The 54,044-nt window shown below is 74.2% G+C and carries 58 protein-coding genes and 1 riboswitch (1 of these 59 only partly in view); of the genes, 29 read left to right on the top strand and 29 right to left on the bottom strand.

Annotated elements, in window-relative coordinates; translation table 11 throughout:
• A protein-coding gene (locus tag E2B92_RS04565) for a GntR family transcriptional regulator (RefSeq protein WP_126884770.1) crosses the window boundary here: on the top strand, positions 1–252 show its 3' portion. 495 nt of this gene lie to the left of the window's left edge; only the last 252 of its 747 coding nucleotides appear in the window; its start codon lies beyond the left edge, outside the window; its stop codon occupies positions 250–252.
• Between the two features lie 67 nt (positions 253–319).
• On the opposite strand, the gene E2B92_RS04560 is transcribed toward E2B92_RS04565, so the two are convergent.
• Positions 320–1,477 (bottom strand): ROK family transcriptional regulator, encoded by a 1,158-nt coding sequence (locus tag E2B92_RS04560; protein ID WP_126884769.1) that lies wholly within the window; start codon positions 1,475–1,477, stop codon positions 320–322.
• 254 nt (positions 1,478–1,731) lie between these two features.
• Here E2B92_RS04560 and E2B92_RS04555 point away from each other — a divergent pair, with 254 nt between their 5' ends.
• The gene (locus E2B92_RS04555; protein ID WP_126884768.1) at positions 1,732–2,169 is read left to right on the top strand and encodes a hypothetical protein; all 438 of its coding nucleotides are present in this window, start codon (positions 1,732–1,734) and stop codon (positions 2,167–2,169) included.
• Here E2B92_RS04555 and mug read toward each other — a convergent pair.
• The 6 genes from mug to E2B92_RS04525 all read right to left on the bottom strand — a co-directional run bounded on the left by mug (position 2,166) and on the right by E2B92_RS04525 (position 8,036).
• Entirely contained in the window at positions 2,166–2,720 is a 555-nt protein-coding gene (gene mug / locus E2B92_RS04550) for a G/U mismatch-specific DNA glycosylase (protein ID WP_126884767.1), read from the bottom strand. The genes E2B92_RS04555 and mug overlap by 4 nt on opposite strands.
• A gap of 19 nt (positions 2,721–2,739) precedes the next feature.
• On the bottom strand, positions 2,740–4,182 hold the full coding sequence (gene purB / locus E2B92_RS04545; protein ID WP_126884766.1) for an adenylosuccinate lyase: 1,443 nt from the start codon (positions 4,180–4,182) through the stop codon (positions 2,740–2,742).
• Between the two features lie 59 nt (positions 4,183–4,241).
• On the bottom strand, positions 4,242–5,045 hold the full coding sequence (locus E2B92_RS04540) for an SGNH/GDSL hydrolase family protein (RefSeq protein WP_126884765.1): 804 nt from the start codon (positions 5,043–5,045) through the stop codon (positions 4,242–4,244).
• Between the two features lie 25 nt (positions 5,046–5,070).
• Complete coding sequence (locus E2B92_RS04535; RefSeq protein ID WP_126884764.1) at positions 5,071–6,087, bottom strand: hemolysin family protein; 1,017 nt, start codon at positions 6,085–6,087, stop codon at positions 5,071–5,073.
• Positions 6,084–7,448 (bottom strand): hemolysin family protein, encoded by a 1,365-nt coding sequence (locus E2B92_RS04530; RefSeq protein WP_126884763.1) that lies wholly within the window; start codon positions 7,446–7,448, stop codon positions 6,084–6,086. The genes E2B92_RS04535 and E2B92_RS04530 overlap by 4 nt, the downstream gene beginning before the upstream one ends.
• Positions 7,449–7,598: 150 nt before the next feature.
• Positions 7,599–8,036, bottom strand: a complete 438-nt coding sequence (locus E2B92_RS04525) for a GNAT family N-acetyltransferase (protein WP_126884762.1) — start codon at positions 8,034–8,036, stop codon at positions 7,599–7,601.
• 46 nt (positions 8,037–8,082) lie between these two features.
• Between E2B92_RS04525 and E2B92_RS04520 the strand changes: the two genes are divergently transcribed.
• From E2B92_RS04520 to E2B92_RS04510, 3 genes are all read left to right on the top strand, one after another.
• Positions 8,083–8,322, top strand: coding sequence for an antitoxin (locus E2B92_RS04520; RefSeq protein WP_126884761.1), 240 nt, complete (start codon positions 8,083–8,085; stop codon positions 8,320–8,322).
• Positions 8,319–8,687, top strand: coding sequence for a fic family toxin-antitoxin system, toxin component (locus E2B92_RS04515; protein WP_126884760.1), 369 nt, complete (start codon positions 8,319–8,321; stop codon positions 8,685–8,687). The genes E2B92_RS04520 and E2B92_RS04515 overlap by 4 nt, the downstream gene beginning before the upstream one ends.
• 89 nt (positions 8,688–8,776) lie before the next feature.
• Positions 8,777–9,277: a hypothetical protein gene (locus E2B92_RS04510; RefSeq protein ID WP_126884759.1), complete on the top strand. Its 501-nt coding sequence runs from the start codon at positions 8,777–8,779 to the stop codon at positions 9,275–9,277.
• 132 nt (positions 9,278–9,409) lie between these two features.
• On the opposite strand, the gene tap is transcribed toward E2B92_RS04510, so the two are convergent.
• From tap to bioB, 7 genes are all read right to left on the bottom strand, one after another.
• Complete coding sequence (tap, locus tag E2B92_RS04505) at positions 9,410–11,764, bottom strand: telomere-associated protein Tap (protein ID WP_133087392.1); 2,355 nt, start codon at positions 11,762–11,764, stop codon at positions 9,410–9,412.
• Positions 11,765–11,854: 90 nt separating this feature from the next.
• Positions 11,855–12,634, bottom strand: a complete 780-nt coding sequence (locus tag E2B92_RS04500; RefSeq protein WP_126885244.1) for an SDR family NAD(P)-dependent oxidoreductase — start codon at positions 12,632–12,634, stop codon at positions 11,855–11,857.
• Between the two features lie 10 nt (positions 12,635–12,644).
• Positions 12,645–13,319 (bottom strand): class I SAM-dependent methyltransferase, encoded by a 675-nt coding sequence (locus E2B92_RS04495; RefSeq protein WP_126885245.1) that lies wholly within the window; start codon positions 13,317–13,319, stop codon positions 12,645–12,647.
• A 52-nt stretch (positions 13,320–13,371) separates the two neighbouring features.
• A complete protein-coding gene (locus E2B92_RS04490; protein WP_126885246.1) occupies positions 13,372–13,716 on the bottom strand; it encodes a VOC family protein in 345 nt (114 codons plus the stop codon).
• Positions 13,717–13,718: 2 nt separating this feature from the next.
• Positions 13,719–14,438 (bottom strand): dethiobiotin synthase, encoded by a 720-nt coding sequence (gene bioD, locus E2B92_RS04485; RefSeq protein WP_126885247.1) that lies wholly within the window; start codon positions 14,436–14,438, stop codon positions 13,719–13,721.
• A 1-nt stretch (position 14,439) separates the two neighbouring features.
• Complete coding sequence (locus E2B92_RS04480) at positions 14,440–15,729, bottom strand: adenosylmethionine--8-amino-7-oxononanoate transaminase (RefSeq protein ID WP_126885248.1); 1,290 nt, start codon at positions 15,727–15,729, stop codon at positions 14,440–14,442.
• A complete protein-coding gene (gene bioB, locus E2B92_RS04475; protein ID WP_126885249.1) occupies positions 15,722–16,924 on the bottom strand; it encodes a biotin synthase BioB in 1,203 nt (400 codons plus the stop codon). Before bioB ends, E2B92_RS04480 begins: the two co-directional genes overlap by 8 nt.
• 143 nt (positions 16,925–17,067) lie before the next feature.
• Between bioB and E2B92_RS04470 the strand changes: the two genes are divergently transcribed.
• Entirely contained in the window at positions 17,068–18,243 is a 1,176-nt protein-coding gene (locus E2B92_RS04470) for an 8-amino-7-oxononanoate synthase (RefSeq protein ID WP_126885250.1), read from the top strand.
• On the opposite strand, the gene E2B92_RS04465 is transcribed toward E2B92_RS04470, so the two are convergent.
• Both E2B92_RS04465 and E2B92_RS04460 read right to left on the bottom strand, forming a co-directional pair.
• Positions 18,218–18,421 carry a DUF397 domain-containing protein gene (locus tag E2B92_RS04465; protein ID WP_126885251.1) on the bottom strand — a complete coding sequence of 68 codons (204 nt, stop codon included), beginning with the start codon at positions 18,419–18,421 and terminating at the stop codon, positions 18,218–18,220. The two genes, E2B92_RS04470 and E2B92_RS04465, sit on opposite strands and share 26 nt — an antisense overlap.
• Before the next feature lie 15 nt (positions 18,422–18,436).
• Positions 18,437–19,306: a helix-turn-helix domain-containing protein gene (locus E2B92_RS04460; RefSeq protein WP_126885252.1), complete on the bottom strand. Its 870-nt coding sequence runs from the start codon at positions 19,304–19,306 to the stop codon at positions 18,437–18,439.
• A gap of 258 nt (positions 19,307–19,564) precedes the next feature.
• On the opposite strand from E2B92_RS04460, the gene E2B92_RS04455 reads away from it, so the two are divergent.
• Positions 19,565–19,996 (top strand): ATP-binding protein, encoded by a 432-nt coding sequence (locus E2B92_RS04455; protein WP_126885253.1) that lies wholly within the window; start codon positions 19,565–19,567, stop codon positions 19,994–19,996.
• Between the two features lie 119 nt (positions 19,997–20,115).
• On the opposite strand, the gene E2B92_RS04450 is transcribed toward E2B92_RS04455, so the two are convergent.
• The 3 genes from E2B92_RS04450 to E2B92_RS04440 all read right to left on the bottom strand — a co-directional run bounded on the left by E2B92_RS04450 (position 20,116) and on the right by E2B92_RS04440 (position 22,027).
• Positions 20,116–20,592, bottom strand: coding sequence for a C40 family peptidase (locus tag E2B92_RS04450; RefSeq protein WP_126885254.1), 477 nt, complete (start codon positions 20,590–20,592; stop codon positions 20,116–20,118).
• Positions 20,593–20,596: 4 nt separating this feature from the next.
• Positions 20,597–20,769, bottom strand: a riboswitch (cyclic di-AMP (ydaO/yuaA leader).
• A 328-nt stretch (positions 20,770–21,097) separates the two neighbouring features.
• On the bottom strand, positions 21,098–21,415 hold the full coding sequence (locus E2B92_RS04445; RefSeq protein ID WP_126885255.1) for a hypothetical protein: 318 nt from the start codon (positions 21,413–21,415) through the stop codon (positions 21,098–21,100).
• A gap of 3 nt (positions 21,416–21,418) precedes the next feature.
• On the bottom strand, positions 21,419–22,027 hold the full coding sequence (locus E2B92_RS04440; RefSeq protein ID WP_126885256.1) for a ClpP family protease: 609 nt from the start codon (positions 22,025–22,027) through the stop codon (positions 21,419–21,421).
• Positions 22,028–22,081: 54 nt separating this feature from the next.
• Between E2B92_RS04440 and E2B92_RS04435 the strand changes: the two genes are divergently transcribed.
• Positions 22,082–22,393 (top strand): type II toxin-antitoxin system Phd/YefM family antitoxin, encoded by a 312-nt coding sequence (locus E2B92_RS04435; RefSeq protein ID WP_126885257.1) that lies wholly within the window; start codon positions 22,082–22,084, stop codon positions 22,391–22,393.
• A 121-nt stretch (positions 22,394–22,514) separates the two neighbouring features.
• On the opposite strand, the gene E2B92_RS04430 is transcribed toward E2B92_RS04435, so the two are convergent.
• On the bottom strand, positions 22,515–23,498 hold the full coding sequence (locus tag E2B92_RS04430; RefSeq protein ID WP_126885258.1) for an ABC transporter permease: 984 nt from the start codon (positions 23,496–23,498) through the stop codon (positions 22,515–22,517).
• A gap of 118 nt (positions 23,499–23,616) precedes the next feature.
• Here E2B92_RS04430 and E2B92_RS04425 point away from each other — a divergent pair, with 118 nt between their 5' ends.
• The 7 genes from E2B92_RS04425 to E2B92_RS04395 all read left to right on the top strand — a co-directional run bounded on the left by E2B92_RS04425 (position 23,617) and on the right by E2B92_RS04395 (position 28,997).
• Positions 23,617–24,243, top strand: coding sequence for a TetR/AcrR family transcriptional regulator (locus tag E2B92_RS04425; protein ID WP_126885259.1), 627 nt, complete (start codon positions 23,617–23,619; stop codon positions 24,241–24,243).
• A 136-nt stretch (positions 24,244–24,379) separates the two neighbouring features.
• Complete coding sequence (locus E2B92_RS04420; protein ID WP_126885260.1) at positions 24,380–24,682, top strand: urease subunit gamma; 303 nt, start codon at positions 24,380–24,382, stop codon at positions 24,680–24,682.
• Positions 24,683–24,698: 16 nt separating this feature from the next.
• Positions 24,699–25,010, top strand: coding sequence for an urease subunit beta (locus tag E2B92_RS04415; protein ID WP_126885261.1), 312 nt, complete (start codon positions 24,699–24,701; stop codon positions 25,008–25,010).
• Positions 25,003–26,757 (top strand): urease subunit alpha, encoded by a 1,755-nt coding sequence (locus tag E2B92_RS04410; protein ID WP_126885262.1) that lies wholly within the window; start codon positions 25,003–25,005, stop codon positions 26,755–26,757. Before E2B92_RS04415 ends, E2B92_RS04410 begins: the two co-directional genes overlap by 8 nt.
• A gap of 154 nt (positions 26,758–26,911) precedes the next feature.
• The gene (locus E2B92_RS04405) at positions 26,912–27,574 is read left to right on the top strand and encodes an urease accessory protein UreF (protein WP_126885263.1); all 663 of its coding nucleotides are present in this window, start codon (positions 26,912–26,914) and stop codon (positions 27,572–27,574) included.
• 14 nt (positions 27,575–27,588) lie between these two features.
• On the top strand, positions 27,589–28,266 hold the full coding sequence (gene ureG / locus E2B92_RS04400) for an urease accessory protein UreG (protein WP_126885264.1): 678 nt from the start codon (positions 27,589–27,591) through the stop codon (positions 28,264–28,266).
• Entirely contained in the window at positions 28,263–28,997 is a 735-nt protein-coding gene (locus E2B92_RS04395) for an urease accessory protein UreD (RefSeq protein ID WP_126885265.1), read from the top strand. Before ureG ends, E2B92_RS04395 begins: the two co-directional genes overlap by 4 nt.
• A gap of 30 nt (positions 28,998–29,027) precedes the next feature.
• Here the strand turns inward: E2B92_RS04395 and E2B92_RS04390 are convergent, their stop codons facing one another.
• Both E2B92_RS04390 and E2B92_RS04385 read right to left on the bottom strand, forming a co-directional pair.
• Positions 29,028–29,318 carry a DUF4190 domain-containing protein gene (locus tag E2B92_RS04390; protein WP_126885266.1) on the bottom strand — a complete coding sequence of 97 codons (291 nt, stop codon included), beginning with the start codon at positions 29,316–29,318 and terminating at the stop codon, positions 29,028–29,030.
• A gap of 111 nt (positions 29,319–29,429) precedes the next feature.
• Complete coding sequence (locus E2B92_RS04385; RefSeq protein ID WP_126885267.1) at positions 29,430–30,143, bottom strand: lysophospholipid acyltransferase family protein; 714 nt, start codon at positions 30,141–30,143, stop codon at positions 29,430–29,432.
• Positions 30,144–30,382: 239 nt separating this feature from the next.
• On the opposite strand from E2B92_RS04385, the gene E2B92_RS04380 reads away from it, so the two are divergent.
• The 5 genes from E2B92_RS04380 to E2B92_RS04360 all read left to right on the top strand — a co-directional run bounded on the left by E2B92_RS04380 (position 30,383) and on the right by E2B92_RS04360 (position 37,217).
• Positions 30,383–30,781 carry a VOC family protein gene (locus E2B92_RS04380; protein ID WP_126885268.1) on the top strand — a complete coding sequence of 133 codons (399 nt, stop codon included), beginning with the start codon at positions 30,383–30,385 and terminating at the stop codon, positions 30,779–30,781.
• A gap of 118 nt (positions 30,782–30,899) precedes the next feature.
• The gene (gene lanKC, locus E2B92_RS04375) at positions 30,900–33,485 is read left to right on the top strand and encodes a class III lanthionine synthetase LanKC (protein WP_126885269.1); all 2,586 of its coding nucleotides are present in this window, start codon (positions 30,900–30,902) and stop codon (positions 33,483–33,485) included.
• Positions 33,482–33,610 carry a SapB/AmfS family lanthipeptide gene (locus E2B92_RS04370; RefSeq protein WP_073755677.1) on the top strand — a complete coding sequence of 43 codons (129 nt, stop codon included), beginning with the start codon at positions 33,482–33,484 and terminating at the stop codon, positions 33,608–33,610. Before lanKC ends, E2B92_RS04370 begins: the two co-directional genes overlap by 4 nt.
• Positions 33,611–33,723: 113 nt before the next feature.
• Positions 33,724–35,508, top strand: coding sequence for an ABC transporter transmembrane domain-containing protein (locus E2B92_RS04365; RefSeq protein ID WP_126885270.1), 1,785 nt, complete (start codon positions 33,724–33,726; stop codon positions 35,506–35,508).
• Positions 35,505–37,217, top strand: a complete 1,713-nt coding sequence (locus E2B92_RS04360) for an ATP-binding cassette domain-containing protein (RefSeq protein ID WP_235023680.1) — start codon at positions 35,505–35,507, stop codon at positions 37,215–37,217. The genes E2B92_RS04365 and E2B92_RS04360 overlap by 4 nt, the downstream gene beginning before the upstream one ends.
• A gap of 13 nt (positions 37,218–37,230) precedes the next feature.
• Here E2B92_RS04360 and E2B92_RS04355 read toward each other — a convergent pair whose 3' ends face one another.
• Positions 37,231–37,839 carry a response regulator transcription factor gene (locus E2B92_RS04355; RefSeq protein ID WP_126885272.1) on the bottom strand — a complete coding sequence of 203 codons (609 nt, stop codon included), beginning with the start codon at positions 37,837–37,839 and terminating at the stop codon, positions 37,231–37,233.
• Between the two features lie 253 nt (positions 37,840–38,092).
• Between E2B92_RS04355 and E2B92_RS04350 the strand changes: the two genes are divergently transcribed.
• The 3 genes from E2B92_RS04350 to E2B92_RS04340 all read left to right on the top strand — a co-directional run bounded on the left by E2B92_RS04350 (position 38,093) and on the right by E2B92_RS04340 (position 41,694).
• Complete coding sequence (locus E2B92_RS04350) at positions 38,093–38,563, top strand: DUF6098 family protein (protein WP_126885273.1); 471 nt, start codon at positions 38,093–38,095, stop codon at positions 38,561–38,563.
• 94 nt (positions 38,564–38,657) lie between these two features.
• The gene (locus tag E2B92_RS04345; protein ID WP_126885274.1) at positions 38,658–39,992 is read left to right on the top strand and encodes an APC family permease; all 1,335 of its coding nucleotides are present in this window, start codon (positions 38,658–38,660) and stop codon (positions 39,990–39,992) included.
• Positions 39,993–40,086: 94 nt separating this feature from the next.
• Positions 40,087–41,694, top strand: coding sequence for a hypothetical protein (locus tag E2B92_RS04340; RefSeq protein ID WP_126885275.1), 1,608 nt, complete (start codon positions 40,087–40,089; stop codon positions 41,692–41,694).
• Here E2B92_RS04340 and E2B92_RS04335 read toward each other — a convergent pair.
• A complete protein-coding gene (locus E2B92_RS04335; protein ID WP_126885276.1) occupies positions 41,633–42,469 on the bottom strand; it encodes an ATP-grasp domain-containing protein in 837 nt (278 codons plus the stop codon). The two genes, E2B92_RS04340 and E2B92_RS04335, sit on opposite strands and share 62 nt — an antisense overlap.
• A 188-nt stretch (positions 42,470–42,657) precedes the next feature.
• Here E2B92_RS04335 and E2B92_RS04330 point away from each other — a divergent pair, with 188 nt between their 5' ends.
• From E2B92_RS04330 to E2B92_RS04305, 6 genes are read left to right on the top strand one after another with little or no spacing between them, the layout of a single operon-like run.
• Positions 42,658–43,431: a GntR family transcriptional regulator gene (locus E2B92_RS04330; RefSeq protein WP_126885277.1), complete on the top strand. Its 774-nt coding sequence runs from the start codon at positions 42,658–42,660 to the stop codon at positions 43,429–43,431.
• Between the two features lie 37 nt (positions 43,432–43,468).
• Entirely contained in the window at positions 43,469–43,696 is a 228-nt protein-coding gene (locus E2B92_RS04325) for a 4Fe-4S dicluster domain-containing protein (protein ID WP_064067780.1), read from the top strand.
• 10 nt (positions 43,697–43,706) lie between these two features.
• Positions 43,707–45,071, top strand: a complete 1,365-nt coding sequence (locus tag E2B92_RS04320) for an ABC transporter substrate-binding protein (protein ID WP_126885278.1) — start codon at positions 43,707–43,709, stop codon at positions 45,069–45,071.
• Positions 45,068–45,952, top strand: a complete 885-nt coding sequence (locus E2B92_RS04315; protein WP_133087391.1) for an ABC transporter permease — start codon at positions 45,068–45,070, stop codon at positions 45,950–45,952. The genes E2B92_RS04320 and E2B92_RS04315 overlap by 4 nt, the downstream gene beginning before the upstream one ends.
• Positions 45,949–46,695, top strand: a complete 747-nt coding sequence (locus tag E2B92_RS04310) for an ABC transporter ATP-binding protein (RefSeq protein WP_126887081.1) — start codon at positions 45,949–45,951, stop codon at positions 46,693–46,695. The genes E2B92_RS04315 and E2B92_RS04310 overlap by 4 nt, the downstream gene beginning before the upstream one ends.
• Before the next feature lie 12 nt (positions 46,696–46,707).
• The gene (locus tag E2B92_RS04305) at positions 46,708–49,425 is read left to right on the top strand and encodes a fumarate reductase/succinate dehydrogenase flavoprotein subunit (RefSeq protein ID WP_126887080.1); all 2,718 of its coding nucleotides are present in this window, start codon (positions 46,708–46,710) and stop codon (positions 49,423–49,425) included.
• A gap of 91 nt (positions 49,426–49,516) precedes the next feature.
• Here E2B92_RS04305 and E2B92_RS32895 read toward each other — a convergent pair whose 3' ends face one another.
• From E2B92_RS32895 to E2B92_RS04285, 5 genes are all read right to left on the bottom strand, one after another.
• A complete protein-coding gene (locus E2B92_RS32895; protein WP_185923647.1) occupies positions 49,517–49,675 on the bottom strand; it encodes a hypothetical protein in 159 nt (52 codons plus the stop codon).
• 57 nt (positions 49,676–49,732) lie between these two features.
• On the bottom strand, positions 49,733–50,695 hold the full coding sequence (locus E2B92_RS04300; protein WP_126887079.1) for a cytochrome c oxidase assembly protein: 963 nt from the start codon (positions 50,693–50,695) through the stop codon (positions 49,733–49,735).
• A gap of 112 nt (positions 50,696–50,807) precedes the next feature.
• Positions 50,808–51,833: a 6-phosphofructokinase gene (locus tag E2B92_RS04295; RefSeq protein ID WP_126887078.1), complete on the bottom strand. Its 1,026-nt coding sequence runs from the start codon at positions 51,831–51,833 to the stop codon at positions 50,808–50,810.
• A 157-nt stretch (positions 51,834–51,990) separates the two neighbouring features.
• Positions 51,991–52,719, bottom strand: coding sequence for a type 1 glutamine amidotransferase (locus tag E2B92_RS04290; protein WP_064067135.1), 729 nt, complete (start codon positions 52,717–52,719; stop codon positions 51,991–51,993).
• 21 nt (positions 52,720–52,740) lie between these two features.
• On the bottom strand, positions 52,741–53,988 hold the full coding sequence (locus E2B92_RS04285) for a Mur ligase family protein (protein WP_126887077.1): 1,248 nt from the start codon (positions 53,986–53,988) through the stop codon (positions 52,741–52,743).
• Positions 53,989–54,044: the final 56 nt, after the last annotated feature.

Here is a 54,044-nt window from a genome sequence, read left to right as displayed (position 1 = left end):
GCCCGCGCCCGCGCCGTCCTGCGCGCACTCCAGCAACTCGCGCTCGACGGCCAGGACCGCGCCGTGGAGCTGGGCTCCGCCCGCGCGGACGACGCCAAGGAGCTCGACCGGCTGCCCGGCGCCCCCGTCCTCGTCGTCACCACCCGGTACCTGTCCGACGGCCGCACCGCGGCCGTCTCCGTCGCCACCTACCGCGCCGACACCTGCCGGCTCACCTTCGGCGACGCGGGGGACTTCGACATCGCGTCCTGACGGTCCCGGCACCGCGCCCGGTTCCGCTTCCGGTTCGGTTTCGCGAGAACCGTCCACGGCCCGTCGCTCAGCGGCGGGCCGTCACCGTCTTCTCGACCGCGAAGAGCTGCTCCTCCACATGGTCGAGCGCCAGCCGCAGCGCACCCGTCGCCACCGCCGCCTCACCCAGCAGCGACAGCGCCACCCGGGGCGGCCGCAGACAGAACCGCGCCAGCTCGTCCCGCAGCGGCTGGAGCACGCCGTCCAGGCCGGCCGCCCAGCCCCCGACCACCACCAGCTCCGGATCGAGCGCCAGCACCAGCGCCGCCACGTCGTGCACCAGCCGCTGGATGAACCGGTCCACCGCCGCCCGGGCCCGCTCGTCGCCCTTCCGCGCCAGCGCGAAGACCTCCGCCACCGCCTGCTCGTCCAGCGGGTGCAGCGGCTCGTCGGTGGTCGACAGCAGCGTCTCCGGCCTCGCCCCCTGCCCCAGCAGGTGCAGGGCGCCGATCTCCCCGGCCGCCCCGCCGAACCCCCGGTGCAGCCGCCCGCCGATCAGCGACCCGGCCCCCGGGCTCAGCCCGGCCAGCACGAAGACGATGTCGTCCGAATCGGTCGCGGCGCCCTTCCACTGCTCGGCCACCGCCGCCGCGTTCGCGTCGTTCTCGACCAGCACCGGACACCGGAAGGACCGCCGCAGCCGCTCACCGAGCGCCAGGCCCGTCCAGCCGGGCAGCGCCGTCCCGAGCCGGATCGTCCCGTCGGCCTCCACGATCCCCGGCGTCCCGACCCCCACCGCCCGAAGGCTGCCGCGCGCCACACCGGTGCGCCGCAGCACGTCGGCGACCACCGCCCGGACCCGCTCCAGCCGCTCGTCCGCCGACGCCGTCTCCGACACCTCCCGGGACCCGGCGCCGATGATCCGCCCGTCCAGTCCCGACAGCAGCGCGGCCACCCGGTGCGGCCCGATCTCGACCCCCAGCAGGTGCCCCGCCTCCGCGCGGAAGCGGAACCTCCGCGCCGGCCGGCCCTGGCGCCGCGCCTCCCCCTCCTCGGGGGCCGCCTCGACCACCAGACCGTTGCCGATGAGCCCCTCGACCACACCCTCGACCGTCGGCCGGGACAGCCCCGTGATCCGGGTGAGGTCGGTGAGCGTGCGCGCGTCGGCGCCCCGCAGGGCATGGAGTACCACCGCGGAATTGATCCGCCGCAACAGCGACGGGTCCCCGCCGGTCAGCCGGCCCACCGTGTGTCCTCCCAGCTAGAGCGCGTGTCTGCCGGATGGTACTCAATGGTTGAACCAGCGGCGAGCCGGTGGCCTCCGGAGCCATGGCCGGGCCCGGGCCCGCGCGGCACCCGCCCGGCCGCCGACGGCCCCCGGCCCCGGGCGGGCGGCCGGTGCCGACCGGGGGCCGGCAGCGTGGCGGCCGGGGGTCGGCCGCGGGTTGGCCGGGGTCTGACGGAACGCCAATTGTCAGTGGTGGCCGCTTTACTGGAGCCATGACCACCGCACGGCACCTGACGGCCATCGACCGGCTGCGCTCCCTGCCCTTCCCGGGGACGTTCGGCAGAACGGACAGCGGTTGCAGCGGCGTTGGTTACCACCTCGTGGACCTCGCCACGAGCGAGGACTTCTGGGACGACGACGGCACCCGGCGGGAGATCGTCGAGGAGCAGTACGAGGCGGAGCGCGACGCGCTCGCGGTGCTGCTCACGGCCCGCTGGGGCGACCCGCAGGTCTTCAGCCTGTGGTCGGTGTTCGACCGGGGTATGTCCGGGGAGGACATACCCGACCCGTGGGACGCCCTCAGCCAGTCCGTGCCGGACGTGCACCTGTGGCGGGCGGACGGGCGCTGGATAGCCCTGGGCATCGCGCAGGGGGACACGGAGCTGCCCTTCCAGCTCGTCGCCGCGGTGACCGACATAGACCCGCCCTAGGACCCGCCCGGGGACCCCTCCTGGGCGGCGGCGCGCAGCCGGGCGAACTCCTCCGCCATCGTCTCCAGCGTCCAGTGGGCGTTCAGGCCACTGGGGTTGGGCAGGACCCAGATCCGGGTGTCGCCCATCATCCGGTCCTGCGGGCCCGTCCGCGCCTTGGGCTCGTCGAAGGCGGTGCGGTACGCGGTGACACCCGCCACCGCCAGCCAGCGCGGCCGCAGCCGCTCCACCTTCAGGGCGAGCAGCCGGCCGCCCTCGCGGAACTCCTCGGCGGTCAGCTCGTCGGCCCGCGCGCTGGCCCGGGCCACGACGTTGGTGATGCCCAGCCCGTGGAGAAGCAGCTCGTCCTGCTCGGACGGCTTCAACTGCCGCGGGGTGAAGCCGGAACGGTGCAGCACGGGCCAGAAGCGGTTGCCGGGGCGGGCGAAGTGGTGGCCCGTCGCGGCCGACATCAGCCCCGGGTTGATGCCGCAGAACAGTACAGACAGGCCGCCCGCGATCACATCGGGCACGATGCGGTCGCGGGCGGCCTGGAGTTCCTGAGGAGTCATACGGGTCGTGTGCCCCGCGTCAGAGGATCGCACCGGGGACGTAACCGGCGGCTTCCGGGTGCTGCTTGGCGATCTCCTCGATCCGGGCGACCACCGCGCCGACCTGATCGGCGGCGGCACCCGTGAACGACAGCTTGTCCGCCATCGCCGCGTCGAGCTGGGCGCGGTCCAGCGGGATGCGGTCGTCGGCGGCGAGCTTGCCGAGCAGCTCGTTGCGCTCGGCGCCCTGCTCACGCATGGCCAGCGCCGACGCCACCGCGTTCTCCTTGATGGCCTCGTGCGCGACCTCGCGGCCCACCCCGGCGCGCACCGACGCCATCAGCACCTTGGTGGTGGCGAGGAACGGCAGGTAGCGGTCCAGCTCGCGGGCGACGACCGCCGGGAACGCGCCGAACTCGTCGAGCACCGTCAGGAACGTCTCCAGCAGCCCGTCGAGCGCGAAGAACGCGTCGGGCAGCGCCACCCGGCGGACCACCGAGCAGGAGACGTCACCCTCGTTCCACTGGTCGCCCGCCAGCTCGCCGGTCATCGACGCGTAGCCGCGCAGGATGACCATCAGGCCGTTGACGCGCTCGCAGGAGCGGGTGTTCATCTTGTGCGGCATCGCCGAGGAGCCGACCTGGCCGGGCTTGAAGCCCTCGGTGACCAGCTCGTGCCCGGCCATCAGGCGGATCGTCCTGGCCAGCGACGACGGGGCGGCGGCGAGCTGCACCAGCGCGGTGACGACCTCGTAGTCCAGCGAGCGGGGGTAGACCTGGCCGACCGAGGTGAAGGCGTGCGCGAAGCCCAGGTGCCCGGCGATCCGCCGCTCCAGCTCCGCCAGCTTCGCCGCGTCCCCGCCCAGCAGGTCGAGCATGTCCTGCGCCGTGCCCACCGGGCCCTTGATGCCGCGCAGCGGGTAGCGGCCCAGCAGTTCCTCCACCCGCGCGTACGCCACCAGCAGCTCGTCCGCGGCGGTCGCGAACCGCTTGCCCAGCGTCGTGGCCTGCGCGGCGACGTTGTGCGAGCGCCCGGCCATGACCAGCTCGCCGTACTCGCCCGCCAGCTTGCCCAGCCGGGCCAGCACCGCCACCGTGCGGTCGCGGACCAGCTCCAGGGAGAGCCGGATCTGGAGCTGCTCGACGTTCTCGGTGAGGTCGCGGGACGTCATGCCCTTGTGGACGTGCTCGTGCCCGGCGAGCGCGTTGAACTCCTCGATGCGGGCCTTCACGTCATGGCGCGTGACCTTCTCCCGCTCGGCGATCGACGCCAGGTCGACCTGGTCGAGCACCCGCTCGTAGTCGGCGAGCGCGGCGTCCGGCACCTCGATCCCGAGGTCCTTCTGGGCGCGCAGCACGGCGAGCCACAGCCGGCGCTCCAGCACGACCTTCTGCTCGGGGGACCACAGGACGGCGAGCTCCGCGGAGGCGTAGCGGCCGGCCAGGACATTGGGGATGCGAGGCTTCGCAGACACAGCAGTCACGTGACCAGATTCTACTGGCGGTTTGTGCAGGTCGGCGCCGCGGTCCGGATTGTGGGTTGCTACGAGCGCGGCCCGGCGGCCGGAGTGTCGTCGCCGAGGACGTACGGCAGCAGCTCCGGCCGTTTGGCCGGCCGCCCGTCGCCCGACGACCGGCCGGTCAGCCGCCGCCCGATCCACGGCCCCAAGTGCTGCCGGGCGAACCGGAGGTCGCCGATCCGCCGGGCCGCCCAGGCGAGCGGCACCGCCGGCGCCAGCGGCGCCCGCCAGTCCTCCTCCGGATCCAGGCCGAGCGCCTGCCACACGGCCTCGGCCACCCGCCGGTGCCCCTCCGTGGTCAGGTGGAGCCGGTCCACGTCCCACAGCCGCTGGTCGCCCAGCACCTCCGCGCCGTACAGGTCGACCACCAGGGCCCCGTGCCGGGCGGCCAGCTCGTCGACGTATCCGAAGAGCTCCTCCATGCGCGGCCGGAACCGCTCCATGACGGGGCCGTTGCGGCCGGGGCTGCGCATCAGCACCAGCCGCCCGCACGACGGCGCCAGCCGCTCCACGGCCTCCTCCAGCAGCCCGCGCACCCGGCCCATGTCGCATGTGGGCCGCAGGGTGTCGTTCAGCCCGCCGACCAGGGTGACGACGTCGGCCCGCATGGCCGCCGCGCGGTCCACCTGCTCGTCGACGATCTGGCCGATCAGCTTGCCGCGCACGGCGAGGTTGGCGTACCGGAAGCCGGGCGTCCGGGCGGCGAGGCGGGCCGCCAGCAGATCGGCCCAGCCCCGGTAGGAGCCGTCCGGCAGGAGGTCGGACATGCCCTCGGTGAAGCTGTCGCCCACCGCGACGAAACTGGTGTAGGTGGCATTCATCTCCATGGCGGAGTGATCGTACCGCCTGGTATCAGACCGCCGGACGGCCGACCAGCTTCCTCAGTACGTCCTCCATGGTCACCATCCCGGCGAGCCTGCCGTCGTCGTCCAGCACGGCCGCCAGGTGCGTACGGCTGCGGCGCATCGCCGTCAGGACGTCGTCCAGTGGCGTGGCCGCCCGCACCCGGGCGATGGGCCGCATCGCAGAGACGGGGAACGGCAGGTCGCGCGGCGTCGCGTCCAGCGCGTCCTTCACGTGCAGGTAGCCGAGGATGCGGCGGGTCGAGTCGACCACGGGGAACCGCGAGAAGCCCGACTCGGCGGCCAGCGCCTCCAGCTCCTCCGGGGTGGTGCCGACCCGGGCGTACACCACCCGCTCCACCGGCATCACCACCTCGCGCACCGGGCGGCGCCCGAGCTCCAGGGCGTCGTGCAGCCGCTCGGCCGCCCGGTCGTCGAGCAGCCCCGCGTCACCGGCGTCCGTCACCATCCGCGCCAGCTCGTCGTCGGAGAACGTCGCCGAGACCTCGTCCCGCGTCTGCACCCGCATCAGCTTCAGCAGGGTGTTGGCGAAGGCGTTGATCGTGAAGATCACCGGCTTGAGCGCCCGTGCCAGCGCCACCAGCGGCGGGCCCAGCAGCAGCGCGGTACGCGTCGGCTCGGCCAGGGCGATGTTCTTCGGCACCATCTCGCCCAGCAGCATGTGCAGGTAGGTGGCGACCGACAGCGCGATCACGAACGAGATCGGGTGCACCAGCCCGTGCGGCACGCCGACGGCGTCGAACACCGGCTCCAGCAGGTGGGCGATGGCCGGCTCGGCGACGACACCGAGCACCAGCGTGGACAGCGTGATGCCGAGCTGCGCCGCCGCGAGCAGCGCCGAGACGTGCTCCAGGCCCCAGATGACGCTGCGCGCCCGCCGGTTCCCGGCCTCCGCCTCCGGTTCGATCTGACTGCGGCGCACGGAGATCATGGCGAACTCCGCGCCGACGAAGAAGGCGTTCACGACCAGCGTCAACAGGCCGATCAGCAACTGGATCGCGGTCATCGGCCCGCCTCCCCGCTCTCATGGGTCCCCGGCGCACCGGGGCCGTCCTCCGGCCCGCCCACCGGGGCGTGCAGCAGCACCCGCGCGGCACGGCGCCCGGAGGCGTCCACGACGTCGAGCAGCCAGCCGCCCAGCGTGACGCGGTCCCCGACGGCGGGGATGCGGCCCAGCTCGGTGGCGACGAGCCCGGCGAGGGTCTCGTACGGGCCGTCCGGCACCCTCAGGCCGATCGTCTCGAGCTGGTCGGTGCGGGCGGCGCCGTCCGCGGACCACAGGGCCCGCCCGTCGGCGTCCTCGCCCGCGGGCGCCAGGTCCGGCGTCTCGTGCGGGTCGTGCTCGTCGCGCACCTCGCCGACGACCTCCTCGACGATGTCCTCCAGTGTCACGACGCCGGCCGTGCCGCCGTACTCGTCTATGACGACGGCCATCGTCGTCTTGCCGGACAACCGGTCCAGGAGCCGGTCCACGGTCAGCGACTCCGGGACCAGCAGCGGCTCGCGGAGGATCTCCGAGACCGGCTTGCGGTGCCGCTGCCCGGCCGGGACGGCCAGGACGTCCTTGATGTGCGCGATGCCGATGACCGAGTCCAGGCCGCCCCGGTAGACGGGGAAGCGGGACAGGCCGGTGGCGCGGGTCGCGTTGGCGACGTCCTCGGCGGTGGCCTGTGCCTCCAGGGCCGTGACCTGGACGCGCGGGGTCATCACGTTCTCCGCCGTCAGCTCGGCCAGGTTCAGGGTGCGGACGAAGAGCTCGGCGGTGTCCGGCTCCAGGGCGCCCTCGCGCGCCGAGTGGCGGGCCAGGGCCACCAGCTCCTGCGGGCTGCGCGCGGAGGCCAGCTCCTCGGCCGGCTCCATGCCGAGCCGGCGAACCATGCGGTTGGCCGTGTTGTTGAGGTGGCTGATCAGCGGCTTGAACGCGGCCGTGAAGACCCGCTGCGGGGTGGCGACCACCTTGGCGACGCCCAGCGGGGAGGAGATGGCCCAGTTCTTGGGAACCAGTTCGCCGACCACCATCAGGACGACCGTCGACAGGGCCGTACCGAGGACCAGCGCCACCGAGGAGGCCACGGAGGCCGAGAGGCCGATGTCCTGGAGCGGGCCGCGGATGAGCTTGGCGATGGACGGCTCGGCCAGCATGCCGACGACCAGGTTGGTGACCGTGATCCCGAGCTGGGCGCCGGAGAGCTGGAAGGTGAGGGAGCGGACGGCCTTGAGGGCGCCCGCGGCCCCGCGCTCACCCCGCTCGACGGCCCGTTCGAGCTCTCCGCGCTCGACGGTCGTCAGGGAGAACTCGGCCGCCACGAACGCGCCGCACGCCAGGGAGAGCAGCAGCGCCACGAGGAGCAGGAGCACTTCGGTCATCGGGTCACCTCCGTCCCATGGTCGGCCACGGAGTGGAGGGACGCGCGATCTCGGCTACGGGTGCTACTGGGAGGCTCGCCCATGGGTGGACGCTCACACCTTCCGTTCTCCGGGGATTGATCCACCCATGGTAAAGGATCGGCAAAGTGATCAGCCTTCCCGGCCCTCGAGGGGCTTGACCCACCGGCTCCACTCCGGCTGCGGCGCGTACCGCGCGGCCCGCCAGGCGTGGTGGGCGAGCGCGTTGCGGTCGAGGACCATGGCGTCGGCCCGCCGCCCCCCGAGGTCGGCGAACCGCTCCTCGGCGGCCGCGAGGAGCGCCGCGCCGACGCCGCGGCGCCGGTGGTCCGGGTGCACCGCGAGCCGGTAGAGGTGGCAGCGCCAGCCGTCGAAGCCGGCGATCACCGTCCCCGCGAGGGCGCCCGCGGCGGTCTCGGCGAGGATCAGCGCCTCCGGGTCCCGGGCGACCAGCCGCTCCACGCCCGCCCGGTCGTCGCTGATGCTGGTGCCCTCCGCCGCGACCTTCCAGAAGGCGAGGACGGCGTCGAGGTCGGCCGGTGAGGCGGCGCGTATCCGTAGATCATCCATGACCTCATCATTGCCGGTGCTAGCGGAATCACGCTAGCGTGACGGTGTGGCGAAGACCCAGCTCAACGTACGCGTCGACGAGACCACCGCCGAGGCCGCCCGCCGCAGGGCGCGGCAGCGGGGCGTCAGCGTGAACCGGTACATCGAGGAGCTCGTCCAGCGGGACGCGGGCGAGACCGGCCACACCTTCGTGGAGGCCGCCGCCGACTTCATGAAGCGGTACGAGTCCGTCTTCGCCGAGGAGTCCGGCGCCCCCGCCCGGCGCACGCCCGACAAGCCGGCATGACCCTCTCGGTGGACCTCGCCTGGCTGCTGATGGTGGCCGAGCAGAAGACGCCGGGCGACCCCCGGGTCACCGACTGGGGCGCCCTCGTCGCCGCCGTGAGCCGGCACGACGCCGAGATCTTCGGCGTCCCGGTCTACGGCGACCCGCACCTGCGGGCTGCCGCGCTGCTGCAACTGCTGCTGCACGTCCCCGCTCTGGAGCACTCCAACGCCCTGTACGCCTGCGCCGTCGCGTACGGCTACCTCGTCGCCTCCGGCCTGGACGTCGCGGCCTCGCCCGAGCGGGTCAGGGACCTGGCCCGCCTGGTCAAAGCGGGCGCCGACGTCCGCGCCGTCGCCGCCGAACTGCGCGGATGGAGTGCCTGAACCCCCGAGGGGCCGGGCTCCGCGGGCGTTTTCGCGGGAGATCACCGGAAGTGCTCCGTCCGCCCGGACGCGCGGCTACGGTTCGTCCCATGGCACCCACAGGGAACATACGTACGAGACGCATCGCCATCGCCGTCGCCGGTACGGCGGCGGCCGTGGTCCTGAGCATCGGCGGCGCCCTCGCGGCCGGAGACAGCGGCGAACCGTCCCCCACCGGGACCACGGCGCCCCCGGCGACCGCACAGCCCGACCCGACCATCCCGCCGGAGGGATCGAGCGGGGAGACCACGGGTGGTACGGACGGTGGCTGGGACAGCGGCGGTTCGGTGGGCGTCACCGAGGGCGGGTCCGCCGACGGCGGGTCCACCGACGGCGGCGGCAGCGGCGGGCCCACGGACCCCAGCCCGACGTCCGTGCCCACCGACCCGGCGCCCACCGGGCCCGTGCCGAGCGACCCGGGCACCCCGCCCGACCTGACGGACATCCAGAAGCGCATCGACGACCTCGACAAGAAGGTCGACGAACTGCCCACCAAGAAGGAGCTCGCCGACGCCCTGCGGGCCTTCGCCGACGAACTCGACAAGGCGTAAACCGGCGGACCGGCGGCCGGCCGCGGCACCGGACCGGCGGCCGGCGCGCCACGGTCCGGCGGCCGGTCCTCGTCAGGCCCCCGCCGTCTCCCGGCCGACGTGTCCGCCGCCCCGTGCGCGGCCGTCGCGCCGCTACTCCCCGCCCGCCGCCGCGTCCGTGCCCTTGATGTGGCGCGCCGGGTTGTGGCCCTCGTCCAGCAGCCCCACCGCCCACATCAGGGACTGCGTGCCCTCGTGCTTGACCATGCCCGGCGACACCCCCAGCCGGAAACCGCCCGGCAGCGGCGCGCCCTCCGGGGTGCGCGGCAGGAAGTCCAGCGGCGTCGGCCCGCCGGAGAGGTAGACGGCGCAGTCCGACAGGACGGCGATGGGGAACAGCCCCGCGCCCTCCGCGAGACGGCGCATCTTGCGGTGCATGTTCACCCGGGCCGTGGAGATGACGGCCGCGCGGATGTCGGGCCGCCAGGTGGGACGCTCCAGCGCGGGCCACCGTTCCCCCGGGCGGTACCCGGCGCCCTGCGGACGCTCCCGCAGCTTGCCGATACCGCCCTTGACGGTCGACTTGACGGCCGACAGCACCGCGGCCCGCCCCGGGTCCTCCGCCTTGAGCCGGTCGACCGCCTCCATGGCGGCGAGGTACGCGTCCTCCGGCATCCCGGCGCGTACGCCCAGCTCCTCCATGGTCGTCAGGTACGCGTCCCTCAGCCGCTGGTACCAGGCGTCCAGGTACGGGCCGCTGTCGGGGCGCAGGTACGCCTCGGCCGGCCGGACCTCGTGGCCCAGCTCCACCGCGTACGCCACGGTCGGCGTGGCGTACCACGCCGGTCCCTCCGGACGGGCGCCGTGCGGGGTGAACGGGCTCGGCAGACGCGGGTCGACCTCCACGGCGGACAGGTCCACCAGCCAGGAGCCCGGCGTCTTCCTGTCGAACACCGGCGACGTCACGTGGACCGGCGCGCCCAGCCCGACCGTCAGCCGGTTCGCGGCCGCCGCGAAGGCCATGTTGACGTCGATGCCCACCGCGAACGGCCGCGCGCACTCGGCGTCGGTGAGCGTCTCCGGATCGCGGATCCAGTCGTACGCCTCCTCGTCGAGGACCTCGTCCGGCGTACGCCGGTGCCCGCGCGGGTACAGCCGCGCGACCACCGGGTGCTCGTCCGGCGCCTCGGGCGGCGCCGGGTCCACGGGCTCGACGAGCGACCCCGGGCCGGGCGCGGACACCCAGGCGCCCGCGGCCTCGTCGTACACCGCCCGGGTCGGCGGGCGCAGCGCGCTCATCAGCTCCAGCCCGCACACGGCGGTCGTGCCGCGGGGCGTGATGACCCGGGAGGCGTACGTGGCGAGCGTGTCGGCCAGTTCGGCCGGGGGCAGCCCCGCGGCGTCGCCCCACGCGCGGCTGTCCAGCGCGCCCCAGGGAAGGACGGCGAACTGCACGCAGACGCGCCGGCTGCCCTGCGCCGGGCGGTACACCCAGGCCCACGGCCCGAAACCCCGGCGCGTGAGCTGCCACTTCGCCTTCTTGATCTGCCGCACGACCTTGTGGTCCTCGGGCAGCCGCAGACCGCGCCGGTCGGTCAGCTCGGCCGGCAGCCCGAGCCGCACGGCCGCCGCCTCGGTGAGGACGACGAGCGGGTCGGCGTCCTTGCCGTTGCGGTGCAGCCGGGGCGCGCCCAGCCGTGCCTCGCCCAGCGCCCAGGCGACGAGCGCCGGGACGTCCCGGGCGGGGCAGTCGAGGACCAGGCCCCCGGCGCAGTACGCGTTCCCGTCCCCGTCCAGCACGGCGACCGGCCCGTTGGTGAACCGCTCGTCGACCCCGGCGGGCGGCGCCTGCCGTCGCGCCGGAGCCCCCTGTCGCGTGGCCGTCGGGGCGGTCGGTCGGGCGGCTGGTCGGGCGTCGGACTGGGCGGTCGGGGCGGTCGGTCGGGCGTCGGACTGGGCGGTCGGGTGGGCGTGGGGCTGGGGGGCCGGCTGCGCGGCTGGCTGGGCGGTCGGCTGGGCGCCGGGCGCGGGTGGGGCGGCCGCCTGCGCGGGTGGGGCGGCGGGTGCCTCGTCGGGCGCGGCGACCGGCGGGGTGGCGGCTGCACGTGGGGCGGCCTGTGGCGCGGTGGCCGCGGGCACCGTGGGGGAGGGGGCGGCGGCCGGGGGCGCGGAGGGCGCGGGTGCCGTGCGGACGGCGGCCTCGGCCCGGGGCGCCGCGTCCGGCGTGTGCGCCGCGTCCCGCGCGGTGGGCGCGGGGTGGCGTTCGGCGAGGCCCGACAGGAGCCTCGCGTAGGCGGCCCGCTTCGGCGCCCGGGGCTCGGTGCGGCCCGTTTCCCAGCCGGTGACCGTCTCCCGCCGTACCGACAGCGCCCTGGCGATCTGGTCCTGGCTCAGCCCGGCGGCCTCACGCAGCCGCTTGCGCTCGTCGGGGTCGGGCAGCGGGTCCTGCGCGGCCTGCTCCAGCAGCGCGTCGACCGCCGCGAACAGTTGTTCCTGCTCATTGGGCACGGGGGTCACCTCCAGGGACGATCACCCTAGCCGAAACGCACACCGCGCCTAACGCCGGACGCACACGGGCCGGCGCACGGCCCACGCCGGTCAGTGGACGGACAGCCCGCCGTCGACGAAGAGGGAGTGCCCGGTGACGTACCCCGACGCGGCGCTCGCGAGGAACACCGCCGCACCGGCGAAGTCGTCCGCGAGGCCGTTGCGCCCCACCATCGTGCGCGCGGCCAGCCCGGCGACCGTCTCGGGGTCGGACTGGAGCCGGGCGTTGAGCGGCGTCAGCACGAAGCCCGGCACCAGGGTGTTGCAGGTGACGCCCGAGGAGGACCACGCCTCGGCCTGCGACCGGGCCAGCGACTCCAGGCCGCCCTTCGACACCCCGTACGCGCCGCTCTGCACGAACGCCCGGTGCGCCTGCTGCGAGGTGACGTGGATGATCCGCCCGAAGCCCCGCTCCGCCATGCCGGGGCCGAAGCGCTCGCCGAGCAGGAAGGGGGCCTCCAGGTTCACCGCCATCGTGGCGTCCCAGACCTCCTCGCCCACCTCGCCCATCGGCGGGCGCAGGTTGACGCCCGCGCTGTTGACGAGGATGTCGGGCTCGCCGTACACCTCCGCCGCCCGCTCCCCGGCCGACCGCACACCGTCGCGGGTGGACAGGTCACCGCTCACCCAGGCGGCCCGGCAGCCGTCCGCCAGCAGCTCGTCGACCGTGGACGCCAGCTCCGCCTCCCGGCGCGCGACGATCACCACGCTCGCCCCCGCCCGCGCGAGGGCGCCCGCGATCGCCCGGCCGATGCCGGAACTGCCGCCCGTCACCAGGGCGGTCCGGCCGTCCAGCGAGAACAACTGCGCGAGGTACGCGTGCGACGTCATGCCCCGCACACTAGTCCGCGCGGTGCTCCGGTCCGTCCTCCGGGCCGGGCCGCCGGGCCACGCCCAGCACACAGGGCGAGGAGGGCAACTGCGGCCCCCGCTCCGGGACGCGCAGCCGCCGGTGGGTGACGATCTCGAACCCCGCCGCCTCGATGACGGCCAGCGGGTCGCGTGCCGTGTGACACCCGCCGAACAGCAGCGGCCACACCGTGCGGTCCAGCGACCGCTGCACCGTCGCCAGGGCGCGGCCCTCGGCCAGCCCGTGCTCGAAGAACCGCAGTTCACCGCCCGGCCGCAGCACCCGCCGCAGTTCCCGCAGCGCCCGCGGCAGGTCCCGTACCGTGCACAGCACCAGCGACACGACCGCCGCGTCGAACGCCTCGCTCTTCACCGGCAGCGCCTCCGCAACGCCCGGCACCACGTCCACCGGCACCTCGGCGCGCAGCGCCGCGCGCGCGGCCAGGTGCCGCAGGCGCCGCTCCGGCTCGATCGCGACGACCTCCGACACGGTGCGCGGGTAGTGCGCGAAGTTCAGCCCGTTGCCCGCGCCGACCTCGATGACCCGGCCGGAGATCCCGGCCAGCAGTTCCTCACGGTGGGCGCCCAGCCCGCCCCTGGCGTCCATGGCGACGCTCACGCGCGCGTAGAAGCGGGCGAACAGCGGGTGGTGGACGGTGTCGCGCATCGCGGACCTCCCGGGAGAGGGGCCAGGGGCAGACACCGTCAGTGTCCCCCCGTCAGCCGCTCACGAAGCAGAACTCGTTGCCCTCCGGGTCCCGCAGCACCTGGAAGTCGCCGTACGCGTCCACCACCACGTCCCCCACCCGCGCCGCGCCGAGCCGGACCGCCTCCTCGGCCGCCGTCGCCACGTCCCCGCCCTCCAGGTCCAGATGGAGCCGGTTCTTGGCGGCCTTGCCCTCCGGCACCCGCTGGAAGGCGACCCGTACGAAGCCGGGAGGATCGACGTACGACCAGTCCGGGCTCCGGTCCACCGGCTCGCCGCCCAGCAGCGCGGCCCAGAAGCGGGCCAGCGCGGCCGGGTCGGCGCAGTCGAACACGATCTCGCTGACGACAGCACGCATGATCAGGAGCCTACGGCCGCCGCGAACGCCTCCGCATCCCAGGTGCCGCCGAGCGCCGGGGCGAGCCACCCGGCCGCCAGCGCGCGGAAGCGGGCCGCCGGCAGTGCCGCCGCCCCCGTGGGCACCGCGCCCAGCAGCGGCGCGCCCGCCACCTTCGGCAGGTCCGTGACGTTGCAGCGCTCGGCGAGCCCCGGCTCGTCCGGCCAGCTTCCGACGACCACGCCCGCCTGCGCCAGCCCGCGACCCCGCAGCGCCTCGGCGGTCAGCGTCACCATGTTCAGCGTGCCCAGCCCCGCGGGCGCCACCACCAGCACCGGCGCGCCCAGCAGCCGGGCCGCGTCCGCGAGCGTGCCGCCCTCCTCGTCGTACCGCACGAGCAGCCCGCCCGCGCCCTCGACCAGGACGAGGTCGTGCTCGGCCGCCAGCTTCCGCGCGGCGTCCGCCACCTCGGCCGGGCCCACCGGGGCCATCCCGGCCCGCCGCGCCGCCGTGTCCGGCGCCAACGGCTCGGGGAACCGCGCCAGTTCCACCGGCGTGACCCCGTCGCCCGCGAGCCGTACGACCTCGTCGGCGTCGCCCGGCTCCCCGGGACCGACCCCGGTCTGCGCGGGCTTCAGCACGGCCACCGACCGCCCCGCCGCGCGCGCCACCGCCGCCAGCGCGGCCGTCACGACGGTCTTGCCGATCTCCGTGCCCGTGCCGCTGACCACCAGTACCGACATCTCATCCCTCCCGCGCCGCCGCGAACACCCCGCGGCAGATCCGTGCCAGGTCCTCGTCCCCCGTGACGTACGGAGGCATCACGTACACCAGGTCCCGGAAGGGCCGCAGCCACACGCCCTCGCGCACCGCCGCCGCCGTCGCGGCCGCCATGTCCACCGGGTGGTCGAGCTGGACGACGCCGATGGCACCGAGGACCCGCACGTCCCGCACGCCCGGCAGGTCGAGGACCGGTGCCAGCCCGTCCCGCAGGCCCGCCTCGATCCGCTTGACCTCCCCGGCCCAGTCCTGCTCCAGCAGCAGGTCGATCGAGGCGCACGCCACGGCCGTGGCCAGTGGATTGCCCATGAACGTCGGCCCGTGCGCCAGCACCGGGACCTCGCCCCGCGAGATGCCGTCCGCCACGCGCGCGGTGCACAGGGTCGCCGCCAGCGACAGGTAGCCGCCGGTCAGCGCCTTGCCCAGGCACATCACGTCCGGCGCCACGCGCGCGTGCTCGGCGGCGAACAGAGTGCCCGTGCGGCCGAAGCCGGTCGCGATCTCGTCGAACACCAGCAGCACGTCGTGCGCGTCGCACGCCTCCCGCAGCACCCGCAGGTAGGCCGGGTCGTGGAACCGCATCCCGCCCGCGCCCTGCACCACCGGCTCGACGATCACCGCGGCCAGCTCGTCCGCGTGCCGCGCGACCGCCGCCCGCAGCTCCTCGGCGTACGCCTCCTCGTAGGTGACCGGTGGCGGCTCCGCGAAGACCTGCCGGGGCAGCGCACCCGACCACAGCTCGTGCATCCCGCCCTCGGGGTCGCACACCGACATCGGCTGCCAGGTGTCGCCGTGGTAGCCGCCGCGCCAGGTCATCAGGCGGCGCTTGGCTGGCCGGCCCGCCGAGCGCCAGTACTGGAGGCACATCTTGATCGCGACCTCGACGGACACCGAGCCCGAGTCGCACAGGAAGACGTGCCGCAGCGGCTCCGGGGTGATCTCGACTAGCCGCGTGGCCAGCCGCACGGCCGGCTCGTGGGTGAGCCCGCCGAACATCACATGGCTCATCCTCTCGAGCTGGCCGCGTGCCGCCTCGTTGAGGACGGGGTGGTTGTAGCCGTGGACGGCGGACCACCAGGACGACATGCCGTCGACCAGTTCGTCCTGCCCGTGGGCGGGTGCGGCGAGCCGCAACCGGACCCCGGACGCGGACTCCACGACGAGCGGGTCCGTACGGCCCGGCATGGGGCCGTACGGGTGCCACACGTGGGCCCGGTCGAGGGCGATCAGCTCGGCGGCGGTGAACTCACGCATTGGGGGCGAGGTCGGTGCCGGCGCCCCGGCGCCGCACGGCGACCAGGTCGGTCCGCGCCTGGTCGGCACCCACGGCGGGCACCGCCTTCGCGCCGGACGGGGCCGGGACGTCCGACGCGTCCGACGCGTTCGAGCCGTCCGACGAGCACACGGAACCGCAGCCTCCGCCGGTGCCGCACGACGACGCGTCCGCCCGGTGCTCGGGCAGCGTGGTGGTGTCCGTGCCCTCCACCTCGAACCCGGCGTCGGCGATCATCTCGAGGTCGGCCTTGCCGGCCTGGCCCTCACTGGTGAGGTAGTCGCCCAGGAAGATGGAGTTGGCCAGGTGCAGGGCGAGCGGCTGGAGGGTGCGCAGGTGCACCTCGCGCCCGCCCGCGAGGCGGACCTCCACGTCGGGACAGACGAAGCGGACCATCGCCAGGATGCGCAGCGCCCGCTGCGGGGTCAGGTTCCACTCCTTCGCGAGGGGCGTGCCCTCGAAGGGGATGAGGAAGTTCACCGGCACCGAGTCCGGGTCCAGCTCGCGCAGCGCGAAGACGACGTCGACCAGGTCCTCGTCGCTCTCGCCCATGCCCGCGATCAGGCCGGAGCAGGCGGACAGGCCGGCCGCGTGCGCCTTCTGGACGGTGTCCACGCGGTCCGCGTACGTGTGCGTGGTCGTGATGTCCCCATACGTCCCCTCGGACGTGTTGAGGTTGTGGTTGTACGCGTCCGCCCCCGCGGACCGCAGCCGCTCCGCCTGGCCGTCCGAGAGGAGCCCGAGGCACGCGCACACCTCGACGTCCTCGTTCTGCTCCTTGATGGCCTCGATGGTCTTCGAGACGCGGTCGACGTCCCGGTCCGTCGGACCGCGGCCGCTGGCGACCAGGCAGACCCGCTTGGCGCCGCCCGCGACACCCGCCGCCGCGGCCTTGGACGCCTCCTCCGGCTTCAGCCAGGTGTACTTGAGGATCTCCGCCTTGGAGCCGAGCCGCTGCGAGCAGTACGAGCAGTCCTCCGGGCACAGCCCGGACTTGAGGTTGACCAGGTAGTTGAGCTTCACCCGCCGCCCGAACCACTGCCGGCGCACCTTCCCGGCCGCGGCCACCACATCCAGCAGCTCGTCGTCGGAGGTCGCCAGCACGGCGAGCGCTTCTTCGCGGGTCGGCAGCTCGCGCCGAAGCCCCTTGTCCACCAGCGTGTTCAGCAGGTCCATGGCGCTGATCCTGGCCTACGGCACCGCCCCGGGCCAAGGAGGAACTCCACAACAGACGCGGATTGGGGTGTGTGTATGACCACACTCTGACCACGCCCGAGCCCGGCTAGGGTCTGTGCGCTGCCTACAAAAGGGACCGATCCATGCCGCTGGACCCATTCGACTGGACCGACGACGAGGCGCGGCGCCGCGCGGATGCCGGTCTGGTCCGCACGCTCCGCCCGCGACCGGCCGTACCGGACCTGCTGGACCTGGCGAGCAACGACTATCTGGGCCTCACCCACCACCCGGACATCACCGAGGCGGCCGCCGGGGCCGCCCGCCGCTGGGGCGCGGGCGCCACCGGCTCACGGCTGGTGACCGGCACCACCGAGCTCCACACCGAGCTGGAGCGGGAGCTCGCCGCGTTCTGCGGGTTCGAGGCGGCGCTGGTGTTCTCCTCCGGGTACGCGGCCAACCTCGCCGCCCTGACCGCGCTGAGCGCACCGGGCTCGCTGATCGTCTCCGACGCGGGCAACCACGCCTCGATCGTGGACGGCTGCCGGCTCTCGCGCGCCGAGACGGCGGTGGTCGCGCACGCCGACCCCGGCGCGGTCGCCAAGAACCTCGGCGCCCACCCGGGCCGCCGGGCCCTGGTCGTGACGGACTCGGTCTTCTCCGTGGACGGCGACGCGGCGCCGCTGGCCGGGCTCGCGGCGGCGTGCCGGGAGCACGGCGCGGCGCTGGTGGTCGACGACGCGCACGGGCTGGGCGTGCTGGGCGAGGGCGGGCGCGGCGCGCTCCACGCGGCGGGGCTCGCTGGCGCCCCTGGAGTGGTCGCCACGCTCACCCTCTCCAAGTCCCTGGGCAGCCAGGGCGGAGCGGTCCTCGGGCCGGCCCGGGTGATCGAGCACCTGGTCAACGCCGCCCGGACGTTCATCTTCGACACCGGGCTCGCCCCGGCCGCCGCCGGTGCCGCGCTGGCGGGCCTGCGGCTGCTGCGCGCCGAGCCGGAGCTCGCCGGGCGGGCGCGCACGGTGGCGGCCACCCTGCACGCACGGCTGACGGCGGCGGGGCTCACCGCCGTACGGCCGGACGCCGCCGTCGTCTCCGTACGCGCCCCCTCGCCCGAGCTGGCGGTGGCGTGGGCGGCCGACTGCCGGGCGGAGGGGCTCGCGGTGGGCTGCTTCCGGCCGCCCTCGGTGCCGGACGGCATCTCGCGCCTCCGGCTCACCGCCCGCGCCGACCTGACGGAGTCTCAGATCGACTGGGCGGTCGACACGATCCTCCGTACGGCGCCGGAGCCCGTGCCGGTCAGCCGCCCCGCTTCAGGGATGTGACGAAGGACGTCCAGGCCGTCGCCGAGAACCTCAGCGGCGGCCTGGCGGTGTCCTTCGAGTCGCGCACGGCCAGGTGCGCGGGGTCGAGGCGGGCGGCCTCGACGCAGTTGTTCATGCCGACGCTGCGGCTGCTGCGCCGCCAGCGGAGGCCGTCTGGGTGTGCGAGGTAAGCAGACATGTGGGGTGCCTCTCCCTACGCGCCGTCACCGATCCCGGCGATGAGTTCCGACGACTCCTCGGGCGACAGGGCATGCGCCTGCATGGTGCGGAAGGCGGCGCAGTACGCCTCGAGGTCTTCCGTGCGTTCGAGATAGAGGCTACTCGTCAAGTGGTCAAGAGCAACCACGTCCAGATCAGAAATGTTCGGAAAGGAGAAAATAACGAAAGGCCCCGAGAGGCCGACGTACTCACCCGCCGCGAACGGCAGCACCTGGAGCCGCACCTGCGGCAGGTGCGCCCACTGGAGCAGCCGCCGCAACTGCCCCCGCATCACGCCCGGGCCACCCACCTGCCGCCGCAGCACCGCCTCGTCCAGCACCGCCTCCAGCCGCAGTGGCGGATCGGCGCGCAGCACCTCCTGCCGTGCCATCCGCACCCGCACCAGCGAGTCCACCGTCGCCGCCGGGACGCCCTCCAGCGCCGCCCGCGTCACCGCACGCGCGTAGTCGGCCGTCTGCAGCAGGCCCGGCACCACCGACGTCTCCAGCGTCCGCGCGGTGCACGCCTGGGCCTCCAGGCTGATGAAGTCCTGGTACGGGGGCGGGAGCACGCCCCGGTAGGCGTGCCACCAGCCGGTGCCGCCCCCGTCGGCCGCGGCGCCGGCCAGCGCCTCCAGCAGGGCGCGCAGCCGCGGCTCGTGCACCCCGTAGGCGTCGAGCAGCCGCACCACGTCCGCACCGGTCACCCCGCTCGTACCGGTCTCGATCCGGCTGACCTTCGACTGGTGCCAGCCCACCAGCCGCGCCGCCTCCCGGCTGGTGAGCCCCGCGGCCAGGCGCAGCCCGCGCAACTCCTCGCCGAGTTTGCGGCGGCGTACCGCAGGCCCGTGCCGACCGCCTCGCATGACCGCCTCCCTCCCGCCGCCGGGCCGTCCGCCGTAGCACCGCGTGCCGGGGCCAACCCGTCAGTTTGCCGCCCAAATCCGGTCTCGCGTAGCAGAGTTCACCGCTTCGAGCGACAGATATATGCATATCTTGGGGGATCGCCCCCATCAGGGGCGACATAAGTGGCAGTCTGGCGCGAAGCGCAATCCGAGGCCGTCCTCACAAAACATCCGGTACGTGTCGGAGTCCGGCCCCGGTGGGAAAGGGACAGCGTCGCCATGGCAGACCACCAGGAAGCATCCGTCACTCTGCCGAGCGATCCCGCCTCGGTCTCCGCCGCCCGGAGATACGTGGCGGACGTCCTCGAGGAATGGGGCCTCCCGGCCGGGGCCGACACGGCCGACACGGTCCGGCTCATCGTCTCGGAGCTGGCCACCAACGCCGTTCAGCACACCTTCGGCCAGTCACCCACGTTCACCGTGGACGTCCGGCTGGAGCGCGACGAGCGGCTGCGCATCGGTGTCACCGACAGCCACCCGCGCTGGCCGCAGCGGCTGCCCGCCGCCGTGCAGCAGGACAACGGCCGGGGAATGGTCATCATCCGCTGGCTCACCGCCGAATGCGGTGGCCGGCTCTCGGTCACGCCGACCCCCGAGGGCGGCAAGACCGTCTGGATCGCCCTGCCCTGGACGGTCCCCGTCCAGATGTGACGCCCGGACCGTCCCCGGGCCTGCGGAGGCGCTCCAGGGGGCTTCCCCGCACGTGGTGCGGGGGCGCTCACCGGACAGTCCGGACGGGTGCCCCCGCACCACGGGTCATGGCCGGAGGGTCAGCGGACCCGCCCGTACCAGACCGACTTCGACCAGATCTTGTCCAGCTTCACCACCGATCCCGACTTCGGTGAGTGCCAGATCTTGTTGTTACCCGCGTAGATCCCGACGTGGTAGACGCTGCTGCCACGGTGGAAGAAGACGAGGTCGCCCTTCTGCCGGCCGGAGGCGGAGATGTGGCGCGTCTTGTTGTACTGCTGCTGCGCCGTGCGCGGCAGGGACTTGCCGGCCTTCTTGTACGAGTAGAGCGTCAGGCCGGAGCAGTCGAACCGGGACGGGCCCGCCGCTCCGTACTTGTACGGTGCGCCCTTCTTGGACGCGGCGATGTTCAGCGCCTTCGTCGCGTGCGCCGGGGCGGCCTGGGCCTCCGACACGGCGCCGGGCGCCAGCATCGGGCCACCGACGGCGGCGAGGGTGAGTGCCGAGACGGCACCCGCCCGGGACAGCAGAGACGGGACATGAATCTGCGCGGTCATAGCGCAACCCTTCGTCAGCCGCCTGTGAAGGATGACCTGTCGGGTTCGGGCTGGCGAAGTTGCCCGGCCGCTCGCGCGGCTTCACCCCAAGGGCGACCGATGGGACGAACATCGTTCGGTCACCCGCACTGCTTGGGTCCTCCACTCCTGCCGATCCACTCCTGTCGACCAGTCATCCGGACGGCGGCAGGACTCGGCGTCCGCCCGGACCGCCCCGCCGCGGTGGCGGGGGCTTGTCGTCGTCAGGGATCTTGACCCATGTCGCGGTGAAATTCCGAGTCGAAACGGCCTTATGTGAGGCTCCTCACGACTGATCCATTCGGGTGGACAGGGTGGATTTGGTGCCTGGCGGCGCGACATCGACGAACCCCGTACCTGGGCCGGAACCTGATATTCCGCCAGATGAGTACACCCGGTGCGCAACTCGTGTCGTACCAAATTCGTCCGGTTGCGTACGCTGAACGAGGGAGCGTTTCTCGTACTCCTGAGCCCATTCGGGGGAGGGCTACGTCGGTCCCATGTCTCGATTCTGAGGCACCGTTACGCGTCCTGCGCGCCGTTCGCCGTCAAGCACCCGCAACGCCCGCGCCAGCGTATGCGCATGCACGTCGCTCTCGCCGCGCTCGTGCATCGAGGTCAGCGCGTCGCGCAGCGCGGTCGCGCGCCCGACGAGGGCCTGTGCCGCGCGCAGGGCGCTGTACGTGTGGGTGGCGCGCGCCGGATTGATCCGCCCCATGAGGTCGACGACTTCGAGCCAGCCGTCGACGAACGCGCATTCGGCCCGCGTCAGCGCGGGCAGCGGCGGTGGTTCGGGTGGCCGCACCGCTCACCCCTTGCGGCCGGCGACGACATGGTCGACCAGGCCGTACGCCACGGCGGCGGGCGCGTCGAAGACCGTGTCGCGCTCCAGGTCTTCATCGACGCGCTCGCGGCTGCGGCCGGTGTGCAGGGCCAGCATGTCCGCCATGCGCCCGCGCAGGCGCAGCAACTCCCGTGCGTGGAGGTCGAGATCCGTCGGCTGCCCACGCAGCGGCTCCTCCATGGCGGGCTGTTGGACGAGCACGCGCGCACCCGGCAGCGCCAGGCGCTTGCCGGGCGTGCCGGCGGCGAGGAGGACGGCGGCCGTCGACGCGGCCTGGCCGATGCACGTCGTCTCCACGTCACACGTCACGATCCGCATCGTGTCGTAGATGGCGGACATGGAACTGACCGGCCCGCCGGGGGAGTTGATGTAGAGCGAGATGTCCCGGTCGGGCGCGGCGTACTCGAGGTGCAGTAACTGGGCGATGACGTCATTGGCCGCGGTGTCGTCGATGGGGGTGCCGAGGAGGACGATCCGCCCCTCCAGCAGCTTGGAGTACGGGTCGACCGTGCGGCTCCCGGAGGCGGTGCGCTCGGTGAATTCGGGCAGGACGTGGCGCGCGGCGTGGCTCATGGCAGGCCTCTCTGTAAAAAATGTACAGGACGTACATCTCGTTATGATGGGAGCATGGCCTACGAGATTCCGGTGACGCAAGCCCGGGCAGAGCTCGCCGATCTGATCAACCGCGTCGTCTACGGCGGCGAACGGGTGGTCGTCACCCGTCACGGCAAGCCGCTCGTGGCCCTGGTGTCGGCCGCCGACCTGGAACGACTCGAAGCGCAGCAGGAGCGGCGGGAGCCGGTGGTGCGCTCCGTCGCCGAGGTCGGGGACGTCCCGTCCTCGTCCGCCACGGGCGAACGCGGCCGCTTCGGCATCGCCGCGGAACACCGCCCGGGCGGCCACGCCGGGCCGGGCGGCCACCACGGGCCGGGCGCCTGACGCTTGGGTAACAGGGGTTGGCGTGGCGCCGGGCGGGAGCGTGGAAAGGCCGCGCGCCCCGTCCGTTGCCGGTGGCGGGGCGCGCGGCCTTGAGCGGGCGAGGCCGGGTGGCCGGCCGGGGTCAGCCGGCCGGGGCCGGTGCGGCCGGGAGGCGGTGATCCGGCGCGGTCCGCGCCGCCGCGGCGCGCCGGCCGCCCACCAGGACCGCCGTCAGGCCGAGCGCCGCCCAGACGGTGAGGACCAGCAGCGGGCCACCCGCGGCGGCTCCGTCGAAGAACGCCACCGACCGCAGCAGTGACCCGGCCGCGCCCGGCGGCAGCCACTGGCCGAGCGTCCCGGCGGGGTCGGGCAGCAGCTCGGGGGCGGTGGCGACGCCCGAGAACGGGTTGCCCAGCAGGACCACCACCAGGGCCCCGAGCCCGATCCCCGCACGGCCGATCAGTGCCGCGAGGCCCGCGACGGCCGCGCCGATCGCCAGCGCGGTGAGTGCCAGGGCGCCCGCCCCGGTCCACCAGTCGCCCGTGATCGCGCCCAGCCAGCTCCCGGCGATCGCGGCGCCCACGAGGCCGACCAGCACCGCCGCGCCCACGAGCGCGGCCACCGCCCGGGCGCCGTGCAGGTCGAGGGCGGTGACCAGGGCGCCGGCGGCCACCCCGGCCAGGGCGAGGGGCAGGATGCTCGCGATCAGCGCGCCGCCCCGCGGGTCGCCCGCGGGTGCGGCCACCACGTCGGTCACCGGTGCGGTGGGGAGCGCCTGCTGGAGGAGCTGGGCCACGACGGGGCCCGCGGCGGACGCGGTGAGCAGCCGGGGCCCCTGCGGGCCGGCGACGACCGCCCCGTATACGACCCGGTCCTCCACGGCGGTGCGGGCGGCGGCCTCGTCCTCGTACCGGTGCACGTCGAAGGCGCCTTCGCCGCGCTGCGCGAGGCGCTCCTGGAGCTGGGCGGTCGCGGCGGGCGGGCCGGCGACGCCGATCGGCAGGTCGCGCGGGGCGACGCGGGCGGCGGGCCAGGCGAAGGCCCACAGGGCGAGGGCGGCGATCAGGGGGACGAGCACCGCGACGGCGGCCGTGCGGCGGGTCGGGGAAGCGGGCGTGGCGGGCATGGGTGCCTCCGTCCAGCGGCGAGTCAAAGAGAAGGATCGTTCGTTTTACGTCCTGGGGACACTGTCCGGCGTCGCGCCCTCCTTGTCAAGAAGGAACGTTCGTTTTATCTTTGCGTCCATGCCCCGCGTGTCCCAGCACCACCTCGACGCCCGCCGCCGCCAGATCCTCGACGGCGCCGCCCGCTGCTTCGCCCGCAACGGCTTCCACGCCACCTCCATGGCGGACGTCCTGCGCGAGACGGGCCTCTCCGCCGGTGCCGTCTACCGGTACTTCCGGGGCAAGGACGAGCTGATCGAGGCGATCGTCACCGAGGTGCTGGAGGCGATCCGCACCACCTTCGAGGCCGCCGCCCGCCAGAGCCCGCCCCCGCCGCCGGACGTCCTGGTCGGCCAGGTCATGACCGAGGTGCTCACCGAGCGGTCCGGCCTGTCCTACGACGGCGAGGAGAGCTTCCCCCGGCTGATGATCCAGGTGTGGACGGAGACCCTCCGCAACGACGACCTGTCCGCCGTGATGCGCGCCGGGTACCTGAAGGTGCGCGAGTCCTGGGTGCGCGTGGTGCTCGCGTACCAGCAGGCCGGCCTCATGCGGGACGACATCCCCGCCGACCGCGTCGCCCGCACGATGATTGCCGCGGCGCAGGGATTCGCCGCCCAGCAGGCCCTGTTCGGCTCCGCGCCCGTCTCCGTCCTCCAGGACGGGCTGCGCGCGCTGATGTCCATGGGCGGGCAAAGCGCCAGTTAACCTCCCGGAAAAACTTCTGCCCGAGATTGAAATATCTCTGCGCCACACTCGTTCCCGCAGGTCAACAGAGTGTTGAAGCCGGATAGGGTCCCGCTGCGCCCGGGATCGCACCGGGCGGGAAACGGTGAGGTGAAACGTGCAACTGACGCCGCACGAGCAGGAACGGCTGCTCATCCACGTGGCCGCCGACGTGGCGGAGAAGCGCAAGGCGCGCGGGGTGAGGCTCAATCATCCCGAGGCCGTCGCCCTCATCACCTCGCACATCCTGGAGGGCGCCCGCGACGGCCGCACCGTCGCCGAACTCATGGCCTCCGGCCGCAAGGTCCTCAGCCGTGACGACGTCATGGACGGCATCCCGGAGATGATCCACGACGTTCAGGTCGAGGCCACCTTCCCCGACGGCACCAAGCTCGTCACCGTCCACGACCCGATCGTCTGACGGGGGAGCGGCACCGATGATCCCCGGAGAGATCCTCCACGCGGACGAGCCCGTGCCCCTCAACGAGGGCCGCCCCGTCACCCGCCTCACCGTCCTCAACGCCGCCGACCGGCCCGTCCAGGTCGGCTCCCACTACCACTTCGCCGAGGCCAACCCGGGCCTCGACTTCGACCGTTCGGCCGCGCACGGCCTGCGGCTGAACATCGCCGCGGGCACCGCCGTACGCTTCGAGCCCGGCATCCCCGTCGACGTCGAACTCGTACCGCTCGCCGGGCTGCGTGTCGTCCCCGGCCTGCGCGGACAGACCGGAGGCCCCCTCGATGCCTGAGCCCAGCGTGCCGACCGAGCCCAGCCGTGCCCTCCTCGACCGGGCCGTGTACGCCGACCTCTTCGGCCCCACCACCGGCGACCGCATCCGGCTCGCCGACACCGACCTGCTCGTGGAGATCGAGGAGGACCGCTGCGGCGGACCCGGACGCGCCGGCGACGAGGCGGTGTTCGGCGGCGGCAAGGTGATCCGCGAGTCGATGGGCCAGTCGCGCGCCACCCGCGCCGAGGGCGCCCCGGACACGGTGATCACCGGGGCCGTCATCATCGACCACTGGGGAATCGTCAAGGCCGACATCGGCATCCTCGACGGCCGGATCACCGGCATCGGCAAGGCCGGCAACCCCGACACCATGGACGGCGTCCACCCCGCCCTCGTCATCGGCCCCGAGACCGAGGTCATCGCCGGAAACGGCCGCATCGTCACCGCCGGTGCCATCGACGCGCACGTGCACTTCATCTCCCCGACGGTCGTCGAGCAGGCGCTGACCTCCGGGATCACCACGCTCGTCGGCGGCGGCACCGGGCCCGCCGAGGGCACCAAGGCCACCACCATCACCCCCGGGCCCTGGCACCTCGCCCGGATGTTCCAGGCGCTGGAGACCTACCCCGTCAACATCGGCCTGCTCGGCAAGGGCAACACCGTCTCCCAGGAGGCGATGCACTCCCAACTGCGGGGCGGTGCCCTGGGGTTCAAGATCCACGAGGACTGGGGGGCCACCCCCGCGGCCATCGACGCCTGCCTCCGCGTGTGCGAGGAGACCGGCGCCCAGCTCGCCATCCACACCGACACGCTCAACGAGGCCGGGTTCGTCGGTGACACCCTCGCCGCCATCGCGGGCCGCACCATCCACGCGTACCACACCGAGGGCGCGGGCGGCGGTCACGCCCCCGACATCATCACCGTGGTCTCCGAGCCGTACGTCCTGCCCAGCTCCACCAACCCCACCCGGCCGCACACCGTCAACACGCTCGACGAACACCTCGACATGCTGATGGTGTGCCACCACCTCAACCCGGCCGTCCCCGAGGACCTCGCCTTCGCCGAGTCCCGCATCCGGCCCTCCACCATCGCGGCCGAGGACATCCTCCACGACCTGGGCGCCATCTCGATCATCTCCTCCGACTCCCAGGCCATGGGCCGTGTGGGGGAGGTGATCCTGCGGACCTGGCAGACCGCGCACGTGATGAAACGGCGCCGGGGCGCGCTGCCCGGTGACGGTCGCGCCGACAACCACCGGGCACGTCGCTATGTCGCCAAATACACCATCAACCCGGCGGTCGCCCAGGGCCTCGACCACGAGATCGGCTCCGTCGAGACCGGCAAGCTCGCCGACCTGGTGCTCTGGGAACCCGCGTTCTTCGGTGTCAAGCCGCAGACGGTGATCAAGGGCGGGCAGATCGCGTACGCCCAGATGGGCGACGCCAACGCGTCCATCCCCACGCCCCAGCCGGTCATGCCCCGCCCCATGTTCGGCGCGCTGGGCACGGCGGCCGCGTCCGGCTCGTTCAACTTCGTCACCCGCTCCGCCCTCGACGACGGGCTGCCCGAACGGCTTGGCCTCGCCAAGGAGTTCACGGCGATCAGAAGCACCCGGGGCGTCACCAAGGCGGACATGCGCGAGAACGACGCCCTGCCACGGGTGGAGGTGGACGCCGACACGTTCACCGTGACGATCGACGGCGAGCCCGTCGACCCGGCTCCCGCCGCCGAACTGCCCATGGCCCAGCGCTACTTCCTCTTCTGATGAGCACACCCGTCCCGATGAGTACGTACGGTCCGACGAGTACGCGAGCGCTGACGAGTACGCACGCCCCGACGCGCGCACCAGCGCTGACGACCACACACGTTCCGACGCGCGCACGAGCGCTGACGAGCACGCCCTGCCCGGCGAGTGCGCCATGACCCGGGCCGCACTGCTCGTCCTCGCCGACGGCCGGTTCCCCGCCGGTGGCCACGCCCACTCCGGCGGCGCCGAACCGGCCGTCAGGGCGGGACGCATCCGCGACGCCCGCGACCTGGAGACCTTCTGCCGCGGCCGCCTGCACACCAGCGGCCTCACCGCCGCCGCCCTGGCCGCGGCGGCCGCCGCCGGGCACGACCCGGCCGCGCTCGACGAGGCCGCCGACGCCCGCACCCCCTCACCCGCGCTGCGCGCCACCGCCCGCAAGCTCGGCCGCCAGTTGCTGCGGGCCGCCCGCGCCAGTTGGCCGAGCCCCGAACTGGACGCGCTCGCACGGGCCTTCCCGCGCGGCGCGCACCAGCCGGTCGTCCTCGGACTGGCGGCCCGCGCGGCCGGCCTCGGCCCCGAGGACGCCGCGCACTGCGTCGCCTACGAGACGGTCAGCGGCCCCGCCACGGCAGCCGTCCGGCTGCTGAGCCTCGACCCCTTCCAGGCCACCGCCGTCCTCGCCCGGCTCGCGCCCGACATGGACGACGTGGCCGCCCGGGCCGCACGCGCCGCCGATCACGGCGTCGACGCGCTGCCCGCGGCCTCCGCGCCGCTGCTCGACATCACCGCCGAACAGCACGCGGCCTGGCCCGTACGCCTCTTCGCCTCCTGAGACCCGGAGCAGACATGCACCTCGACCACGACCACACCGGCCCCGCCGCGATCAGCGCCGACGCCCACCGGCCCGACGGCACCCGCCGCGCACTGCGCATCGGCCTCGGCGGACCGGTCGGCTCCGGCAAGACCGCCACCGTCGCCGCCCTCTGCCGCGAACTGCGTGACCGGCTCTCCATCGCCGTCGTCACCAACGACATCTACACCCGCGAGGACGCCGAGTTCCTGCTGCGCAACGCCGTCCTGCCGCCCGAGCGCATCGCGGCGGTGGAGACCGGCGCCTGCCCGCACACCGCGATCCGCGACGACATCTCCGCCAACCTCGAGGCCGTCGAGGACCTGGAGGACGCCGTCGGGCCGCTCGACCTCATCCTCGTCGAGTCCGGCGGCGACAACCTCACCGCCACCTTCTCCAAGGGCCTCGTCGACGCCCAGATCTTCGTGATCGACGTCGCGGGCGGTGACGACATCCCCCGCAAGGGCGGCCCCGGTGTCACCACGGCCGATCTGCTGGTGATCAACAAGACCGACCTCGCGCCGTACGTCGGCTCCGACCTGGAGCGCATGGCCCGTGACGCCAAGGAGCAGCGCGGCGACCTGCCCGTGGCGTTCACCTCGCTGACCGGCGAGCGGGGCGTCGGGCCGGTCGCCGACTGGGTGCGCGCGCGGCTCGCCGCCTGGGCCGCATGAGCGTCCACGCCACCGCGCGGATCGTCGCCGACCGCGACGGCGCCCTGCCGGTCCTCCGCAGCGACGGGCCGCTCGCCCTGCGGCGCACCCGGGCCACCGGCCCGTACACCCGTGTCACCGTCGTCGGCGCCATGACGGCGCCGCTCGGCGGTGACCGGCTGGCGGTGGAGGCCGAGGTACGGGACGGGGCGCGGCTCACCGTCGGCTCGGCGGCCGCGACGGTCGCCCTGCCCGGCCGGGAGGCCCGCCAGGCCCGCTACGACGTGCGCCTCACCGTCGCGGAGGGCGCCGAACTGCGCTGGCTGCCCGAGCAGCTCGTCTCCGCCCACGGCTCGGACCTGCGGATGCGTACGACGGTCGAACTGGCCGCCACCGCACGGCTGGTGCTGCGCGAGGAGCAGGTCCTGGGCCGTCACGCGGAGGAGCCCGGCACCCTCACCACCCGGCTCACCGTCCGCCGCGCGGGCCGGCTCCTGCTGGACCAGGAACTCGCCTACGGCCCGGGCGCGCCCGGCGGCTGGGACGGCGGCGCGGTGCTGGGCGGGCACCGGGCGGTGGGCCAACTTCTCGTGGTGCGGCCGGAGTTCGAGGAGAAGCCCGCCGAGCCGTGCCTCCTCGGTGACACCGCCGCCGTCACACCACTGGCCGGGCCCGCCGCCCTGGTGACCGCCGTCGCCCCGGACGCCCTGCGCCTGCGGCGCGTCCTGGACGAGGCACTGGCCACCCTGTGACGGCGGGCCCGGGCCCGGTCGTGTGCGGCGTCAGCCGCCGACGTACCAGGTGAAACCACCCGTGGACGCCGCCACCGCCAGGAGGATGGCGAAGATCACCAGGTCGACGATGCCGAGCACGATGGCGGCCTTCGCCATTCCGGCGCCGTTCTTGACGGGGGCCTGCTTGAGGGCGATCACACCGAAGACGATGGCGAGCGGCCCGAGGATGACATTGAGGAACAACGTGCCGACGATGCCGCAGACGAGCCCGGCGATGGCGAGCCCGTTCGTGCGGGACTGAGCCTGCCCGTGCGTACCGCTGGTGCCGTAACCGGCCATGGCAACTCTCCCTGTTCGGGGTGGACTTGTGAACGTCCGTGTTGCCCGTTGTGCCGGTGCCATGCCCGCCGCGTGAGAAAATCGTGACCGTCCGCCGCGCGGGCGGCCCGCTCACCGCCGGAACTTGGGGAACCTGCGCGACTGCTCCGCCTGCTCGGCCTCCTTGACCTTGGCCGCGTACGCGTCGACGTACTCCTGGCCCGACAGCTCCAGGATCCGGTACATGATCTCGTCGGTGACGGCCCGCAGGACGGTCTTGTCGTTCTCCATCCCCTCGTAACGGGAGAAGTCCAGCGGCTCGCCGAACCGGACCGTCACCCGTTTGATCTTCGGCAGCACCTGTCCGGGCGGCTGGATCTCGAACGTCCCGACCATGGCGCACGGGATCACCGGCACGCCCGCCCGCAGGGCCATGACCGCGACGCCGACCTTGCCCTTGTAGAGGCGCCCGTCGTGCGAGCGGGTGCCCTCCGGGTAGATCCCCAGCAGCTCGCCCTTGGACAGCACCCCGAGCCCCTCGCGGATCGCCGCCTGCCCGGCCTCCTTGCCGGAGCGGTCCACCGGGATCTGACCCGCGCTGCGGAAGAACGCGGCGGTCAGCCGGCCCTTCACACCGGGGCCGGTGAAGTACTCCTGCTTCGCGAGGAAGGTGATGCGCCGCTTGAGGACGACCGGCATCAGGAAGTGGTCCGAGAAGGACAGGTGGTTGCCCGCCACGATCGCGGCGCCGTCCTCCGGGATGTGCTCCAGCCCCTCGGTCCTCGGCCGGAACAGCAGCCGCAGCAACGGCCCGAGGAGGACGTATTTGAGCAGGTAGTAGAACACGGGTGGGCTCCCTACGCCACTGGACGGGCACCTGAGCCGGTCGGGCTCACCGGGACGTTTCTGAAGGAACGTCAGGCATTCTGCCTCACTTCCGGCGCCTACCCGCCCATTACCGCCACAGGCGCGGGCGCCAAAGCTCCCGCTCACCTCGCCCGCGCGGCCGTCACCGCCCCGCGCCACCCGCCCGCCACCGGGCCGGCACCGGTGATGGACGGCCGGGACGGGGGCACAAGGAAGCCATGACTGTGCCCAAGAACAGCGTCCTGGTCCTGGACAGCGCCGAACCCGAGGCGCTGGCGGAGTTCTACGCCGAACTGCTGGACGCCCGGACCCGACGCGGAACCGATCCGGACTTCATCGAGGTGGTCGGCCACCACGGCGTGTGCGTGGCCGTACGGCGCGACCACGGCTACGCCCCGCCGAGCTGGCCGCGCCCCGACGACTCCCAGCAGGCGCACCTGCACATCCTGGTGGCCGAGGCCGACATGGACGAGGCGGAGCGCGAGGCGGTCGGCCTGGGCGCCAGGCCGGTGGAGACGAGGGACAACTCCGGCCCCCGGGACGTACGGACGTACGCCGACCCGGCCGGCCACTCCTTCACCCTGGTCGCCCGGGAAGGCCGCTCGGCGGCCGAGTGAGCGCGCGGGGCCGGGAGTTACTCATGCGTTCCGCACGGTCGGTTGCTGACGGATGTGACTGTTGCCACCCCCGCCCGGGATGACACCGTCGTCTCCGTCGCCGACCGAGGGAGCAGGTGTGATCAAGGGCTACGCCGCCTTCTGCGACGCGGACCGCCACTTCTACGACGCGCCGTACCGGCTGTCCGCCGAGGGCACCGACCGCAGGGGCGCGCTGTACGGGGCGGCGCTCGCCCCCGTACCCGAGGGGTGGCGCCGGCACCGCAGCGGTGACTGGCTGGCCCTGCGCCCCGTGGACCTCACGCTGCCCGCACAGGGCTGGAAGATCCACGTGTCGGCGTGCCTGGACAACGCCGAAACGATTCTTTCGACGGTCATGGAGTACTGCCTCGCCCGGGGCATCGCCTTCAAGTTCGTCCCGAGCCGGTACCTGCTCCACACCCGCAACGCCAAGTACGCCGACCGCGCCGCCAGCGGCAAGTTCATCACCGTCTACCCGGCCGGCGACGAGCAGTGCCACCGGATCGCCGACGATCTGGCGGCGCTGCTCGCCGGCGAACCCGGCCCGTACGTCCTCAGCGACCTGCGCTGGGGCGACGGCCCCGTGTACGTCCGCTACGGCAGCTTCACCCAGCGGCACTGCTACGGCGAGAACGGCGAACTGTGCCCCGCCGTCGAGGACCCCGACGGGCGCCTCGTCCCCGACCTGCGGGGACCGGTGTTCCAGGTGCCCGACTGGATCGAGCCGCCCGCCTTCCTCCGGCCCCACCTCGACGCCCGGGCCGCCGTGACGGTCACCGACATCCCGTACACCGTCGACAGCGCCCTGCACTTCTCCAACGGCGGGGGAGTGTACGTCGGCCACGACCGCCGCACCGGCGAGAAGGTCGTCCTCAAGGAGGCCCGCCCGCACGCCGGCCTCGCCGCCGACGGCGCCGACGCGGTGACCCGGCTGCGGCGCGAGCAGACCGCGCTGGAGCGGCTCGCCGGACTGCCGTACACGCCCGAGGTGAAGGGCACCTTCGTCCTCGGCGACCACCACTTCCTGGCGATGGAGTTCCTCGAGGGCAAGCCCCTCAACACCTTCTTCGCCCGCCGCCACCCCCTGATCGAGGCCGACCCGACACCCGAGTCCCTGGCCGAGTACACCGCGTGGGCGCTGCGCATCCACCGCCTCGTGGAGGAGGCCGTCGACGCGGTGCACGCACGCGGGGTGGTCTTCAACGACCTGCACCTGTTCAACATCATGGTCTCCGAGGACGAGACGTCCGTGGCGCTGCTGGACTTCGAGGCCGCCGCCCACATCGACGAGGGCCGCCGCCAGACCGTCGCCAACCCGGCGTTCGTCGCACCGCCCGACCGGCGCGGCTTCGCCGTCGACCGGTACGCCCTCGCCTGCCTGCGGATCGCCCTGTTCATGCCGCTGACCAGCCTGTTCCCGCTGGACCCCGGCAAGGCGCGGCACCTCGCCGACATCGCGGCCGCGCACTTCCCCGTCCCGCGCGCCTTCCTCGACGAGGCGGTCGAGGAGATCGCGGGAACGTCCGGCGGCGGACCGTACCTGCCCGTCGAGCCGGGCGACTGGCCGCGCAGCCGCGCCTCCATGGTGCGCGCCGTGCTCGCCTCCGCCACACCCGAACGCGAGGACCGGTACTTCCCCGGCGACATCGCCCAGTTCGCCACGGCGGGCGGCGGCCTGACGGTCGGGTACGGCACCGCCGGCGTCCTGTACGCCCTCCACGAGACGGGCTCCGGCAGGTGCCCCGAGGCCGAGGAGTGGCTGCTGCGCCGCACCAAGGAACCCGAGTCCGGCACCCCCATCGGCTTCTACGACGGTCTCGCCGGCATCGCCTGGACCCTGGACCGCCTCGGCCACCCCGAGCAGGCCCGCGACCTCGCCGAACTCACCCTGTCCCGGCCCTGGGACAACATCGCCCCCGACCTGCACAGCGGCCTCGCGGGCGTCGGCCTGGCGCTGGACGCCCTCGGCATGCGGGACGCCGCCCTGCGCTGCGCCGGCCTCGTCGCCGACGCCCTGCCCGGCGTCTCCCGGGCCGGACTGCTGCACGGCGCCTCCGGACCCGCCCTGCTCTTCCTCCGCCTGTACGAACGCACCGGCGACACCGGCCTGCTCGACCTGGCCGCCGACGCGCTCCGCCGCGACCTGGCCCGCTGCGTGACCAGCGCGGGCGGCACCCTCCAGGTCGACGAGGGCTGGCGGACCATGCCCTACCTCGGCGCCGGGAGCGTCGGCATCGGGATGGTCCTCGACGACTACGCCGCCCACCGCGACGACGCGGACTTCGAGCGGGCGCGGCGCGACATCGTCCGCGCCGCCCAGGCCACCTTCTACGCCCAGCCCGGACTGTTCCGGGGCGCGGCCGGCATGGTGCTGTACCTCAGCCGCACCACCGCGCCCGGCCCGGGCACCGCCCCCGGCGACGTACGGCGCCAGATCGACGCCCTCGCCCGGCACGCCGTGCCGTACCAGGGCCATCTGGCCTTCCCCGGCGAGCAGATGATGCGGCTGTCCATGGACCTCTCCACGGGCACCGCCGGCTGCCTCCTCGCCCTCGGCAGCGCCGCGTCCGACGGCCGCGCGCACCTGCCGTTCCTCCCGCCGCTCCGGCGGCCCACGAGCCGGCCCCAGCCAGGGGCCGAGACAGAGCACACCGTCCCCATGAAGGAAAGGAATCGATCATGACGCTTCTCGACCTGCAGTCGATGGAGACCCCCAAGGAAGAGGCGACGGGCGACATCGCCACCGGCAGCCGCGCGAGCCTGCTGCTCTGCGGCGACAGCAGCCTGAGCGTCACCACCTGTAACTGACCCGCCCGGTCGCGCGGTGCCGAATGCCGCGCGGCCGTACGGATCACCCGGTCCCGGGCGGCGCACGCGCCGCCCGGGACCACCCGTACCCGCCCGAGGAGGACACCGCCCCCATGACCTCCCCGCCGCCGCCTGCCCCCGCATCGCCGGACCGCCGCGACCCGGCGCCCAAGCCGGAGCCCGGGCCCGAGGGCCGGCCGGTGGACGCGGAGGTCCTCCGGGGGGCCCTGCGGCACAGCGGGGGCCGTGCCGCGGCGGTGCTGCTGTGCTCCCTGGGCGCCGCGCTGGCCGCCCTCGCCGAGCCGGCCGTCCTGGGCCGGAGCCTCGACCTGCTGCTCGCCGGTTCGGCCGGCGCACCGCGCTGGGTCGGCCTGTGCGCCGCGCTGATCGCGGCCGAGATCGTCCTGGACGCGCTGGTGGCCCTGCTGACCGGCACCACCAACGCCCGGTCCACCGCCTGGCTCCGCCGCCGCGCCCTCACCCGGCTGCTCGCCGCACCACCGCACCACGCCGCGGACCGCTTCGCGCCCGGCGACCTCGCCACCCGGCTCACCGCCAACGCCACCGAGGCCGGCACCGTCCCGGCCACCGCGGCGGGGGCGCTCGCCACGGTCCTGCCACCCCTCGGCGCGCTGGTCGCGCTGCTGGTCATCGACCCGTGGACGGCGGCCGCGTTCCTGGCCGGGCTCCCGCTGCTGGCCCTGCTGCTCCGGGCGTTCGCCCGCAGCTCCTCCGGCACCGTGACGCGCTACCAGCGCGCGCAGTCCGCCATGGCGGACCGCCTCGTCGAGGCGCTGGCCGGTGCCCGCACCATCGCCGCCGCGGGGACGGCCGCGCGCGAGCGGCGCCGCGTCCTCGCCACGCTGGCCGAACTGGCCGCCGAGGGGCGGACGATGTGGCAGGTCTACGGACGGGCCGTCGCCCGCAGCGGGGTGCTCATGCCCCTGCTGGTGTGCGTCGTCCTCGCCGTCGGCGGCGCCCGGCTGGCCTCCGGCGCCCTGGGCGTCGGCGAACTCGTGGCGGCCTCGCGGTACGCGGCGCTCGCCGCGGGAGTCGGCGCGGTCGCCTCGGCCCTCGGCGCCCTGGTCCGCGGCCGGGCCGCCGCCCGCCGCACCGGTGAACTGCTGGCCCTCCCACGGCTGACGCACGGCCGGGAGGCCCTGCCCGCCGACGGCACGGGCACGCTCGAACTGCGCGGCGTCACCGTCGTACGGGACGGGGTCGCCGTGCTGCGCGGCGTCGACCTGCGCGTGCCCGGCGGGGCCACCGCCGCCGTGGTCGGCCGGTCCGGCGCGGGCAAGTCCCTGCTCGCCGCCGTCGCGGGCCGGCTCACCGACCCCGACGAGGGGTACGTCCTGCTCGACGGGGTACGCCTGGACCGCGTCGAGCCCCGGCGGTTGCGCCGGGAGGTCGGGTACGCCTTCAGCCGGCCGGCCCTCTTCGGCACGACGGTCGGCGAGGCCGTCGCGTTCGGCGCCGACCCGGCACCGGCGGACGCGGTGCGGTCCGCCGCCCGCGCGGCCGGAGCGGACGGGTTCGTCGAGCGGCTGCCGCGCGGCTACGGCACGCACCTGGCCGACGCGCCGCTCTCCGGCGGCGAGCTGCAACGCCTGGGGCTCGCGCGGGCGTTCGCCCACGCGGGACGGCTGCTGATCCTCGACGACGCGATGTCCGGCCTCGACACGGTCACCCAGCGGCAGGTCGAGCGGGCGCTGGCCGAGGACGTGCGGCCCGGCACCCGGCTCGTCGTCGCCCACCGGCTGTCCTCCGCGGCCGGGGCGGACCTGGTGGTCTGGCTGGACGACGGCCGGGTGCGCGCCGTCGGAGCGCACCGCACACTGTGGCGCGACCCGGCGTACCGGGCCGTGTTCGCCGCCGCCGACGGGGCCGGCGCGTGACGGCGCGCACCCGCCGGGTCCTGCCCGAGGGGCGCCGCTTCCTGCGGCGCCGGAAGCGGGACGTGCTGCGGCTGGCCGCCTGGTCCCTGCTGGAGTCGGCCCACACGTTCCTCGGCGGGTACGGCGTGGCCCGCGCGCTGGACGACGGTTTCCTCGCCGGCCGCACCGCTACCGGCCTGCTGTGGCTGGGCGTGGCCGCCCTCGGCACCGTCCTCGGCGGGTTCGCCGTACGCGGGGTGTTCGCCGGGCTGGCCGGCCTGGTCGAGCCGCTGCGCGACGGGCTGGTCCGCCGCGCCGTGTCCCAGGCCATCGACGGGGCGGTGGCCGACCCGGCGCGTGCCGAGAGCGCGGCCGGTGCCGCGGCCGTGTCCCGGCTCACGCACCAGACCGAGATCGCCCGCGACAGCTTCGCCGGACTCGTTCTGACGGCCCGCTCCTTCGTCTTCACCGCCCTGGGCGCGCTGCTGGGCATGGCCGCCCTGGAACCCGCGCTGACGCTCGTCGTCCTCCCGCCGCTCCTGCTCGGACTGGGGCTGTTCCTCGCCACCCTCGGCCCCATGGCCGCCGCGCAGCGCGCCTTCCTCGACACCGACGAGGCGCTGTCGGACCGGGTGGGCGCCGTCGGCGCCGGGCTGCGGGACGTGGTGGCCTGCGGCGGCGAGCGGCGGGTGGCGGCGGACCTGGGGCGGCTGGTCGACGCCGAGGCCCGGCTCTCGCGCCGCCTGGCCCGCTGGGCCGCCGTCCGTACGCTCGCCCTGGGCGCGGCGGGCCGGCTGCCGGTCGTCGCGCTGCTGCTGGCCACGCCGTGGCTGCTGCGCGGCGGGGTGACGGCGGGTGCCCTCCTCGGTGCGGTCACCTATCTCGTCCAGGCGCTGCTGCCCGCACTGGACGCGCTCATGACCGCGTTCGGCACGGCCGGTACGCGGCTGCTGGTGGTACTGGAGCGCTTCACCGCCGCACCCGCCCCGCGCGGACCCGGGGCGCCCGCGCCGACGGGCGTGCGGGCTCCCGTCCTCCTCCGCCGGGTCGGGCCCGCCGCCGAACTGCGGGGCGTGAGCTTCGCCTACGGTCCCGGGGCGCGGCCGGTGCTGGACGGCCTCGACCTGGTCGTCGAGCCGGGGGAGCACCTCGCCGTCGTGGGCCCGAGCGGCATCGGCAAGTCCACCCTGACCGCCCTGCTCGCCGGGCTCCTGGCCCCGACCGCCGGCACGGTCGCCGTGGCCGGCGTACCCGCGCTGCTGCCCCAGCGGGCCTACGTCTTCACCGGCACCGTCCTGGACAACCTCCGCTACCTGAGCCCCCGCGCCACCCCCGCCGAGGTCCGGCGGGCGGTGGACGCGCTGGGGCTCGCCCCGCTCGTCCGGCGGCTCGGCGGCCCGGACGCGGTGATCGACCCGGGCCGCCTGTCGCAGGGCGAGCGGCAGAGGCTGGCGCTCGGCCGCGCCTACCTCGCGCCCGCCCCGCTCCTCCTGCTCGACGAGGCGACGTGCCACCTGGACCCCGACACCGAGGAGCACGCCGAGCGGGCGCTCGCCGCCCGGCCCGGCGCCCTCGTCGTCGTCGCCCACCGCATCTCGTCCGCCGTACGGGCCGACCGGGTCCTCGTCCTGGACGGGGAACGCGCCCAGTGCGCCCCGCACGGCGAGCTGCTCGCCCGCTCGGACCTGTACCGGGACCTGGTCGGCCTGTGGCGCCCCGACGCGGCCTGAGCCGCGCGGCCCGCTACACCCACCCGGCGCCCTGGGATATCCGGATCGCGTCGATCCGGTTGCGGGCGCCGACCTTGCGGGTGGCCGACGCCATGTAGTTGCGCACCGTCCCGTTCGACAGGTGCAGACCCCGGGCGATCTCCGCGATCGACTCCCCCTCCGCCGCCCTCGCCAGCACGCTCAGCTCGCGTGCCGTCAGCGGCATTCTGGACGCCTCCAGGAAGCCGAAGGCGAGGGACTCGTCCACGAACCGTTCCCCCTCGGCGACCTTGCGGATCGCCCGCACCAGCCGCTGCGGCGAACCGTGCTTGTCCACGAAACCCAGCGCCCGCGCCTCGAACGCCCTGCGCAGCGCCCCAGGCCGTCCCGCCGACGCCAGCACCAGCAGCGCCGTGCGCGCACCGAGCACGCTCCGTTCCTCCTCCGCCCCGCCGTCGAACAGCGCCGCTGCCCCCGGACAGTCGAGGTCCACCACGCACACGTCCGGCCGTAACGATTCGGCGTGCCGGCCGGCGGTCCGCCAGCCCGCCGAGAACACATCGAACGCCCCCTCCGATTTCAGCAGCGCCACCAGCGCCGACCTCAGCAGACTCGCGCTGTGCAGGACAAGCACGCTTGTCATGTCCCATCCCCTCCCTGTCGTCCGCCCAGTGGGCAGGCCGGACCTCCGTACGGGCCACCCATGCGGCTTCCCACGGCGGCGGCGGACGAACATGGCCGAGTACGTTCGGGGGCGCGCGCCCCGCGCATACGAGCGCCCCTCGTGCGCCGTCGTGCGCAGGCGTGTGCGCCCCCGCGTGGTGGGGCCCCTGTCGCGTGGTGAGGAACCGGGCGTCCGCCGAGAATGGCCGGGTAGGCGAGGGAGCGTGAAGCGCATGACCCACACGGCCGGCCGCGGCGCCGCCACCCACGACCACCCCGATCTGCCCACGGTGCGTTCGCTCCATGAACTCGGTGAGCTGGTGCGGCGCCGGGAGGCCCTCTACGTCCGCTGGTCCCGGGGCCCGGCCCACGACCTGGACACCACCCGCAGCGTCGACTGGCTCACCGGCATCCCCATGCCCGGTCTGTCCGCGAACCCGCTGCGGGTCGAGTCCTGGTGGGGCGACCGCTCCCTCCGGCTGTGGGTGGCCCGCCGGCTGTACGACTACTGCCACCTGCGCCGTGACCGCGACGGCGACATCCGCCCCTGGACGCTCCACGGCCGCGAGGTCGCGCGCGGCCCGGACAATGAACCGCTCCTGGCCGACATCGTCCCGGTGAGCTGGATCGACCCGGCCGTCATCAAGGAGGCCGAGGCGGAGGTGGCCCGCCAGCGCCGCCCCTGGGGCCCCATGCGCCGCTGACCTCCGGGGTGACCACCGGCCCCGCCGGAAGGCCCGCCGGAACTCATGACCCATGCCCCGCCTGCCGGGCCGCATCCGGGGGCAAACGGTGATCATGCCGAAGACAGCGCCCCCGCCGACGACAGCCGGCCGCCCGCCCCTCGAGCGGGCCCTCACCACCCGCACGCTCTACTTCTTCATCCTCGGCGACGTCCTCGGCGCCGGCGTGTACGTCCTGGTGGGCCAGGTCGCCGCCGACGCCGGGGGAGCGGTGTGGGTGCCGCTCACCGTGGCGCTGCTGCTCGCCCTGCTGACGGCCGCGTCCTACGCGGAACTGGCCACCAAGTACCCCCGCGCCGGTGGCGCCTCCCACTACGCCACCCGTGCCTTCGGCCCCTTCGTCGGGTTCCTCGCGGGCTTCTGCATGCTCGCCGCCGGAGTGGTCTCGGTCGCCGCGCTCGCCCGGGGCTTCGCCGGTGACTACCTGACGGCCTTCGTCAGCGCCCCGGTCGCCCCGGTCGCCGTGCTGTTCCTGGCCGCCCTGGCGCTCCTGAACGCCCGGGGCATCCGGGAGTCCACCCGGGCCAACGTCGTCGCGACCGTCGTCGAGGTGGGCGGTCTGGCGATCGTCGTCGTGCTGGGCTGCCTGCTGCTGGCGCGGGGCGACGGCGACCCGTCGCGGCTCGTCCGGCTCGGCACGGCCGAGCACGGCGCGGCCGCCGCCGTCCTGAGCGGCGCCGTCCTCGCGTACTACTCCTTCGTCGGCTTCGAGACGTCCGTCAACGTCGCCGAGGAGACCCGTGACCCCCGGCGCTCCTACCCGCGCGCCCTCTTCGGCGCGCTGGTCACGGCAGGCGCGGTGTACGTCCTGGTCGGCCTGGCCGCCTCCGCCGCCGTACCGACGAGCACGCTGGCGCACTCCGGCGGGCCGCTGCTGGAGGTGGTCAGGGCGGCCGGCGGCGTGCCGGTGTGGCTCTTCAGCGCCATCGCGCTGGTGGCCGTCGCCAACGGCGCGCTGCTGACCGGCATCATGTCGTCCCGGCTCGCCTACGGGATGGCCCGCGACGGCCTGCTGCCCGCGGTCCTGGCCAGGGTGCTGCCCGGCCGCCGCACCCCGTGGGCCGCGATCGCGGCGACCACCGCCCTGTCGATGCTGCTCGCGCTGACCGGCGGCGTCGCCACCCTCGCGTCCACCCTGGTGCTGCTGCTCCTCGTGGTGTTCCTGCTGGTGAACACGGCCGCGCTGGTGCTGCGCCGTGAACCGGGCACCCCCGGCCACTTCCGCACGCCGGCGGTGGTCCCGGTCCTGGGCGCCGCCTCCTGCGTCCTGCTTTCCACCCGGATCGAGGCCGCGGTCTGGCTGCGCGGGCTGACCGTGCTCGGCGTGGGCCTCGTCCTCGCGGCGGTCGCCGCCGCCCGGCGCGACTCCACCGACCGGCCGCCCGCCTGAGCGCGGCCCGCCCGCCGCGCGCCCCGTGCGACAGTCGCGTGAACAGGGCGCCATCGCCATGGACGTGTCAAGATCGGCGTCCTAGCGTCGCCCCATGTCCACCCGAAACCGACGACGCGGCGCCACCGTGCTCGCCGCGGTCTGCCTCGTCGCGGCCCTGCCCCTGGCGGGCGCACGGGCCGACGGCATCCCCCTCGCCCCCGGCCACCGGCTCGTCCCCGGCTACACGGGCGCCCCCGCCACGGCCCGGCCGTTACCCGGCGGGCCCCCGCCGCAACACCCCCACCTGGCGCCCAACGGCCGCAGCGGCATGCACGCGGACGCGGCGGGCAGCGGTACGTATCCGTGGAGCGGCCCGCTGGGAGAGGCCCCCGTCGTCCGCAGCCGGTCCATGGCGGTACTCGGCGGGGAGTGCGCCACCGTCACCTTCGACCGCGCGGGCCGGATCATCACCGTCTGCGGCACCTTCTCCGGCTTCGTCGTCAAGCTGCTGGACCCCTCCTCGCTGGCCGTCCTCGCCGAGTACGCGCTGCCGCAGCGCCCCTCCACGGTCGAGGCCCTCACCCGGCTCGACTTCTCCCGGATCTTCAAGGACACCTCCGGAGGCGCGTACGCCTACCTCGACGAGCGGGACCGGCTCGTCCTCGCCGACTCCCGCCGGCACGTCGTCCGGCTCGCCCACGCCCGGGGCCCCGACGGCCGGTGGCGGTTCACCGCCGACGCGGACTGGGACCTCACCGGACACGTCCCGCACGACTGCGCGACGTGGACCGACCCCCGCCCCACCGGCGAGTGCGACCCCGTGACGTCGGTCATGCCCGACTGGGACGGCCGCATCTGGTGGGTGACCCGCCGGGGCAGGGTCGGCACCGTGGACCCCGCCGACGGCACCGTCCGGTCCGTGCGGCTGCCCGGCGAGGAGATCCAGAACTCCTTCTCCGTCGCCCAGGACGGCGTCTCGATCGTCTCCGACCACGCGCTCTACACCTTCCGGGCCCGGCCCGACGGCACCCCCGAGGTGGTCTGGCGCCAGACCTACGACCGCGGCAGCGGCGCCAAACCCGGCTCGGTGAACCAGGGTTCGGGCACCACACCCGACCTGTTCGGCGCGGGCGGCAAGCGTTACGTGGCGATCACCGACAACGCGGACGGCCGGATGAACGTCCTCGTGTACCGCCGCGAGGCCGGCGTACCGGACGAGCGGCGACTGGTGTGCCGCGTCCCCGTCTTCCCCGACGGCCGGTCCACCACCGACAACTCGCTGATCTCCTGGGGCAACAGCCTGATCGTCGAGAACAACTACGGCTACGAGGACGTCACCTCGCTCACCTTCGGCCGCTCCGTCACCGGCGGAGTGACCCGGGTGGACGTACGCGACGACGGCAGCGGCTGCGACACGGTCTGGGAGAGCCCCGTCCGGTCACCGTCGACCGTCCCCAAACTCTCCACCGCCAACGGCCTGCTCCACCTCTACACCAAGAACCCCCACCCGCTCGGCGTCGACGCCTGGTACCTGACGGCGGTCGACTTCCGCACCGGCCGCGAGCTCTGGAGCAGGCTCACCGGCACCGGCCCCCTCTACGACAACACCTGGGCGCCGGTCACCCTCGGCCCGGACGGCACCGCGTACGTCGGCGTCTTCAACGGCCTGGTCGCGGTACGGGACGGCGGCCACGGTCGAACCGACGATCCCGCGCCGTGAGTCGGGCACGCGGCCCCGCCGAGCGCAGGACGACGTCCAGGGCGCCGTCGGGGTCGGCGGCGTAACAGGCGCTGAACCAGGCCATGTTCGCCTCCACCACCGCCCAGCCCTCCGCCCCTCCGGGCTCGGAGGCCGTCACCAGGCCGACGTCCACGACCACGGCGCTGGGCAGCGTGTCGCCGCGGGCGGCGAGAAGGCCGGCCGCGAAGTCCAGGACGGCCGCGCGGTGGCGGTGGCCGTCCAGCGGCGCCGCGTCGAGCCGGCCGAACGTCGCGTACTGCGCACCCGCCCGCACCTCCCCGTCCAGCACGAACAGGCGGAACTCCGCCTCCCAGGTGACCACCTCGCTGATCAGCACCGGCGTGTCATCGGGCGGCGCGGAGCCGCCGGACGGCAGCCGGCCACCGTCCGCCCGCACCGCCGCCGGGAAGCTCTTGTCGCTCGGCGGCTTGACGAACGCCGGCCGCGTCAGCCGGCGCGCCTCGCCCAGCGTGGCCTCCACCACGCGGCGCAGCGTGTACGCCCGCGGCAGCGACGCCAGCCAGCCGTCGGCCGGCTCCAGCAGCCCCAGGCCGAGCTCCTCCACCACCCCGGCCGCGAACAGCGGCCCTCCGTAGTAGTGGACGTCACCGGAGCCCCACGGTCCCGGCGAGCCCGCGCCACCGCCGGCCGGGAGCACCTCGACCCGCATGCCCCGCCGCGCGGCGGCGGACGCCAGGAGCTCCCCCGTCGAGGTGCGCCGGGGCGACAGGGCGAGGACCGCGTGCTCGTTCATGGTGGGCGACCCTCCCACCGGCGCCGGCCGGCGGTCCACCCATTTCCGGCCGCACCCGGCACGCCCCATGTGGCAGATCTCCCGTCGGCCCCGACAAAAGCGCAGGTCACAGCCGCGTGCAAGGTTTCGGAAGTGGCGCAATACTGCCGCAACACCATAGGGCGGGCAGCATCGGTATGGTCCCGCACATGCCAGCCGAACGCACCCGTGAACACCCCGCACCCGTCGCCGCCGCGCGACGGCGACGGGTGCGCGCGGACCGGGCCCGACAGCTCGCCGACCTGCTGCGCCACCAGGCGCGCACCGGCGGCTTCCCGGGCGGCGTCCTGCCGCTGGAGGGACGGATCGGCACGGACTACGGCGTCTCCCGCAACACCGTGCGCCAGGCGCTCGACCTGCTCCGCGCGGAAGGACTGGTGGAGCGCCAGCCCGGTGTGGGGACCGTCCTGGTGGCGGAGAAGTACCCGCACGGCCTCCACCGGCTCCAGGGGCTCGCCGAGACCCTGCACGAGCACGGTGAGGTGACCAACGAGGTGCGCACGGCGGGCCCGGTCCCGGCACCCGCGCCGGTGGCGCGGCGGCTGCGGGTCGCCGAACGCGCCGACGTGCTCTGCGTGGAGCGGCTGCGCAGGCTCAACGGGCTGCCGCTCTCCCTCGACCTCACGTACATCCCCATGGACATCGGGGCCGCCCTGCTCGACTGCGACCTGGAGCACAACGACGTGTTCCGGCTCATCGAGCGCCTCACCGGGCAGGCCCTCGGCTCGGCCGACATCACCCTCGAAGCCGTCAACGCGGACGCCCACTCCGCCGCCGTGCTCGAAGCACCGCGCGGCGCGGCCGTCCTGATGCTGGAACGGCTCACCCACCTGTGCGACGGGCGGCCCGTGGACCTGGAGTTCATCCGGTTCCGCGGCGACCGCATCACCATGAGCGGCCTCCTGCACCGCTCCTCGCACTGACCACCCGTACCACCCCGCCCCCTCCCTGGAGACAGCCATGCCTCTGGCGCCCCAGCGTGCCGACGTGCCCGTGACCATCGACGAGTCGAAGTGCATCGACGGCTGCACCCTCTGCGTCGACATGTGCCCGCTCGACTCGCTCGCCATCAACCCGGACAGCGGCAAGGCGTACATGCACGTCGACGAGTGCTGGTACTGCGGCCCCTGCGCCGCCCGGTGCCCCACCGGCGCCGTCGAGGTCAACATGCCCTACCTGCTCCGCTGAGAGGCCCGCCATGCCGCGCACACGACTCACCCCCGCCGTCCTGGCCACCGCACTGGCCGCCGCCCTGCTCACCGGGTGCGGCGGCGACGCGGACGCCGACGGCCCCCGCACGGTCACCGTCACCGTCGGCTACCAGTCCAAGACCATCAACACCGTCACCGCCGGCACCCTGCTGCGCGAACTCGGCTACTTCGAGCAGGAACTGAAGACCCGCGGCGCCGAGGACGGCACCACCTACCGCGTACGGTGGCAGGACTACGCCACCGGTGCGCCGATCACCGCCCAGATGACCGCCGGTAAGATCGACATCGGCTCCATGGGGGACTTCCCCCTCCTCATCAACGCCGCCCGCGGCAAGCAGCTCAACCGCCCCACCCGGCTGGTCTCCGTCACCGGCTACAACCTGCGCGGCGGACTCAACACCGTGGTGACCGCCCCGGATTCACCCCTGGAGCGCCTCGAGGACCTGCGCGGCAGGAAGGTGTCGACCTCCGTCGGCTCGGCGGCCGACGGAACCCTCGTCCGCGCCCTGCGACGAGCGGGCATCGACCCGCACAAGGACATCCGCAAGCTCAACCAGCAGCCGTCCGTGGGCGCCTCCGCCCTCCAGTCCGGCAGCGCCGACGCCCTCTCGCAGTTCGTCGCCTGGCCGGGACTCCTCGCCCACCAGGGCCGGGCCAAGGCCCTCTACGACGGTGCCGAACTGAACGTGCCGACCTTCCACGGCGTCACCGTGCGCGAGAGCTTCGCCAAGGAGCGGCCCGCCGTCGTCGACGCCTTCCTGCGCGCCCAGCGACGGGCCACGGACCACCTCCGGGCCGAGCCCGTGGCCGCCGCCGAGTCCGTCGCCCGCGCCACCGGACTCCCGGCCGAGGTCGTCTACCTCTACAACGGCGCCCACGGCATCGCCACCTTCGACCCGACCCTCAAGCCCGCCCTCGTGGACGCCCTGAAACAGGACGTGCCGGTGCTGAAGTCGGCGAAGCTGGTCGGTGACGTGGACGTCGACGCGTTCGTCGACGACCGGTACCTGAAGCGGGTGTACGGGGCCTCCTACGCCGCAGCCCGCGCCACGCGGCCGCCCGCCGCCCGGGCCGAGCTCTGGCTGAAGGACGGCACCACCCGCGCCTTCACCTCCCCGAAGCGCCTCCTCGGCGCGGTGGCCGCCGCCCGCGGCACCGTGCGCGCCGCCTACGTCCCCGACACCACGACCGGCACGCCCTGGTTCGCCGACAAGGCCGTGTGGGTGGCGGACGGGACGGAGCTGCTGCCCTTCGTCACCCCGTCCGGCGCCGCCGCCCACACCGCCCGGCACCCCGGTGCGCGGACCGTCCCGTACGGCGAGGCGCTGCGCCGCGCGGGCGGTGCGTCATGACCGGGCGCCGCGCGCTGCGGGTGCTGTCCCTGGCCGGCGCGCTGGCCGTGTGGCAGCTCCTCACCTCGTACGACGTCAACCTGTGGCTGCGGTTCGAGCAGTTCCCCACGGTGACGGACGTGGCACGGACCTTCGCGCTGCGGGCCGGCGGCGCGGAGTACTGGCAGGACCTCACCGACAGCCTCACCCGCATCGTGACCGGCTTCCTCCTCGCGGCCCTCGCCGGAGTGGCCACCGGCACGGCGATCGCCCGCTCCCGGCTCGCCGCCGACCTCCTCGGTCCCGTGCTCGAAGTGCTGCGCCCCATCCCGGCGATCGCCCTGGTGCCGGTGGCGATCCTGCTCTTCCCCAGCAACGAGCAGGGCATCGTCTTCATCACCTTCACCGCGGCGTTCTTCCCCGTCCTCGTCTCCACCCGGCACGCGGTGCGCTCGCTCAGCCCCGTGTGGGAGGAGGCCGTCCGCACCATGGGCGGCGGGCGGTGGCGCGTGTTGTGGTCGGTGGTGCTGCCCGGCGCCCTGCCGGGCGTCCTCGGCGGCCTGTCGGTCGGCATCGGGGTCTCCTGGATCTGCGTGATCTCCGCGGAGATGATCTCCGGCGAGTACGGGGTGGGCTACCGCACCTGGCAGGACTACACCGTCGTCGACTACCCGGGGGTGTTCGTCGGCATGGTGACGATCGGCCTGCTGGGCTGGCTCACCTCGACGGCCGTGGAGCTCGTGGGACGCCGGCTGACCCGGTGGCTGCCCCGGGCCGCGCTCCCCGCCCCGGCGCCCGCCGCCCGGCGGCCCCGCCGCGCCGCACCCGCGCGCCCCGCCGCCGGGCGCCCCTTCGAACCGGGCCGCCCGCCCGTACCCGTACGGAAGGAGGCCGCGTCATGACCACCACCGCGACCACCACCACCGGCGCCCGCCTCGCCCTGCGCGGTGCGGTGCTCGGCCACCCCGGCGCCCCCGTCCTCGGCGGCGTCGACCTGGACGTCGAGCCCGGGGAGGTCCTGACCGTCGTCGGACCGTCCGGCTGCGGCAAGTCCACCCTGCTGCGCACGCTCGCCGGACTGATCCCCGCCCTGGACGGCGCCGTCACCCTGGACGGCGAGCCCATCACCGGCCCCGGCGGCGAACGGGCGCTGGTGTTCCAGGAGGACGCCCTGCTCCCCTGGCGCACCGTGCGCGCCAACGTCGAACTGCCGCTGGCCGTCCGGGGCGTCCCGCGCGCCGAGCGGCGGGCCGTCGCCACGGCGTGGCTGGAGCGCGTCGGGCTCCCCGCACAGGCACGCAGCCACCCGCACCGGATCTCCGGCGGACAGCGCCAGCGCGTGCAGCTCGCCCGGGCCCTCGCGGGCGGACCGCGCGCCGTCCTGATGGACGAACCCTTCGGCGCCCTGGACGCCCGGACCCGTTCCACGATGCAGCGGCTGCTCATCGACGTCCTGAACGGCACCGGCGCCACGGTCGTCTTCGTCACCCACGACGTCGACGAGGCGATCCTGCTCGGCGACCGCGTCGCGCTCCTCGCCACCGGCCGCGTCCTGCCCGTACCGCGCCCCCGCGACCCCGGCGCCGCGACCGACCCCGCCACGCGCGCCCTGCGCCGCGCCGTCCTCGCATCGCTCAGCACCTGAGAGGCACCACCCATGGACATCCCCTCCCTCGCCGACGCCGAGGAACTCGTCTGCGACGTCCTCGTCATCGGCGGCGGTACGGCCGGGACGATGGCGGCGCTCACCGCCGCCGAGAACGGCGCGAACGTCCTCCTCCTGGAGAAGGCCCACGTCCGGCACTCCGGCGCCCTCGCCATGGGCATGGACGGCGTCAACAACGCCGTCGTCCCCGGCCGGGCCGAACCCGACGACTACGTCGCCGAGATCACCCGCGCCAACGACGGCGTCGTCGACCAGACCACCGTCCGGCAGACCGCGACCCGCGGCTTCGCCATGGTCCAGCGCCTCGAGTCGTACGGGGTGAAGTTCGAGAAGGACGAACACGGCGACTACGCCGTCCGCCAGGTGCACCGCTCCGGCGCGTACGTCCTGCCCATGCCCGAGGGCAAGGACGTCAAGAAGGTCCTCTACCGGCAGCTCCGCCGCCGCGAGATGCGCGAACGCATCCGCATCGAGAACCGCGTCATGCCGGTACGCGTCCTGACCGGCGACGACGGCGGGGCGGTCGGCGCCGCCGGGTTCCACACCCGCACCGGCGCCTTCGTCACCGTACGGGCGGGCGCCGTGATCCTCGCCACCGGCGCGGCCGGCCGCCTCGGGCTGCCCGCGTCGGGCTACCTGTACGGCACGTACGAGAACCCCACCAACGCCGGCGACGGCTACGCCATGGCCTACCACGCGGGCGCGGAGCTCACCGGCATCGAGTGCTTCCAGATCAACCCGCTCATCAAGGACTACAACGGTCCCGCCTGCGCCTACGTCGCCAACCCCTTCGGCGGCTACCAGGTCAACCGGCACGGCGAGCGGTTCGTCGACTCCGACTACTGGTCCGGCGCGATGATGGCCGAGTTCGCCGAGGAGCTGGCTTCCGACCGCGGCCCGGTCTACCTCAAGCTGAGCCACCTCCCCGAGGAGTCGGTGGCGGCCCTCGAAGGCATCCTGCACACCACCGAACGCCCCACCCGTGGCACCTTCCACGCCGGCCGCGGCCATGACTACCGCACCCACGACATCGAGATGCACATCTCGGAGATCGGCCTGTGCGGCGGCCACTCCGCCTCGGGCGTACGCGTCGACGCCCACGCCCGCACCACCGTGCCCCGCCTCTACGCCGCCGGAGACCTGGCCTGCGTCCCGCACAACTACATGATCGGGGCGTTCGTCTTCGGGGATCTCGCGGGAGAGGACGCCGCGCGGTACCGCGCCCACGACGGGGAACTGCCCGCCGCGCAGCTCCGCGAGGCCCACGAGCTGGTCTACCGGCCGCTGCGCAACCCCGGTGGCCCGCCGCAGCCCCAGGTCGAGTACAAGCTGCGCCGCTTCGTCAACGACTACGTCGCCCCGCCCAAGTCCGGCGCCCGGCTCTCGCTCGCGGTCGAGCACTTCGAGCGGATGCGCGCGGAGATCGCCGCCATGGGGGCCACCACCCCGCACGAGCTGATGCGCTGCGCGGAGGTGACCTTCATCCGCGACTGCGCCGAGATGGCGGCCCGCGCGTCCCTGGCCAGGACGGAGTCCCGCTGGGGCCTCTACCACGAGCGCACCGACCACCCCCGGCGCGACGACGCGTCCTGGCTCCACCACCTGGACCTGCGCAAGGCGGCGTCCGGAGCGATGGAGTTCACCGCCCGGCCCGTCGCGCCCTACCTCGTCCCCGTCGACGAGTACGCCCCCGCCGGCGGGCCCTCCCGGCACCTCGGCGAGGTGGCCCTGGAGCAGGTGGCGACCGCCGGACCGCGCGGGGCCGCCCCCACCGCCCTCCGTGCCGCCGCCGCCCCGCGCACCCCCGGCGGGGCGCGGCCCGCGTCCCCGCGCATCCTGGAGCTGCTGGCCCTCACCGAGGACCAGCCCCCGCTGGCCGCGTTCCGCCCCTACCTCCAGGATCCCGACCCCGCCGTGCGCCGCGCCGCCGTCGCGGCCCTCACCGAGACGGCACCGGACGGCACGGGCCCGGCGCTGGCACGGGCGCTCGCCGACCAGGACCCGGGCGTGCGGGGCGCGGCGGCGGACTCGCTGCGCGAGCTGGTCGAGACCTTGCCGCCGGGGCCGGAGCTGCGGGAGCCCCTGGTCGCCGCGCTCCCGTCGGACGACCCGGTGGTCCGCGCGGCGGCGTCGGCCGTGCTGCGCGCGCTGCGGCTGGGCGACGCCGCCCTGTTCCTCCCCGGCCTGGACGACCCGGACCACACGGTGCGCGTCGAGACGGTGCGCGCCCTGGTGTCGGTCGACGCCGTCGACGGGTTGGCGGCGGCCGCGGGCGACGCCCACCGCGAGGTGCGCGTCGCCGCCGCCAAGGGCCTCGCCGCGGTGACGGCGCCCCCGGCGGCCGGCGTGTCCGGCATCCTGGCCCGGCTGGTGGCGGACGACGACGTTCTGGTGCGCGCCGCCGCGTTCGAGGCCCTGGGGTCGGCCGGCTGCCCGCCCGTGCTCACGTCCGCCGCGGTGGCGGCCCTCGCCGACCCGCACTGGCGCCCCCGCGCCGGCGCCGCGGCCGCCCTCGGCGCGGCACCGGCGGACGTGGCCGTCCCCGCCCTGGCCGGGGCGCTGGGCGACGCCAACGCGGACGTGCGCAAGGCCGCGGTGCTGGCGCTGCTGCGCCACCGGGCCGACCGGCGGGCCCGCACGGCGCTGGCCACCGCCACCGGAGACCCGGACGCCGATGTGCGCGCCTACGCGGCCCGGGGCCGCGCCTGACCGGCGCCCCCGGCACGCCACGGGCACCGCTGCCACGCGGACCGGGTGCGCACCGTGGCCGTCCGGCCACGCGGCGTGCCCGGGGCGCCCGTCACGTGTCGCGCGTGGCCGCCATCCCGATCGTCACCAGCCCGAGCACCACCCAGCCGAACCACAGCCAGCCGTTGCTGCCGAGGGCCACCGTGTACGCCGTCGTCAGCACCAGCGCCCCGACGGTGAGCCCACTCATGGTCTTCGTGGAACCGGACATGCGCGTCCTCCTCATGGCGGCCGTACCGCCATGGTCCCCCCTGAGGAGCCCCGCCCGCTACCGTCCGCGCGCCTGGAGGGAGGCCAGGTAGGCGTTGTACGCCTCCAGCTCCTTGTCGCCGTCCCGGTCGGCCGCCCGGTCCTTGCGGACCGCCTGGCGCTGCTCGGACCGGTACCACTGGTAGACCAGCGCGATCAGCACCAGCACGGAGGGGATCTCACTGAACGCCCAGGCGATGCCGCCGGCCGCGTTCTGGTCGGCGAGGGCGTCGAGGCCGAGCGAGGCGGGCGGGTTCTCGTACGCCTTGACCATCGGCTCCGTCGCCATCATCAGCGCGATGCCGAAGAAGGCGTGGAACGGCATGCCCGCGAAGAGCTCCAGCATCCGCATCACGTAGCCGGGCCGGTGCGGACCGGGGTCCACGCCCATGATCGGCCAGAAGAAGACCAGGCCCACCGCGAGGAAGTGCACCATCATCGCGATGTGCCCCGGCCTGGAGCCCATCAGGAAGTCGAACAGCGGCGTGAAGTACAGGCCGTACAGGCTCGCGATGAACAGCGGGATCGTGAACACCGGGTGCGTGATGATCCGCATGTAGCGGCTGTGCAGCAGCGCCAGCAGCAGTTCGCGCGGCCCCTTGGCGCCCCGCCGCGAGGCGACCGGCAGCGCGCGCAGCGCCAGCGTCACGGGCGCCCCGAGCAGCAGCAGGATCGGCGACAGCATGCTGATGACCATGTGCTGGACCATGTGCACGCTGAACATGACCATGCCGTAGTCGTTGAGCCGGGTGCACATCACCAGGGCGATGCTCAGCACGCCGACGACGAACGACACGATCCGCCCCACCGGCCAGGCGTCACCGCGCCGGCGCAGCCGCACGACGCCCCACCCGTACAGGCCGAGCGCCAGCAGGCAGCCGGCCAGGAAGAACACGTCCGGCGAGAACTCCAGGGCCCGCCCCAGGGTGAACGGCGGAAGATCCATGGGCATGTCGTGCATACCGTGCCCGCTGTGATCCATCCGCCGGCTCCTGTTTCGTTTCGTGCTGGGTTGTCCGCTTGCGGGGTCCAGACTAGAACCGCCCCCGATCGCGGCTGCGACCGGGGGCGGGTGGTTCAGTGCGAAACGAGGATCACAGGACGGTCTCGGCCTCGTCGTACCGCTCCGCGGGCACCGTCTTCAGGGTCTGCACCGCGTCGGCCAGCGGCACCATCACGATGTCCGTGCCGCGCAGCGCGGTCAGCATGCCGAACTCGCCCCGGTGCGCCGCCTCCACCGCGTGCCAGCCGAAGCGGGTGGCGAGGACCCGGTCGTACGCGGTCGGCGTCCCGCCCCGCTGGACGTGGCCGAGGATCACCGCGCGGGCCTCCTTGCCGAGCCGCTGCTCCAGCTCGCCGGCGAGCTGCTGCGCCACGCCGGCGAACCGCTCGTGGCCGTAGATGTCCTTGCCGCCCTCGTTGAACTCCATGGTCCCGGCGCGCGGCTTCGCGCCCTCCGCGACCACGACGATCGCGAATTTCTTGCCCGCCTCGAAGCGCGCCCCGACCCGGGCGGTCAGCTCGTCGATGTCGAAGGGGCGCTCGGGGACGACGATCGCGTGCGCACCGGCGGCCATGCCGGAGTGCAGCGCAATCCAGCCGGTGTGGCGGCCCATGACCTCGACGATCAGCACGCGCTGGTGGGACTCGGCGGTGGTCTTCAGCCGGTCCAGCGCCTCCGTGGCGACCCCGACGGCGGTGTCGAAGCCGAAGGTGACGTCGGTGGAGGCGATGTCGTTGTCGATGGTCTTCGGCACGCCGACGATCGGCAGCCCGGCCTGGGAGAGCAGGTTGGCCGCCTTGAGGGTGCCCTCGCCGCCGATCGGGATGATCGCGTCCAGGCCCAGGTCGGCGACGTGCCCCTTGGCGCGCTCGACACCGTCGACGAGGTGCGCCGGCTGGACGCGGGAGGAGCCGAGGATGGTGCCGCCGCGGGCGAGGATGCCGGCCACGGCGTCGAGGTCGAGCTTGCGGTAGTCGGCCTCCAGGAGGCCCTTCCAGCCGTCGTGGAAGCCGATGACCTCGTCCCCGTGGTCGACGACGGCGCGGTGCACGACGGAACGGATGACGGCGTTCAGACCGGGGCAGTCGCCGCCGGAGGTGAGCACACCAATGCGCATAGCCCGAAATACCTTTGCAACGTGGGCCGACTCCCGGACCACGTCGTCCGGTTGGATCCCCGCCACCCTACCGACAATGGGTGACGGGGCCGAAACGAGCGTCCGACTACTGGACGGTAGTCATACGAACCCACAAAGCCGGGGGACCGACGGTCCGTCAGGCCGGCTGCGAGGCCGCCGCGATGCGCTCCGCGCGCAGTGCCTCGTACCACCGGTCGTCGGTCGGCGGCAGCGCGTTCACATCCAGGGCCAGCTTCAGCAGCAGGTCCGCGATCTGCGGATTGCGCGCCATGACCGGTCCGTGCATGTACGTCCCGAAAACGGTGTCGTTGTACGCACCTTCGGTGCCGTCACCGGTGCCGTTGCCGTTGCCGAAGACGGTCCGGGCGAACGGGCGGGCCGTCGGGCCGAGGTGCGTGACGCCCTGGTGGTTCTCGAAACCGGTGAGCTGGGGCAGACCCAGGCGCGGGTCGATGTCCGCCAGCACGTCACCGACGCAGCGGGCACCCTCGCCGCGCGTCGAGATCACGTCGATCAGCCCGAGGCCCGGCTCCCGCTCCCCGAGGTCGTTGATGAACTCGTGGCCCAGGATCTGGTACCCGGCGCACACCGAGAAGATGATGGCGCCGTTCTCCGCCGCCCGGTTCAGACCGCCGTCACGGCGCAGCCGCTCGGCCGCCAGCCGCTGGGGCCGGTCCTCGCCGCCGCCGATCAGGTAGATGTCACCGGACGTCGGGATGGGCTGGTCGCTGCGCACGTCCACCCGCTGCACGTCCAGGCCCCGCTGGCGGGCGCGCCGCTCCACCACGAGGGCGTTGCCCTGGTCTCCGTACGTACTGAGCAGGTCCGGGTAGACCCACACGAGACGCAGACTGCTGTCGCTCATGCTCATGTCCTTTTCAGCGGGTCAGTTGCCGACGCGGCGGCGGACGTCCTGGAACGCGGTGTAGTTGGCGATCAGCTCGATCCGCCCCGGCGGGGAGAGCTGCACCGCCTCGTCGACGGTCTCGCACACCCGGAAGTCCAGGCCCGCGACCTCGAGCCGCACCGCGAGGTCCAGCCGGCGGTCGCCGATCACCACGATCGGGTGGCCGGCCAGCCGCGTGTAGTCCACGTCCCAGAGCCAGGAGGTGTCCGTGCCGTCCGCGCCACGGGCGTTGACGGAGAGGATGACCGGCGTCGGCGGCGGGTCGATCAGCGAAAACGTTTCGAGCCAGCCCGCCGGGTTCTTCGCCAGCAGCAGCCGCAGGTCACGGCCCTGGAACGACACCACGTCGTACCGGCCCGCCACCGCCTGCACCTGGTACATGCGCTCCAGCGCCACCTGCGGCGGTACGCCGAAGACGGCCGCGACGGCGGCGGAGGTGGCCGCGTTCGCCCGGTTGGCGCGGCCGGGGAGCTGGAGGTGGATCGGCCAGGCCGAGCCGTGCGGGTCCAGCACGTGCTCGCCGCTGAGCGCCCAGCTCGGGGCGGGACGGCGGAAGCCGCACTCGCCGCAGAACCAGTCGTCGCCGGGGCGCTGCATCACACCGCCGCAGGCGGGGCAGGACCAGGCGTCGTCCTTCCACTCCTGACCGGCCGCCACCCATACGACGTTGGGGGAGGAGGACGCGGCCCAGACCACGAGGGGGTCGTCGGCGTTGGCGATGACGACCGCCTTCGAGCCGGACAGGCCCTCGCGCCACTTCTCGGCGAGCATCCGCGTCTCGGCGGCGCGGTCGAGCTGGTCGCGGGAGAGGTTGAGCAGTGCGATCGCCTTGGGCGCCACGTCGCGGGCGACACCGGCGAGGTACTTCTCGTCGACCTCGATCACGCCGTACTTCGCGTCCGAGCCGCCCGCGAGGGCGGAGGTGATGCCCGCCGGCATGTTCGCGCCGAGCGCGTTCGAGACGACCGGGCCACTGGCCCGCAGTGCCTCGGCGATCAGCCGGGTGGTGGTGGTCTTGCCGTTGGTCGCCGACACCAGGACGACGTCCAGGTGCTGCGCGAGCCGCCCCAGCAGTTCGGGGTCGAGCTTGAGCGCCACCCGGCCGCCGATCACCGATCCGCTGCCGCGTCCCGCCGCGCGAGACACCGCCGCTGCGGCCTTGCCTGCGGTCACGGCCAGCTTGGCGCGCGGCGACAGCGGCTCAGGATTGCCAGGGTGTCCTGCCATCGTCCTTGTTCCTCCTAGCGTGGGTCCGGGCTCAGCCTATCGAGATCCGGCCGGGC

This window comes from Streptomyces sp. WAC05374 (assembly GCF_004353505.1).
Lineage (GTDB): Bacteria > Actinomycetota > Actinomycetes > Streptomycetales > Streptomycetaceae > Streptomyces.
The sequence above is the reverse complement of the archived record's forward strand: the minus strand, read 5'-3'. Positions and strand labels throughout refer to the sequence as shown.

Excerpts from the sequence above, each read along its gene's own strand:
- E2B92_RS04455 (WP_126885253.1), top strand. The coding sequence starts at position 19,565 with ATGGCAGACCACCAGGAAGCATCCGTCACTCTGCCGAGCGATCCCGCC.
- E2B92_RS04440 (WP_126885256.1), bottom strand. The coding sequence starts at position 22,027 with ATGAGCCACGCCGCGCGCCACGTCCTGCCCGAATTCACCGAGCGCACC.
- E2B92_RS04525 (WP_126884762.1), bottom strand. The coding sequence starts at position 8,036 with ATGGATGATCTACGGATACGCGCCGCCTCACCGGCCGACCTCGACGCC.
- E2B92_RS04410 (WP_126885262.1), top strand. The coding sequence starts at position 25,003 with ATGCCTGAGCCCAGCGTGCCGACCGAGCCCAGCCGTGCCCTCCTCGAC.
- E2B92_RS04435 (WP_126885257.1), top strand. The coding sequence starts at position 22,082 with ATGGCCTACGAGATTCCGGTGACGCAAGCCCGGGCAGAGCTCGCCGAT.
- E2B92_RS04495 (WP_126885245.1), bottom strand. The coding sequence starts at position 13,319 with ATGCGCGACACCGTCCACCACCCGCTGTTCGCCCGCTTCTACGCGCGC.
- E2B92_RS04380 (WP_126885268.1), top strand. The coding sequence starts at position 30,383 with ATGACTGTGCCCAAGAACAGCGTCCTGGTCCTGGACAGCGCCGAACCC.
- E2B92_RS04480 (WP_126885248.1), bottom strand. The coding sequence starts at position 15,729 with ATGCGTGAGTTCACCGCCGCCGAGCTGATCGCCCTCGACCGGGCCCAC.
- E2B92_RS04345 (WP_126885274.1), top strand. The coding sequence starts at position 38,658 with ATGCCGAAGACAGCGCCCCCGCCGACGACAGCCGGCCGCCCGCCCCTC.
- E2B92_RS32895 (WP_185923647.1), bottom strand. The coding sequence starts at position 49,675 with ATGTCCGGTTCCACGAAGACCATGAGTGGGCTCACCGTCGGGGCGCTG.
- E2B92_RS04510 (WP_126884759.1), top strand. The coding sequence starts at position 8,777 with ATGGCACCCACAGGGAACATACGTACGAGACGCATCGCCATCGCCGTC.
- E2B92_RS04370 (WP_073755677.1), top strand. The coding sequence starts at position 33,482 with ATGACGCTTCTCGACCTGCAGTCGATGGAGACCCCCAAGGAAGAGGCG.
- E2B92_RS04395 (WP_126885265.1), top strand. The coding sequence starts at position 28,263 with ATGAGCGTCCACGCCACCGCGCGGATCGTCGCCGACCGCGACGGCGCC.
- E2B92_RS04415 (WP_126885261.1), top strand. The coding sequence starts at position 24,699 with ATGATCCCCGGAGAGATCCTCCACGCGGACGAGCCCGTGCCCCTCAAC.
- E2B92_RS04335 (WP_126885276.1), bottom strand. The coding sequence starts at position 42,469 with ATGAACGAGCACGCGGTCCTCGCCCTGTCGCCCCGGCGCACCTCGACG.
- E2B92_RS04515 (WP_126884760.1), top strand. The coding sequence starts at position 8,319 with ATGACCCTCTCGGTGGACCTCGCCTGGCTGCTGATGGTGGCCGAGCAG.
- E2B92_RS04535 (WP_126884764.1), bottom strand. The coding sequence starts at position 6,087 with ATGACCGCGATCCAGTTGCTGATCGGCCTGTTGACGCTGGTCGTGAAC.
- E2B92_RS04325 (WP_064067780.1), top strand. The coding sequence starts at position 43,469 with ATGCCTCTGGCGCCCCAGCGTGCCGACGTGCCCGTGACCATCGACGAG.
- E2B92_RS04500 (WP_126885244.1), bottom strand. The coding sequence starts at position 12,634 with ATGACGTCGCACGCGTACCTCGCGCAGTTGTTCTCGCTGGACGGCCGG.
- E2B92_RS04285 (WP_126887077.1), bottom strand. The coding sequence starts at position 53,988 with ATGGCAGGACACCCTGGCAATCCTGAGCCGCTGTCGCCGCGCGCCAAG.
- E2B92_RS04430 (WP_126885258.1), bottom strand. The coding sequence starts at position 23,498 with ATGCCCGCCACGCCCGCTTCCCCGACCCGCCGCACGGCCGCCGTCGCG.
- E2B92_RS04425 (WP_126885259.1), top strand. The coding sequence starts at position 23,617 with ATGCCCCGCGTGTCCCAGCACCACCTCGACGCCCGCCGCCGCCAGATC.
- E2B92_RS04530 (WP_126884763.1), bottom strand. The coding sequence starts at position 7,448 with ATGACCGAAGTGCTCCTGCTCCTCGTGGCGCTGCTGCTCTCCCTGGCG.
- bioB (WP_126885249.1), bottom strand. The coding sequence starts at position 16,924 with ATGGACCTGCTGAACACGCTGGTGGACAAGGGGCTTCGGCGCGAGCTG.
- E2B92_RS04490 (WP_126885246.1), bottom strand. The coding sequence starts at position 13,716 with ATGCGTGCTGTCGTCAGCGAGATCGTGTTCGACTGCGCCGACCCGGCC.
- E2B92_RS04290 (WP_064067135.1), bottom strand. The coding sequence starts at position 52,719 with ATGAGCGACAGCAGTCTGCGTCTCGTGTGGGTCTACCCGGACCTGCTC.
- E2B92_RS04305 (WP_126887080.1), top strand. The coding sequence starts at position 46,708 with ATGGACATCCCCTCCCTCGCCGACGCCGAGGAACTCGTCTGCGACGTC.
- E2B92_RS04465 (WP_126885251.1), bottom strand. The coding sequence starts at position 18,421 with ATGTCTGCTTACCTCGCACACCCAGACGGCCTCCGCTGGCGGCGCAGC.
- E2B92_RS04470 (WP_126885250.1), top strand. The coding sequence starts at position 17,068 with ATGCCGCTGGACCCATTCGACTGGACCGACGACGAGGCGCGGCGCCGC.
- E2B92_RS04390 (WP_126885266.1), bottom strand. The coding sequence starts at position 29,318 with ATGGCCGGTTACGGCACCAGCGGTACGCACGGGCAGGCTCAGTCCCGC.
- E2B92_RS04330 (WP_126885277.1), top strand. The coding sequence starts at position 42,658 with ATGCCAGCCGAACGCACCCGTGAACACCCCGCACCCGTCGCCGCCGCG.
- E2B92_RS04555 (WP_126884768.1), top strand. The coding sequence starts at position 1,732 with ATGACCACCGCACGGCACCTGACGGCCATCGACCGGCTGCGCTCCCTG.
- E2B92_RS04405 (WP_126885263.1), top strand. The coding sequence starts at position 26,912 with ATGACCCGGGCCGCACTGCTCGTCCTCGCCGACGGCCGGTTCCCCGCC.
- ureG (WP_126885264.1), top strand. The coding sequence starts at position 27,589 with ATGCACCTCGACCACGACCACACCGGCCCCGCCGCGATCAGCGCCGAC.
- E2B92_RS04350 (WP_126885273.1), top strand. The coding sequence starts at position 38,093 with ATGACCCACACGGCCGGCCGCGGCGCCGCCACCCACGACCACCCCGAT.
- E2B92_RS04300 (WP_126887079.1), bottom strand. The coding sequence starts at position 50,695 with ATGGATCACAGCGGGCACGGTATGCACGACATGCCCATGGATCTTCCG.
- E2B92_RS04540 (WP_126884765.1), bottom strand. The coding sequence starts at position 5,045 with ATGGAGATGAATGCCACCTACACCAGTTTCGTCGCGGTGGGCGACAGC.
- bioD (WP_126885247.1), bottom strand. The coding sequence starts at position 14,438 with ATGTCGGTACTGGTGGTCAGCGGCACGGGCACGGAGATCGGCAAGACC.
- E2B92_RS04315 (WP_133087391.1), top strand. The coding sequence starts at position 45,068 with ATGACCGGGCGCCGCGCGCTGCGGGTGCTGTCCCTGGCCGGCGCGCTG.
- E2B92_RS04365 (WP_126885270.1), top strand. The coding sequence starts at position 33,724 with ATGACCTCCCCGCCGCCGCCTGCCCCCGCATCGCCGGACCGCCGCGAC.
- E2B92_RS04460 (WP_126885252.1), bottom strand. The coding sequence starts at position 19,306 with ATGCGAGGCGGTCGGCACGGGCCTGCGGTACGCCGCCGCAAACTCGGC.
- mug (WP_126884767.1), bottom strand. The coding sequence starts at position 2,720 with ATGACTCCTCAGGAACTCCAGGCCGCCCGCGACCGCATCGTGCCCGAT.
- E2B92_RS04450 (WP_126885254.1), bottom strand. The coding sequence starts at position 20,592 with ATGACCGCGCAGATTCATGTCCCGTCTCTGCTGTCCCGGGCGGGTGCC.
- E2B92_RS04355 (WP_126885272.1), bottom strand. The coding sequence starts at position 37,839 with ATGACAAGCGTGCTTGTCCTGCACAGCGCGAGTCTGCTGAGGTCGGCG.
- E2B92_RS04320 (WP_126885278.1), top strand. The coding sequence starts at position 43,707 with ATGCCGCGCACACGACTCACCCCCGCCGTCCTGGCCACCGCACTGGCC.
- E2B92_RS04295 (WP_126887078.1), bottom strand. The coding sequence starts at position 51,833 with ATGCGCATTGGTGTGCTCACCTCCGGCGGCGACTGCCCCGGTCTGAAC.
- E2B92_RS04310 (WP_126887081.1), top strand. The coding sequence starts at position 45,949 with ATGACCACCACCGCGACCACCACCACCGGCGCCCGCCTCGCCCTGCGC.
- E2B92_RS04340 (WP_126885275.1), top strand. The coding sequence starts at position 40,087 with ATGTCCACCCGAAACCGACGACGCGGCGCCACCGTGCTCGCCGCGGTC.